At 33.9% G+C, this 55,089-nt stretch carries 73 protein-coding genes, 1 tRNA gene and 1 pseudogene; 41 read left to right on the top strand and 34 right to left on the bottom strand.

The annotated features are described in order from the left end of the window. The first annotated feature begins 25 nt into the window (after positions 1-25). The 3 genes from OEW78_RS03710 (at position 26) to OEW78_RS03700 (ending at position 1,343) form a co-directional block, all read left to right on the top strand. Complete coding sequence (locus tag OEW78_RS03710; protein WP_300324245.1) at positions 26-457, top strand: hypothetical protein; 432 nt, start codon at positions 26-28, stop codon at positions 455-457. A gap of 90 nt (positions 458-547) precedes the next feature. Continuing rightward, positions 548-1,087, top strand: a complete 540-nt coding sequence (locus OEW78_RS03705; protein ID WP_300324242.1) for an inorganic diphosphatase — start codon at positions 548-550, stop codon at positions 1,085-1,087. A gap of 1 nt (position 1,088) precedes the next feature. Then, positions 1,089-1,343, top strand: a complete 255-nt coding sequence (locus OEW78_RS03700; protein WP_300324239.1) for a UBP-type zinc finger domain-containing protein — start codon at positions 1,089-1,091, stop codon at positions 1,341-1,343. Positions 1,344-1,381: 38 nt separating this feature from the next. On the opposite strand, the gene OEW78_RS03695 is transcribed toward OEW78_RS03700, so the two are convergent. Beyond that, on the bottom strand, positions 1,382-1,942 hold the full coding sequence (locus OEW78_RS03695) for a TATA-box-binding protein (RefSeq protein WP_179360338.1): 561 nt from the start codon (positions 1,940-1,942) through the stop codon (positions 1,382-1,384). Between the two features lie 4 nt (positions 1,943-1,946). Continuing rightward, positions 1,947-2,879, bottom strand: coding sequence for a TFIIB-type zinc ribbon-containing protein (locus OEW78_RS03690; RefSeq protein WP_300324234.1), 933 nt, complete (start codon positions 2,877-2,879; stop codon positions 1,947-1,949). A 214-nt stretch (positions 2,880-3,093) separates the two neighbouring features. Here OEW78_RS03690 and OEW78_RS03685 point away from each other — a divergent pair, with 214 nt between their 5' ends. Continuing rightward, positions 3,094-4,866, top strand: a complete 1,773-nt coding sequence (locus OEW78_RS03685; protein ID WP_300324231.1) for a M3 family oligoendopeptidase — start codon at positions 3,094-3,096, stop codon at positions 4,864-4,866. Positions 4,867-4,984: 118 nt separating this feature from the next. Here OEW78_RS03685 and OEW78_RS03680 read toward each other — a convergent pair whose 3' ends face one another. Then, on the bottom strand, positions 4,985-5,551 hold the full coding sequence (locus tag OEW78_RS03680) for a hypothetical protein (protein ID WP_300324229.1): 567 nt from the start codon (positions 5,549-5,551) through the stop codon (positions 4,985-4,987). A 144-nt stretch (positions 5,552-5,695) separates the two neighbouring features. Between OEW78_RS03680 and OEW78_RS03675 the strand changes: the two genes are divergently transcribed. After that, on the top strand, positions 5,696-6,844 hold the full coding sequence (locus tag OEW78_RS03675) for a hypothetical protein (RefSeq protein ID WP_300324265.1): 1,149 nt from the start codon (positions 5,696-5,698) through the stop codon (positions 6,842-6,844). On the opposite strand, the gene OEW78_RS03670 is transcribed toward OEW78_RS03675, so the two are convergent. Both OEW78_RS03670 and OEW78_RS03665 read right to left on the bottom strand, forming a co-directional pair. Next, the gene (locus OEW78_RS03670; RefSeq protein ID WP_300324226.1) at positions 6,845-7,396 is read right to left on the bottom strand and encodes a pyruvoyl-dependent arginine decarboxylase; all 552 of its coding nucleotides are present in this window, start codon (positions 7,394-7,396) and stop codon (positions 6,845-6,847) included. A gap of 81 nt (positions 7,397-7,477) precedes the next feature. Then, the gene (locus tag OEW78_RS03665; RefSeq protein WP_300324223.1) at positions 7,478-7,702 is read right to left on the bottom strand and encodes a hypothetical protein; all 225 of its coding nucleotides are present in this window, start codon (positions 7,700-7,702) and stop codon (positions 7,478-7,480) included. 124 nt (positions 7,703-7,826) lie between these two features. Between OEW78_RS03665 and OEW78_RS03660 the strand changes: the two genes are divergently transcribed. The 6 genes from OEW78_RS03660 (at position 7,827) to OEW78_RS03635 (ending at position 11,456) form a co-directional block, all read left to right on the top strand. Then, a tRNA-Thr gene (locus tag OEW78_RS03660) sits at positions 7,827-7,900 on the top strand. Positions 7,901-7,975: 75 nt separating this feature from the next. Continuing rightward, positions 7,976-8,761, top strand: a complete 786-nt coding sequence (locus OEW78_RS03655) for a DsbA family protein (protein ID WP_300324221.1) — start codon at positions 7,976-7,978, stop codon at positions 8,759-8,761. Positions 8,762-8,862: 101 nt separating this feature from the next. Continuing rightward, positions 8,863-10,167 (top strand): DEAD/DEAH box helicase, encoded by a 1,305-nt coding sequence (locus OEW78_RS03650; RefSeq protein WP_300324218.1) that lies wholly within the window; start codon positions 8,863-8,865, stop codon positions 10,165-10,167. A 45-nt stretch (positions 10,168-10,212) separates the two neighbouring features. Next, positions 10,213-10,446, top strand: a complete 234-nt coding sequence (locus tag OEW78_RS03645) for an Lrp/AsnC ligand binding domain-containing protein (protein WP_300324215.1) — start codon at positions 10,213-10,215, stop codon at positions 10,444-10,446. A gap of 33 nt (positions 10,447-10,479) precedes the next feature. Further along, positions 10,480-10,770 carry a hypothetical protein gene (locus OEW78_RS03640; RefSeq protein ID WP_300324212.1) on the top strand — a complete coding sequence of 97 codons (291 nt, stop codon included), beginning with the start codon at positions 10,480-10,482 and terminating at the stop codon, positions 10,768-10,770. Then, the gene (locus OEW78_RS03635) at positions 10,767-11,456 is read left to right on the top strand and encodes a hypothetical protein (protein ID WP_300324209.1); all 690 of its coding nucleotides are present in this window, start codon (positions 10,767-10,769) and stop codon (positions 11,454-11,456) included. Before OEW78_RS03640 ends, OEW78_RS03635 begins: the two co-directional genes overlap by 4 nt. A 10-nt stretch (positions 11,457-11,466) precedes the next feature. On the opposite strand, the gene OEW78_RS03630 is transcribed toward OEW78_RS03635, so the two are convergent. Continuing rightward, the gene (locus OEW78_RS03630; protein WP_300324206.1) at positions 11,467-11,928 is read right to left on the bottom strand and encodes a hypothetical protein; all 462 of its coding nucleotides are present in this window, start codon (positions 11,926-11,928) and stop codon (positions 11,467-11,469) included. A gap of 72 nt (positions 11,929-12,000) precedes the next feature. On the opposite strand from OEW78_RS03630, the gene OEW78_RS03625 reads away from it, so the two are divergent. Together OEW78_RS03625 and OEW78_RS03620 are read left to right on the top strand one after the other, a co-directional pair. Further along, the gene (locus tag OEW78_RS03625; RefSeq protein WP_300324203.1) at positions 12,001-12,342 is read left to right on the top strand and encodes a hypothetical protein; all 342 of its coding nucleotides are present in this window, start codon (positions 12,001-12,003) and stop codon (positions 12,340-12,342) included. 320 nt (positions 12,343-12,662) lie between these two features. Further along, complete coding sequence (locus OEW78_RS03620; protein ID WP_300324199.1) at positions 12,663-12,983, top strand: hypothetical protein; 321 nt, start codon at positions 12,663-12,665, stop codon at positions 12,981-12,983. Here the strand turns inward: OEW78_RS03620 and OEW78_RS03615 are convergent. Both OEW78_RS03615 and OEW78_RS03610 read right to left on the bottom strand, forming a co-directional pair. Then, complete coding sequence (locus OEW78_RS03615) at positions 12,980-15,007, bottom strand: thioredoxin domain-containing protein (protein ID WP_300324196.1); 2,028 nt, start codon at positions 15,005-15,007, stop codon at positions 12,980-12,982. The two genes, OEW78_RS03620 and OEW78_RS03615, sit on opposite strands and share 4 nt — an antisense overlap. A 39-nt stretch (positions 15,008-15,046) precedes the next feature. After that, positions 15,047-15,280: a hypothetical protein gene (locus OEW78_RS03610; RefSeq protein WP_300324193.1), complete on the bottom strand. Its 234-nt coding sequence runs from the start codon at positions 15,278-15,280 to the stop codon at positions 15,047-15,049. Positions 15,281-15,353: 73 nt separating this feature from the next. Here OEW78_RS03610 and OEW78_RS03605 point away from each other — a divergent pair, with 73 nt between their 5' ends. The 3 genes from OEW78_RS03605 to OEW78_RS03595 are packed head-to-tail and all read left to right on the top strand — an operon-like array spanning position 15,354 to position 16,840. Next, entirely contained in the window at positions 15,354-16,388 is a 1,035-nt protein-coding gene (locus OEW78_RS03605) for an alcohol dehydrogenase catalytic domain-containing protein (protein WP_300324190.1), read from the top strand. A gap of 36 nt (positions 16,389-16,424) precedes the next feature. Next, entirely contained in the window at positions 16,425-16,577 is a 153-nt protein-coding gene (locus tag OEW78_RS03600; RefSeq protein ID WP_300324187.1) for a hypothetical protein, read from the top strand. Between the two features lie 32 nt (positions 16,578-16,609). Then, positions 16,610-16,840, top strand: a complete 231-nt coding sequence (locus OEW78_RS03595; RefSeq protein ID WP_300324183.1) for a hypothetical protein — start codon at positions 16,610-16,612, stop codon at positions 16,838-16,840. Here OEW78_RS03595 and OEW78_RS03590 read toward each other — a convergent pair. Then, entirely contained in the window at positions 16,833-17,360 is a 528-nt protein-coding gene (locus OEW78_RS03590) for a hypothetical protein (protein ID WP_300324180.1), read from the bottom strand. The two genes, OEW78_RS03595 and OEW78_RS03590, sit on opposite strands and share 8 nt — an antisense overlap. Before the next feature lie 89 nt (positions 17,361-17,449). Here OEW78_RS03590 and OEW78_RS03585 point away from each other — a divergent pair, with 89 nt between their 5' ends. Next, complete coding sequence (locus OEW78_RS03585) at positions 17,450-17,698, top strand: hypothetical protein (protein ID WP_300324177.1); 249 nt, start codon at positions 17,450-17,452, stop codon at positions 17,696-17,698. Position 17,699: 1 nt separating this feature from the next. Here the strand turns inward: OEW78_RS03585 and OEW78_RS03580 are convergent, their stop codons facing one another. Next, positions 17,700-18,386: a hypothetical protein gene (locus OEW78_RS03580; protein ID WP_300324174.1), complete on the bottom strand. Its 687-nt coding sequence runs from the start codon at positions 18,384-18,386 to the stop codon at positions 17,700-17,702. Positions 18,387-18,489: 103 nt separating this feature from the next. On the opposite strand from OEW78_RS03580, the gene OEW78_RS03575 reads away from it, so the two are divergent. Then, positions 18,490-18,693, top strand: a complete 204-nt coding sequence (locus OEW78_RS03575; protein ID WP_300324171.1) for a hypothetical protein — start codon at positions 18,490-18,492, stop codon at positions 18,691-18,693. On the opposite strand, the pseudogene OEW78_RS10570 reads toward OEW78_RS03575, so the two are convergent. The 4 genes and pseudogenes from OEW78_RS10570 to pth2 all read right to left on the bottom strand — a co-directional run bounded on the left by OEW78_RS10570 (position 18,690) and on the right by pth2 (position 22,173). Beyond that, a pseudogene (locus tag OEW78_RS10570) lies at positions 18,690-18,916 on the bottom strand (Lrp/AsnC ligand binding domain-containing protein). The gene OEW78_RS03575 and the pseudogene OEW78_RS10570 overlap by 4 nt on opposite strands. 63 nt (positions 18,917-18,979) lie before the next feature. Further along, positions 18,980-20,176 (bottom strand): tRNA pseudouridine(13) synthase TruD, encoded by a 1,197-nt coding sequence (truD, locus tag OEW78_RS03565; protein ID WP_300324166.1) that lies wholly within the window; start codon positions 20,174-20,176, stop codon positions 18,980-18,982. Further along, positions 20,173-21,771 carry a lyase gene (locus OEW78_RS03560; RefSeq protein ID WP_300324163.1) on the bottom strand — a complete coding sequence of 533 codons (1,599 nt, stop codon included), beginning with the start codon at positions 21,769-21,771 and terminating at the stop codon, positions 20,173-20,175. The genes truD and OEW78_RS03560 overlap by 4 nt, the downstream gene beginning before the upstream one ends. A gap of 48 nt (positions 21,772-21,819) precedes the next feature. After that, the gene (gene pth2, locus OEW78_RS03555; protein ID WP_300324160.1) at positions 21,820-22,173 is read right to left on the bottom strand and encodes a peptidyl-tRNA hydrolase Pth2; all 354 of its coding nucleotides are present in this window, start codon (positions 22,171-22,173) and stop codon (positions 21,820-21,822) included. A 66-nt stretch (positions 22,174-22,239) separates the two neighbouring features. Between pth2 and OEW78_RS03550 the strand changes: the two genes are divergently transcribed. Genes OEW78_RS03550 through OEW78_RS03530 form a run of 5 tightly spaced genes read left to right on the top strand, consistent with a single transcriptional unit; the run spans position 22,240 to position 26,371 of the window. Continuing rightward, complete coding sequence (locus tag OEW78_RS03550) at positions 22,240-23,376, top strand: NAD(P)/FAD-dependent oxidoreductase (protein ID WP_300324157.1); 1,137 nt, start codon at positions 22,240-22,242, stop codon at positions 23,374-23,376. A gap of 52 nt (positions 23,377-23,428) precedes the next feature. Then, positions 23,429-23,608 (top strand): zinc finger domain-containing protein, encoded by a 180-nt coding sequence (locus OEW78_RS03545; protein WP_014965538.1) that lies wholly within the window; start codon positions 23,429-23,431, stop codon positions 23,606-23,608. A 4-nt stretch (positions 23,609-23,612) separates the two neighbouring features. Further along, positions 23,613-23,894, top strand: coding sequence for an elongation factor 1-beta (locus tag OEW78_RS03540; protein WP_300324153.1), 282 nt, complete (start codon positions 23,613-23,615; stop codon positions 23,892-23,894). Between the two features lie 8 nt (positions 23,895-23,902). After that, on the top strand, positions 23,903-26,071 hold the full coding sequence (locus OEW78_RS03535) for a CDC48 family AAA ATPase (protein ID WP_300324150.1): 2,169 nt from the start codon (positions 23,903-23,905) through the stop codon (positions 26,069-26,071). Positions 26,072-26,074: 3 nt separating this feature from the next. Then, complete coding sequence (locus tag OEW78_RS03530; RefSeq protein WP_300324147.1) at positions 26,075-26,371, top strand: hypothetical protein; 297 nt, start codon at positions 26,075-26,077, stop codon at positions 26,369-26,371. A gap of 3 nt (positions 26,372-26,374) precedes the next feature. On the opposite strand, the gene OEW78_RS03525 is transcribed toward OEW78_RS03530, so the two are convergent. Beyond that, positions 26,375-27,262, bottom strand: coding sequence for a heme o synthase (locus OEW78_RS03525; protein WP_300324144.1), 888 nt, complete (start codon positions 27,260-27,262; stop codon positions 26,375-26,377). 97 nt (positions 27,263-27,359) lie between these two features. Between OEW78_RS03525 and OEW78_RS03520 the strand changes: the two genes are divergently transcribed. Then, positions 27,360-28,451 carry a plastocyanin/azurin family copper-binding protein gene (locus OEW78_RS03520; protein ID WP_300324141.1) on the top strand — a complete coding sequence of 364 codons (1,092 nt, stop codon included), beginning with the start codon at positions 27,360-27,362 and terminating at the stop codon, positions 28,449-28,451. Positions 28,452-28,453: 2 nt separating this feature from the next. Then, positions 28,454-28,840, top strand: a complete 387-nt coding sequence (locus OEW78_RS03515) for a M67 family metallopeptidase (RefSeq protein ID WP_300324138.1) — start codon at positions 28,454-28,456, stop codon at positions 28,838-28,840. A gap of 1 nt (position 28,841) precedes the next feature. On the opposite strand, the gene OEW78_RS03510 is transcribed toward OEW78_RS03515, so the two are convergent. Both OEW78_RS03510 and OEW78_RS03505 read right to left on the bottom strand, forming a co-directional pair. Continuing rightward, positions 28,842-29,231 carry a cyclophilin-like fold protein gene (locus OEW78_RS03510; RefSeq protein WP_300324135.1) on the bottom strand — a complete coding sequence of 130 codons (390 nt, stop codon included), beginning with the start codon at positions 29,229-29,231 and terminating at the stop codon, positions 28,842-28,844. Positions 29,232-29,288: 57 nt separating this feature from the next. Then, positions 29,289-29,426, bottom strand: a complete 138-nt coding sequence (locus tag OEW78_RS03505; protein WP_300324132.1) for a hypothetical protein — start codon at positions 29,424-29,426, stop codon at positions 29,289-29,291. Between the two features lie 187 nt (positions 29,427-29,613). On the opposite strand from OEW78_RS03505, the gene OEW78_RS03500 reads away from it, so the two are divergent. Together OEW78_RS03500 and OEW78_RS03495 are read left to right on the top strand one after the other, a co-directional pair. Then, positions 29,614-29,871: a DUF2024 family protein gene (locus tag OEW78_RS03500; protein WP_300324129.1), complete on the top strand. Its 258-nt coding sequence runs from the start codon at positions 29,614-29,616 to the stop codon at positions 29,869-29,871. A 58-nt stretch (positions 29,872-29,929) separates the two neighbouring features. Continuing rightward, complete coding sequence (locus tag OEW78_RS03495) at positions 29,930-30,112, top strand: hypothetical protein (RefSeq protein ID WP_300324126.1); 183 nt, start codon at positions 29,930-29,932, stop codon at positions 30,110-30,112. Here OEW78_RS03495 and OEW78_RS03490 read toward each other — a convergent pair. From OEW78_RS03490 to OEW78_RS03475, 4 genes are all read right to left on the bottom strand, one after another. Beyond that, on the bottom strand, positions 30,109-32,148 hold the full coding sequence (locus OEW78_RS03490; protein ID WP_300324123.1) for a sodium-translocating pyrophosphatase: 2,040 nt from the start codon (positions 32,146-32,148) through the stop codon (positions 30,109-30,111). The genes OEW78_RS03495 and OEW78_RS03490 overlap by 4 nt on opposite strands. Positions 32,149-32,183: 35 nt before the next feature. Continuing rightward, positions 32,184-32,561 (bottom strand): hypothetical protein, encoded by a 378-nt coding sequence (locus tag OEW78_RS03485; RefSeq protein ID WP_300324120.1) that lies wholly within the window; start codon positions 32,559-32,561, stop codon positions 32,184-32,186. Positions 32,562-32,712: 151 nt separating this feature from the next. Next, entirely contained in the window at positions 32,713-33,177 is a 465-nt protein-coding gene (locus OEW78_RS03480) for a GTP-dependent dephospho-CoA kinase family protein (RefSeq protein ID WP_300324117.1), read from the bottom strand. Between the two features lie 35 nt (positions 33,178-33,212). Continuing rightward, positions 33,213-34,331, bottom strand: coding sequence for an Mrp/NBP35 family ATP-binding protein (locus tag OEW78_RS03475; protein WP_300324114.1), 1,119 nt, complete (start codon positions 34,329-34,331; stop codon positions 33,213-33,215). A gap of 149 nt (positions 34,332-34,480) precedes the next feature. Between OEW78_RS03475 and OEW78_RS03470 the strand changes: the two genes are divergently transcribed. The 3 genes from OEW78_RS03470 to nadC are packed head-to-tail and all read left to right on the top strand — an operon-like array spanning position 34,481 to position 36,118. After that, the gene (locus OEW78_RS03470) at positions 34,481-35,077 is read left to right on the top strand and encodes a DNA-directed RNA polymerase (protein ID WP_300324111.1); all 597 of its coding nucleotides are present in this window, start codon (positions 34,481-34,483) and stop codon (positions 35,075-35,077) included. 13 nt (positions 35,078-35,090) lie between these two features. After that, on the top strand, positions 35,091-35,267 hold the full coding sequence (gene spt4 / locus OEW78_RS03465) for a transcription elongation factor subunit Spt4 (protein ID WP_300324108.1): 177 nt from the start codon (positions 35,091-35,093) through the stop codon (positions 35,265-35,267). 32 nt (positions 35,268-35,299) lie between these two features. Further along, positions 35,300-36,118, top strand: a complete 819-nt coding sequence (gene nadC, locus OEW78_RS03460) for a carboxylating nicotinate-nucleotide diphosphorylase (protein WP_300324259.1) — start codon at positions 35,300-35,302, stop codon at positions 36,116-36,118. Here nadC and OEW78_RS03455 read toward each other — a convergent pair. From OEW78_RS03455 to OEW78_RS03435, 5 genes are all read right to left on the bottom strand, one after another. Continuing rightward, entirely contained in the window at positions 36,115-36,516 is a 402-nt protein-coding gene (locus OEW78_RS03455; RefSeq protein WP_300324105.1) for a CDC27 family protein, read from the bottom strand. The two genes, nadC and OEW78_RS03455, sit on opposite strands and share 4 nt — an antisense overlap. Before the next feature lie 6 nt (positions 36,517-36,522). Then, positions 36,523-37,479, bottom strand: a complete 957-nt coding sequence (gene nadA, locus OEW78_RS03450; RefSeq protein ID WP_300324102.1) for a quinolinate synthase NadA — start codon at positions 37,477-37,479, stop codon at positions 36,523-36,525. A gap of 243 nt (positions 37,480-37,722) precedes the next feature. Further along, positions 37,723-38,541, bottom strand: coding sequence for an aspartate dehydrogenase (locus OEW78_RS03445; protein ID WP_300324099.1), 819 nt, complete (start codon positions 38,539-38,541; stop codon positions 37,723-37,725). Positions 38,542-38,640: 99 nt separating this feature from the next. Beyond that, positions 38,641-38,904 carry a hypothetical protein gene (locus OEW78_RS03440; RefSeq protein ID WP_300324096.1) on the bottom strand — a complete coding sequence of 88 codons (264 nt, stop codon included), beginning with the start codon at positions 38,902-38,904 and terminating at the stop codon, positions 38,641-38,643. A 24-nt stretch (positions 38,905-38,928) separates the two neighbouring features. After that, positions 38,929-39,510 (bottom strand): PEFG-CTERM sorting domain-containing protein, encoded by a 582-nt coding sequence (locus tag OEW78_RS03435; RefSeq protein WP_300324093.1) that lies wholly within the window; start codon positions 39,508-39,510, stop codon positions 38,929-38,931. A gap of 111 nt (positions 39,511-39,621) precedes the next feature. Between OEW78_RS03435 and OEW78_RS03430 the strand changes: the two genes are divergently transcribed. The 6 genes from OEW78_RS03430 (at position 39,622) to OEW78_RS03405 (ending at position 46,946) form a co-directional block, all read left to right on the top strand. After that, positions 39,622-40,611, top strand: a complete 990-nt coding sequence (locus tag OEW78_RS03430; RefSeq protein ID WP_300324091.1) for a hypothetical protein — start codon at positions 39,622-39,624, stop codon at positions 40,609-40,611. A 118-nt stretch (positions 40,612-40,729) separates the two neighbouring features. Beyond that, positions 40,730-41,521, top strand: a complete 792-nt coding sequence (locus OEW78_RS03425) for a DNA double-strand break repair nuclease NurA (RefSeq protein ID WP_366523026.1) — start codon at positions 40,730-40,732, stop codon at positions 41,519-41,521. Continuing rightward, complete coding sequence (locus OEW78_RS03420) at positions 41,518-43,050, top strand: ATP-binding protein (protein WP_300324086.1); 1,533 nt, start codon at positions 41,518-41,520, stop codon at positions 43,048-43,050. Before OEW78_RS03425 ends, OEW78_RS03420 begins: the two co-directional genes overlap by 4 nt. After that, positions 43,050-44,192 (top strand): exonuclease SbcCD subunit D, encoded by a 1,143-nt coding sequence (locus OEW78_RS03415; protein WP_300324083.1) that lies wholly within the window; start codon positions 43,050-43,052, stop codon positions 44,190-44,192. Before OEW78_RS03420 ends, OEW78_RS03415 begins: the two co-directional genes overlap by 1 nt. Continuing rightward, positions 44,189-46,270, top strand: coding sequence for an SMC family ATPase (locus OEW78_RS03410; RefSeq protein WP_300324080.1), 2,082 nt, complete (start codon positions 44,189-44,191; stop codon positions 46,268-46,270). The genes OEW78_RS03415 and OEW78_RS03410 overlap by 4 nt, the downstream gene beginning before the upstream one ends. 121 nt (positions 46,271-46,391) lie before the next feature. Beyond that, a complete protein-coding gene (locus OEW78_RS03405; protein ID WP_300324077.1) occupies positions 46,392-46,946 on the top strand; it encodes a hypothetical protein in 555 nt (184 codons plus the stop codon). A 76-nt stretch (positions 46,947-47,022) separates the two neighbouring features. Here the strand turns inward: OEW78_RS03405 and OEW78_RS03400 are convergent, their stop codons facing one another. Beyond that, positions 47,023-47,568, bottom strand: a complete 546-nt coding sequence (locus OEW78_RS03400; RefSeq protein WP_300324074.1) for a hypothetical protein — start codon at positions 47,566-47,568, stop codon at positions 47,023-47,025. A 97-nt stretch (positions 47,569-47,665) separates the two neighbouring features. Between OEW78_RS03400 and OEW78_RS03395 the strand changes: the two genes are divergently transcribed. Next, positions 47,666-48,070, top strand: coding sequence for a hypothetical protein (locus OEW78_RS03395; protein WP_300324071.1), 405 nt, complete (start codon positions 47,666-47,668; stop codon positions 48,068-48,070). A gap of 103 nt (positions 48,071-48,173) precedes the next feature. Then, on the top strand, positions 48,174-48,578 hold the full coding sequence (locus tag OEW78_RS03390; RefSeq protein ID WP_300324068.1) for a hypothetical protein: 405 nt from the start codon (positions 48,174-48,176) through the stop codon (positions 48,576-48,578). A gap of 214 nt (positions 48,579-48,792) precedes the next feature. On the opposite strand, the gene OEW78_RS03385 is transcribed toward OEW78_RS03390, so the two are convergent. Continuing rightward, positions 48,793-49,923, bottom strand: coding sequence for a plastocyanin/azurin family copper-binding protein (locus OEW78_RS03385; protein ID WP_300324065.1), 1,131 nt, complete (start codon positions 49,921-49,923; stop codon positions 48,793-48,795). Continuing rightward, a complete protein-coding gene (locus OEW78_RS03380; RefSeq protein ID WP_300324062.1) occupies positions 49,916-50,404 on the bottom strand; it encodes a HEAT repeat domain-containing protein in 489 nt (162 codons plus the stop codon). The genes OEW78_RS03385 and OEW78_RS03380 overlap by 8 nt, the downstream gene beginning before the upstream one ends. A gap of 98 nt (positions 50,405-50,502) precedes the next feature. Here OEW78_RS03380 and OEW78_RS03375 point away from each other — a divergent pair, with 98 nt between their 5' ends. Continuing rightward, positions 50,503-51,168 carry a redoxin domain-containing protein gene (locus tag OEW78_RS03375; RefSeq protein ID WP_300324059.1) on the top strand — a complete coding sequence of 222 codons (666 nt, stop codon included), beginning with the start codon at positions 50,503-50,505 and terminating at the stop codon, positions 51,166-51,168. A 109-nt stretch (positions 51,169-51,277) separates the two neighbouring features. Here the strand turns inward: OEW78_RS03375 and OEW78_RS03370 are convergent, their stop codons facing one another. From OEW78_RS03370 to OEW78_RS03360, 3 genes are read right to left on the bottom strand one after another with little or no spacing between them, the layout of a single operon-like run. Then, positions 51,278-51,823, bottom strand: a complete 546-nt coding sequence (locus OEW78_RS03370) for a hypothetical protein (RefSeq protein WP_300324056.1) — start codon at positions 51,821-51,823, stop codon at positions 51,278-51,280. Between the two features lies 1 nt (position 51,824). Beyond that, complete coding sequence (locus tag OEW78_RS03365) at positions 51,825-52,280, bottom strand: 50S ribosomal protein L15e (protein WP_300324053.1); 456 nt, start codon at positions 52,278-52,280, stop codon at positions 51,825-51,827. A 30-nt stretch (positions 52,281-52,310) separates the two neighbouring features. Beyond that, positions 52,311-52,532 carry a hypothetical protein gene (locus OEW78_RS03360; protein WP_300324050.1) on the bottom strand — a complete coding sequence of 74 codons (222 nt, stop codon included), beginning with the start codon at positions 52,530-52,532 and terminating at the stop codon, positions 52,311-52,313. A gap of 266 nt (positions 52,533-52,798) precedes the next feature. On the opposite strand from OEW78_RS03360, the gene OEW78_RS03355 reads away from it, so the two are divergent. After that, on the top strand, positions 52,799-53,461 hold the full coding sequence (locus OEW78_RS03355; RefSeq protein ID WP_300324048.1) for a hypothetical protein: 663 nt from the start codon (positions 52,799-52,801) through the stop codon (positions 53,459-53,461). After that, a complete protein-coding gene (locus OEW78_RS03350; RefSeq protein ID WP_300324045.1) occupies positions 53,458-53,973 on the top strand; it encodes a thr operon leader peptide in 516 nt (171 codons plus the stop codon). Before OEW78_RS03355 ends, OEW78_RS03350 begins: the two co-directional genes overlap by 4 nt. Here the strand turns inward: OEW78_RS03350 and OEW78_RS03345 are convergent. Together OEW78_RS03345 and OEW78_RS03340 are read right to left on the bottom strand one after the other, a co-directional pair. Continuing rightward, the gene (locus tag OEW78_RS03345) at positions 53,970-54,821 is read right to left on the bottom strand and encodes a hypothetical protein (protein WP_300324042.1); all 852 of its coding nucleotides are present in this window, start codon (positions 54,819-54,821) and stop codon (positions 53,970-53,972) included. The two genes, OEW78_RS03350 and OEW78_RS03345, sit on opposite strands and share 4 nt — an antisense overlap. Before the next feature lie 105 nt (positions 54,822-54,926). Continuing rightward, positions 54,927-55,088, bottom strand: a complete 162-nt coding sequence (locus OEW78_RS03340; RefSeq protein ID WP_300324256.1) for an NAD(P)-dependent oxidoreductase — start codon at positions 55,086-55,088, stop codon at positions 54,927-54,929. Position 55,089: the final 1 nt, after the last annotated feature.

Here is a 55,089-nt window from a genome sequence, read left to right as displayed (position 1 = left end):
ATTTTTTAAATGACTTTGAAATACTATGAATGAAATGAATGTAAAAACAGATGTCTTGTTAATTGCATCAGTTATGACAATATTTGGAGTAATGTTAATTCCAGGAGAGATATCTGCTGAGATCAATCAAATTACTGTAACACCAATTAATGAAAAAGTCAGTTTAGAAGAAACAATTACTACAATGAATGTTCCTTTAGACAATAAACTCCCATGGGGATTTGTCAAAGGGGAGGCATCAGACGTAGCTGAAAGATATCCGATAATCATTCAATTTTACAAAGGAGAGGATCCCGTTCACTTTGCACAAGTGGATGCAAAAGGAGATGGCTCTTATGAATACAAATTCAGAGTCAGAAATCTTGATTCCAACACAGGAGAATTTGTAAATGTGTTTGAGGGAGAATACACTGTAAAAATATACAAAGTCATTCCAAATACGAGTGATTTTGCATAATCAACATCTTACCAAACACACCTATTTTCTAAAAAAGAACAATTTTTTCATAGAATTCATATACTGAACATACAAACCAAGAGCTAGAAAATGAGTAAGAATCTTTGGCACGACATAGAACCAGGCACAGACATTCCCGAAATCATTAATGCCATTGTGGAGATTCCCAAAGGATCCATGAACAAATATGAATACGACAAAAAACACAACATGATAAAACTAGACAGAGTATTGTTTTCACCATTTCATTATCCAGGAGATTATGGTCTTATTCCTCAGACATTGTCTGATGATGGTGATCCATTAGATGCACTAGTATTAGTTACAAACCCCACATATCCAGGAATTTTAATTGAAGCAAGACCAATAGGATTACTTCAAATGAAGGACGATGGAAAATTAGATGACAAAATCATTTGTGTTGCAACTAATGATCCCAGATACCTACACACTGCAGACATTACCGATATCGAAGATCATTATCGTTCAGAAATTGCACACTTTTTCCAAGTTTACAAAGATTTGGAAGGAAAGAAAGTAGAAATCATAGGATGGAAATCTGCAAAAGAAGCTAAAACAGTAATCATCGAATCGATAAAAAGATACAAAGATACTTTGAAAAAATATTAGCATGGCAAAAGAATGCGAGCATTTTTCCCAAGAAAAAAAGGTGTCTCAAAATACAGAAAGTTGTGAAGAATGCGAAAAAGAACATCTTCCAGTTGTTGCATTAAGAATGTGTTTAACGTGTGGACATGTGGGTTGTTGTGATTCATCTATTGGAAAACATGCAACAAAACATTTTGAAGAAACAGGACATCCAGTAATGCGAGCAGTTCCAGAAAATATTTGGAAGTGGTGTTATATTCATGAAAAATATTATTAATTTAAATATGTTCGAGATTCAATAATTTAGATTAAAGTCTAATCGTAAACCATTAAACCTTTTTCTTCAAGCAAAGCATGAATTTGGTTTACAGAACGATGAACATCTTTTTCTAATTTTGCTCCCACACAAACTAATTTTCCAGATGCAAATATGAGAATTACCGTTTTTGGATCAAGCATTCTATGGATTAACCCAGGGAATTGTTCTGGCTCATACATACTTCTAGGTAATGTTCTAGCGGCTTGCTCCAAATTGACTTTGCCTCCAAGATTAATCGAAGATACAATATTTTGTATTGACACTATTGGATCGTTTTTAATTTTGATTTTTCCTTTTCGTAATATTTTGACTACCTCAAACACAGCAGTCTCAGCCAGTTCTTGTGATTTTGCACCTGTACACACCATCTTTCCAGAACCAAAAAGTAATGTTGCAGTTTTAGGATTTTTCAGTCTAAATACAGCACCAGGAAATTGTTCGGGATGATATTCAACTGCAGGGAATTTTTTAGTGATATCTACCAAATCTAATTTTTGTTCAATTGTTGCAGAAGCAACAACATTGACAATTGCAATTACAGGCTTTGTTTGAGTCATTTTCTCATTTTCCTCCCACCATATCCATATTTTGGTCTAATCTCAAGCCTTTGTATCTATTTCTAATTGTCACTTCAGTTACATTTGCAGCCTCTGCAATATCTCGTTGAGTTTTATCTTCACCATTTTTAACACATGAAAGGTATAATGCTGCAGCTGCTAATCCCATAGGATCTTTTCCTGCAGATTCCTCATGAGCTTGTGCATCTTTGAGTACTTTAACTGCATAACGTTTTGTTTTTTCAGTAATTCCAATAGAGCTTGCAATTCTTGCAACACATTGAACAGGATCCACAACAGGCATTTTTAGCTCCAATTCCTGATGTAAAATTCTATAACACCTTGAGATATCTTTTTTCTTAATGTTACCTGCATCTGAAACATCTTTTAGAGTTCTAGGAGTCTCAGTATCTCTACATGCCGCATAAAGAGAAGCTGCAATTAATGCAGATATGGAACGACCTTTTACAAGACCTTTTTCTAGTGCTTTTCTGTAAATGTATGATGCTTTTTCAATTACTGCATCAGATAATGAGAGTTTATCTTTTAATGTGGATAATTCGCTTAATGCTTGTCTGAGATTTTTGTCTGAAGATGCATTTACTTTACTTCTACTATCCCAAGTTCTTAGTCTTTCGATAGTGCTTTTCATAGTAGATGTCAGAGGTTTGCCAGAAGAGTCTTTGTTCATGGGACTGATAATAGTTGCAAGTCCTCTATCATGCATTGCAAGGGATGTAGGAGCTCCAGTTCGAGTCGGATCTGCTCCGCCTTCTTTTGAAAATGATCTCCATTCAGGTCCAGAGTCTTGCAGGGTCTCAGTGATTACATAGCCACATTTACCACAGAATCTTTCACCAGTTACATTATCAGTCAACATAGAATTTTTTCCACAACGACCACATGTCGAATCAGCGTTGATAATTTCTAAAACCATAAAGATTACTTCTTTTATGCTATTGATTTCCTATATAAACGACTTATTTTGTGACTTTTTGGAAATAGATCGAGTCCAAATTTTAGGAACAAAATTTTTGAAAATTACAACTTGATGGTAAAAAGTCTCAAAAAACACCAAAAACAAGAATTTTTAGAATAATACCCACAATACACATATTCATTTTTTAATAGTTACAAAACAGCAAATTCAGATGTCATCATATCAGTTGGGTAAATGGGATCTCACAAAACTAGTAAAAAATCCAAAAAGTCCAGCATTTCAAAAGCAAGTTAGAGAATTAGAAAACCAGGCAAAGAATTTTGAAAAGATCAAATCAAAATTAGATCCTAAAATGTCAACCAAGCAATTCATGAATATACTTCATCAAATTGAGAAAATTTCTGAAAACATGAATAAGGTTGGAGGGTATGCATCATTATCATATTCTTCAGACACACAATCAGACGAAGCAACATCTCTAATGACAAGAATGTCTAAGCTTGGTGCTGAAATATCAAATAAAATTTTGTTTTTTGATTTGTGGTGGAAAACCCAAGTCGATGATAAAAATGCAAAAAGACTAATGAAAGATGCAGGAGAAATTACAGAGTATCTTTCACATAAAAGACTATTTGCAAAATATGCATTAAGTGAACCAGAAGAGAGAATCATAAACACGTTAGATGTGACCGGAATATCTGCACTTGTAAAACTGTATGACAAGATTACTAATTCTTTTGAATATAAAATGAAAATTGGGAATAAAACAAAAGTAATGACAAGAGAAGAACTTACAAATTATGTTAGAAGCAACAATCCAAAAATTAGGGAGACAACATACAAAACTATTCTTTCAAAATATTCTGATAACAAAGGAGTCGTTGGAGAAATATATCAGAACATAGTTCTTAATTGGAAAGATGAGGGTATTGAAATTCGAGGATACAAGTCACCAATTTCAATGAGAAACATAGGAAACGATGTAGATGATAAAACTATAGAATCATTACTTGCAGTATGTAAAAGAAACTCGCCTGTTTTTCAGAAATTTTTCATTCAAAAAGCAAAGATGCTAAACATGAAAAAATTACGAAGGTATGATTTGTATGCACCTGCAGCAGCAAACATCAAAGAGAAAAATTATTCATATGACAAATCAGTAAAATTAGTTTTTGAATCATTGGGAAAATTCAGCAGCACGCTAGAAGAATATGCTGGAAAGGTATTCAATGAGAACCATATCGATTCAGAAGTAAGACATGGAAAACGAGATGGAGCATTTTGCAGTACGCTTTCGCCAAAAATCACGCCTTATGTATTGGTAAATTTTACAGGCAAATCCAGAGACGTATTTACTCTGGCACATGAATTAGGTCATGCTGTGCATAGTCAAGCAGCACAAGATAGGTCAATTCTTGTTCAAGATGCACCATTGCCTCTAGCAGAAACAGCATCAACGTTTTCGGAATTATTATTGTATGATAATTTGTCTAACAAAATTTCAGATAATGAAAAGAAAGTGATGCTATCAGAGAAAATAGATGATCTATATGCAACAATTCTGAGACAATCATTTTTCACAATATTTGAAGTAGACGCTCATAAACAGATAGGAGAAGGTACAACGATAGATGAAATATCAAAAACATATTTGAATAATCTCAAAGTTCAATTTGGAAATTCTATTAGTTTAACAGATGACTTTGCAATTGAGTGGAGTTGTATTCCTCATTTTTATCACACACCGTTTTACTGTTATGCATATTCATTTGGTAACTTACTAGCTCTGTCTCTATTTCAAAGATACAAAAAAGAAGGAAAGGACTTTGTTCCAGCATACATCAGCATTCTTGCAGCAGGAGGTTCAAAGAAACCAGAAAAACTTCTTTCAGAATATGGATTTGATATATCTAGTCAAAAATTCTGGCAAGAAGGATTTGATTATGTCAGAGACCAAGTAAAGACACTATCTTCATTAAACTAGTTTTAGAATAAATGGGGCTGACAGTCCAACGCATGGACTGCCAGCTTGTTCCCCGAACGGTTTGAATTCGATGTCATTTCAAATACAATGATGATCTGATTTAAACGTTTGAAATTATTTAGTCTAATTTCTTAGGCTTTATCTTTCTGATAGAGCCTGCCAAAATTCCAATAGTAATTCCTAACTGATAAAGAAAATACAGTAAAACTTCAAAAGTGCTAGGAGTGAGATCAGTGAATCTACTCACAGCAGTCAATATCAACAAAAGGGCACTGAAAAAGAAAACAAATCCTTTTGTTATACCAGTAAGATTTGTGAATTTCAAAATGACAAAACTCATGACGGTCACAGATATTGCCAACACTGTCAAAAAGCCAGTATTCATTCCAAAAATTAAAAAAAGTGAAGATATGATTTCGCCAGGACTGCTTGCAGACAGATTTGAAAGAGTAATTTTTTCAGGAGAAGCAAAGCGAGGAACACTCAAAATTGCATTGGTCAAAAATAGAATAAACATTGTAACAGAGACAGTTTTAACACGATTTTGTAAACGTGGGAATCTGACAAGTATGGCCCTACCGAGAATTATTCCTTGAAACAATCCAATACCAAATGCACTCAAAACGGCAACTAGTTGAATTACAGGATGAAGAAAAAGATCCACTAGAACAGGAATTAATGCCATACTATCCAGATAATTGGATTAATGGGAAATATTAGTTACCAGATATCACGTATTTTACAAAAAATGAAGAAGGATCAAGTTGAGAAACAAGACATAGACAAAACAGGAGTAAATTTAATAATTTCACATATAGAAACACAGCCTATGCAGCAAAAAATTATTTTCTTTGCAATTATTGCATTAGTCGGAATTTCAGTAAATTATGCATATTCCCAAGAAATAGGCCTTGCAACATTTCAGGAGACGGCACAAGTTATCATAGATAAAAGAATTACACAAATTGTAACATCATCAATCACATTACAAAGTACTAGCATTCAAGAAATTAAAATTCCAACAGAATTAGAACAAAGAATTAGAGAAAATGAAAATATTTCAGCAGTCATAATTACAAATCAAGACAAATGTGTTCTAGGGGTTAATGGGGAATCATGTATTTTGATTAATGTAAAAAGAAATCCAGAAGATACCAACTTTTTAAAAATTCAAAATTCAACATTGAAAATATCAGAGCAATTTATTGATGAGATAAACGACATTTTTGATACAAAAGCAAAATTGCATTCTACGTTTATTCAGCCCAGCGATGAAACAAATACAGCACTGCAAACATCAGGAGTGGTTTCAGGCAAAGGAACAGTTTCTGCAGCATATACCATGCCTATGGAAGACACCGATTCAATGTATGAAAAAATCTCAGCAATTTTAATTCCAAAAACCATCAGAGATTCGGGAGGATTTTATGATGCAGCAAAAAATCTTTCAACAGATGAAAATGCAAAAATGACATTTTCCATAATCCCATCAGGCAGTAAATCATTGCTTCAATTAAGAGTGTCAACAACATATTCTGAAATCGCACCAAGTATCGATAAAATCAATCCACTAGAATTGTTAAAGACAAATGAACTGAAAAGATCAGAGTATTTCTCAACAGGATTTTACCCTCTAAATTCAATAGTTCAAGTAGCAATTCTTTCATCTGAAAACACAAACATTTCAGATGTGAGAGGAAATATCATTCCAACTCAGATAATAGATAATGAAAAAATTCCAATAGACATTACAAAAAAAGGCTGGGTTTTTGATCCTGAAGAAGGACAGATGATTCAAGGAAAATACATTTTCGGTAAAGAAACAACCGTGAGCAGTAACGAATTAAAATTTTCACTTGGTGGAGATAGCATGTTAGAAGAAAAACAAGAATTTGACGAATCAATTTTAGTTGTAATTATAATTACAATAGTTGCAATAGCTGCTGCTTTATTTTATCTTAAAGGATACAAAAAATAATTACAATAAAAGAACAGCTGCTGCAAAGACGGTCGTCCATTTTCCATCTTTGTCACCCTTAGTAGCTGAAGTAATGTTATGAGTTTTGTAGATTTCTCCAGAAATTAACCATTGCTGCCTTTTTTCATTCCATGCCTTATCAGCATCAAAAGGAATTCCTAAAGAAGATGCAAGCATTTGTGCTGCAATATCTTCAGCATAATCTCCTGCTTGAATTTCATTTTGTCCAAATGCCTCATATTCAGACAAGTATCCATATCGTGCTTTGTCCTTTGGTTGAGCAAGACCCACAGATGCAGAACATACTCGATGAGGTTCATTTGTCTGATTTTTAGAATAAATAGTAAACAAGATTTGCCCAGGTGAAATTTTTTTCAACCCTTCTTTTCTAGAAATTAGTTTTGCTTTTGGAGGAAATATGCTGGAAATTAAAACAAGGTTAGTTCCTGCAATTCCTGCATCACGTAATGCATATTCAAAACTAGTCAATCTGTCTTCATGAACGCCTTTGCCTTTAGTAAGAAACAAATTCTTTGCAACTAGATCTAGCATTTCTGAATTCATGAAAGATAGTTATTATTTATACTTTAATTGGACATGACAAAAGCATTTTCAAATGAGATATAGAATTAATCATTTTTTCTTTTTCTTTCTTTTATCAGGTTCTTTCTGAATCTGAGTCAAGAGAATGAAGGTAAAGAACGCACCCAGCCCTATGTTTATCACACCCATAAAAGTAACCATAAGAGTTTGTTGAGGTCCAGCAATTGGAGATAACCCAATAACAATACCAATAGAACCAGTTGCAAAAAACATCATCATCAAAACCTTGACTCTAGTAGGTTCGATGTATCTCATATGAGGTATCAAAATATAGGATTATTATAAATTGACGGCGAATTTAGCGATTTTCGAATAAAGATCATTTTGAAATGAACCACAGGTAACACTTTAAACCGTCAAAAATTTCATTTTACTTCGTGCCAATGTAGCTCAGCCTGGTAGAGCAATTGATTTGTAATCAATAGGTCATGGGTTCAGATCCCGTCATTGGCTTTTCAAATTTTTAAATCGGTCTTTAGCCAAAATTTGGCAATACGATTAAGTATGCTGAATGTTCAATGAATTGAAATGAGTTTTGAGGAAGAACCTAATCAAAAAGTATCAGTGAAGAAATCTACGTTTAATGGAATGATAGTAATGATAATTATCTTAGTAGGAGTTGCAGCATTCTTTGCAGGATCATATACATCAAATTTCAATCAAATTTCAGAAGAAGATCTTGATGATGCAATAGCAAAATTAGAATTAGAATTATTGCAAAATCAATTGCCCACAAAACAACCATCAGCACCTGTAAAAATTTCAACAGATGATGATCCCATCATAGGAAATCCAAACGCTCCAATTACAATTGTGGAATTTTCAGATTTTCAATGTCCATTTTGTGCAAGATTCCATACCCAGACATTACCGTTAATTCTTGAAGAATATATCGAACAAGGAAAAGTAAAATTGGTTTTTAGAGATTTTCCAATACAAAGCATTCATCCAAATGCATTACCTGCATCAGTTGCAGCTGAATGTGCAAATGAACAAGGAAAATTCAGAGAGATGCATGATACATTGTTTGAAAAACAAAACGAATGGAATAAACTAGATACTGTGGATGCATTATCATTATTCAATCAATATGCAACAGATATGAAATTAGATCAAGAAGAATTTGATTCATGTCTTTCTAGTGGAAAATTCATTCCAGAAATTAAAAAAGATCTTGATGATGGAAGAGAATACGGAGTTTCAGGAACACCAGGATTCTTTGTTGGAAATGATATTGTAGGATATGTTGAATTAAAAGGAGCCCAGCCATTTGAGAGTTTCAAAAAAATCATTGATGCTCAATTGGATGCATAAAGAATAACAAGCGTTTATTAGACATAAGGTGGGATCATGTATCAGAATAATGACGAGTGGGCAATGAGCTTTTTCGTCATTGCCAAAGAGAAAAAAACAAAATGACAAAATTTCAAGATTTAGGATTAAGCGACGAGATACTAAGAGGAATTACTGATCAAGGCTTTGAAGAAGCATTCCCAATTCAAGAAGCAGTAATTCCAGTGTTACTTTCAGGTAGAGATGTAGTGGGACAAGCTCATACAGGCTCTGGAAAAACAGCAGCATTTGCATTGTCAATGTTGCAAGAGATTCAACCCAAACAAGGAATTCAGGGATTGATAATGGCACCTACAAGAGAACTTGCAATGCAAATCAGCGATGAAATCAAGAAATTTGGAAAATATACAGGAATCAAAATAGCTACAGTCTACGGAGGACAAGGAATGGGAATTCAGTTAGATGTACTCCATAGAGGAGTTGAAATTGTAGTAGCAACACCAGGTAGATTGATAGATCATCTCAAAAGAGGATCAATAGAACTCAGAGATATCTCACATATTGTTCTAGATGAAGCAGATACCATGTTAGATATGGGATTTGTGGACGATATTTCATTTATTTTGGATTTAGCCCCAGAAGACAGAGTGATGGCATTATTTTCAGCAACAATGCCAACAGAAATTTTGAGATTGTCTGAGGAATATCTAAAGAATCCAAAACAATTCTTGTTAGATGCAGATGATCTCAGCGGAGAAGGAATAGACCAATCATATTTAGTGATTAAAGACAGAGACAAATTCAAATACCTACTTGATTTCATAAAACCAACAAAAGGTCAAAGCATAGTATTTTGTTCTACAAAATACAGAACTCGTGATGTGGCAAAATTCCTCCATCAAGAAAAATTCAATGCAGTTGCTATTGAAGGTGACATGTCACAGCATAGAAGAGAGCAATCAATGGGAAAATTCAGAAGTGGTAAAGCAGACATTCTTGTAGCAACAGATGTAGCATCAAGAGGAATAGATGTTCCAAGAGTAGAATTAGTGATTAATTATGATGTACCAAATCAAGAGATGGCATACTTTCATAGAATTGGAAGAACCGCCAGAGCAGGTGCAAAAGGTAAAGCCGTTACATTTGTATCATATTCATCAGTAGGAGATTGGAATCTAATCAAGCGCCAAATCAAAGTACCAATTAGAGATTTAAATCAAGAAATGGGAATACAAATTTCAATTCCAGATCCACTGAAAAGACAAACCCCATCAAGAAGATATGGAGGCCAATCCAGATCTAATTATTCTAGAGGAGGAGGATATAGAAGATCAGACAGAGGCAGCAATCCAAGAGATGACAGAACTCGAAAAAGAAGAGACTCAGACAGTAATAGAAATAGCTACGGCGGACGCAGTAGATGGTAACACTAGAAAACTTAAAGACAAGAACTCCATAATCATAAACAGACAATGCATAAAGGATTCATTTTATTAAATTGTGATCTGGGAGCCGAGGAATACATCGTTGATGAATTAAAGCAAATGCAAGACATTACTAACGCATATCTAACTTTTGGTGCATATGATGTAATTGCAGAAGTAAAGACAGACAATCAAGAGGAATTTGAAAAAGTCATTTCAACTATTAGAAAACTATCCAGAGTTGTAAGTACAATGACATTAAATGTAATAGTTCCCGAATAATTGTTATATGAGTAAATTCAGGATTGTTTCAAATTGCAGAAAATTGATTACGAAGCACCAGTATGGGTGTTAAATTACAATAATCCAAAGCCACTTTTAGATCATGCCATACACATGCTTGAAAGACATGGCGTTAAACGTGAAGATATGGAAATTACAGAGACACCAACTGCCAAAGTCGGTTCAATAGTTGTAGAAATTTGGCCATATGAGTTGGTAGTAGGAAGAGTGAGAACTACAAGAAACGATTCTTTTATCAGCGGTACAGAATTAACAATTGAATTAAAGTTAGACGAGAATGGGAATTACATAGATTATCTTTGAAAAAAAACAAAATACAAAACATCACAATTGCCATAATAGGAATTATAATCATTTTATCAATAATTGCATACAACTATTCAGCAGAACAGACCAAGCAGAAAGGATTTCAATTCGGTAACGAATTAGCACAAATTCAACAAGACGTTGCAGAATTGCAAACAAAATTTTATTCTGAAAAAATCAAATGGGATGAAGGAGATATTACTAAAGAAGAATTGTTGGAATACTATGACAAACATGTAACAGAATTTGAAAAAATCATTTCCAAATATGATCAGTTGTCACCATCAAAATTATTTGAAAGTTCTGTAGAATTGTTCAAGATTTCATCTGAGACTCAATTAAAAAGCGATATTGAATATATCAAATGGATTTCAACAGGGGATGAATCAGCAAAAGTAAGATCAGATACACAAATTCAAGAAGCTTATGAATATGAAAATTTAGGATTGGTTGAATTTCAGCTAGCTAAATCAGGAATAGTAGAATTTAATGAAGATGACAAATTTTCTCCACCAGATAATGTTCTCAAACAAAAAGTAATTCAGATTTCAGAAAATATGAAAAACAAATGTGACATCGAATTTAAAAATAAAGTAAATGAATTTGACTCAGACAACATAGAAGTCAAGTGGTTTAACTGCATAAATGAAGCTGAAAAATGGAAAAAAGACCACCTTCCTTAAACAAACAGGATCACAGCAAACTAGATTTTTGCAACAATTCCAAAGTTTCGAAAAGTTCCTCAAGTAAGGATAATTTTTCAAGAGGAGTGGGTTTTGAAAAAACTATTGGAAATGTGATGGTTAACATGTCCTGATCAGTATGGGATATTCGGATCGAATGAGATTGACGATTAGTTTCAGATAGGAAATTCTTCCATTTTTGTAAATGAGCATTCACCCGTAGTACTTGCGCTTCTACATTTTCCAAAGAGGTATCCAAATCAGTATCAAATAATCGAAATTTTACACAGGGAATCATCAAGAGTCCACCTGAGATCTTTTCATGATTTTTTATCATAGACGAAATAATTTCTTCAGAGTTATCTTTTGAGAAAACATCTCCATAATCAGGATCAAAATATCCTGCAATGAGTTTTTTTGAATCATATATTCGAAAAAAACCTTCATCTGATTCTAATTTCCACAACACCATCAAACCGATTTATGAATAAATAAACGATTAATCAAAGACAATTAAATAAACTAGGAAATTAAGAAAAAACAGATGGCAATTTCAAAGGAAAATAGAGATTTCATAGACAGCCTAGTAGACTATTACATTAATGAATCAGAATCTTACAAGCAAATAGCAGAAAACTTTGTTCCTGAAATAGAATCAGTTCCAGATACAGCATTTGGAATAATCACAGGATGTGTATATTCTGGATTTTTACAAGCATATCAAAATCAACAACAGACACCAGGGCTAGACGACATGAGAGAATTTAATCAGATAATAAAAGAGCGTGCGGCATTAATCAAAAAAGCTATCCTTGATCCTCCAAAACCAGAGACACATAAGAAAGAAGAAGAGCATGAAAATCAGACAGACAGTGATTTTAATTAAAAAGAGTGCCCAAATGGACACTCTTTATGACTCCTGTTGGACGCGGTACTATCGCAGGTGTATGAATACAGTTAGTATGCGATAATAGACATAGCAAATTTTCTATTAAAACACTTACGTAGAAATCATCAGTGAATAAATTTTAAAAATGAAGAAAATCAGCAGGGTTTAATTCCAACTATTTTTAGTAAAAATTATGAAAGTGGATGGAAGCAAAATAATCTTTGGGTTAGGAGTATCTGCAGCAGTAGTCACAGCAGTAGTTGCATTGTATTTTTCAATTCGTTAAAGATAAATCATCAGGAAACAGATCATTTCACATGCCAGACACAAATGAATTTAAAATTACACAAATAGTAGATAACGGTCAGATGGTTCAATTAACTTTGATTGAAAATATTTCAACTGAGCCAATATCTCAAAAACAGATGATAATTGAGAACGTTTCAAAAAAACTAGATTCAGAAACTAAAGAGCAAGTAATGCCATTATTAGAAGCAATTTTACAAGCACAGCCAACAGTAAATATCAAATCATATCAGCAGACTCAGATCACAATTGCAATGCCAAAGTCAAGATATGACAACATGGGAAGACCACAAGTCGGAAATATCATCGAAGTGGATTTAAAAAAGAACTAAAGATTTGATTGAATTTCATCAAGAGTGTAAAGGGGTAAAGAACAAGCAAAATCCTTACAAACAAAAACAGTTGTTTTGTCTTCAAAAGATTTTCCTGCAAAGAAAGGATATTTTGAAAGATTCTCCAATTGTGAAGCATTATGAATAGTTATTAAAATAGAATTTGGCAAATAATCCAAAAGAAGTGATTCGCATATTTTGGAATTTTCAGTGTTAATGAGGGTGATTTCAGTAGGTTTTTCAACGTACATTAGAATTGTATTTAGCAAATACCCAAAGCCAAAGGGATTTTCTGCAGCCATTTGTGCCTGAGATTCCATAATTTTCGTAGCAATTTTCAGAAAAGCATGGTCTTGTGACAGGTGATACAATCTAAGCATGACAAAAGCAGATACAGAATTTCCAGAAGGTAAAGACAAATCATAGTTACTCTTTGGACGAATAATCAATTTTTCATGATCATCAGAAGTCATAAAGAAACTGTTATTTTCAGAATCCCAGAAATGATTAACTAAATGATGACCTAATTTCAAAGACAGTTGCAGATATTTTTCATCAGGTTCAACTTCAAACACATCAAGTAATGCATTGATAAAATAAGAATAATCTTCTAAATATCCATCAATTTTTGCAGTTTTGTTTTTGTATGTTCGTAATAATTTATCATCAGAAAGTAAATTGTTTTCAATAAAAGAAATACAGTTTTTTGCAGCGTTTAGATATCGCATATCGCCTGTAACACGATAACCTTTTGCAAACGCAGTGATCATTAAAGAATTCCAAGAAACTAAAATTTTGTCATCTAATCCAGGAGGAATCCTAGAAAAACGAGCTTTTAATAATTTTTCAGAACATAAATTAATTATTTTTTTAACCTCAGTTTCAGAAAGCCCAAAATTAAAAGCAACTGTAGATATGTTCAGATTATTACACAAGACATTATTTCCCTCCCAATTTCCACCATCAGTTACATCATAGTATAGGCAGAACAAATCAGCATCATCCCCAAGAATTTCTTTGATCTCACTTTTCTTCCATACATAGTATTTCCCTTCAACACCTTCAGAATCAGCATCATATGCAGAATAAAACCCACCCTCAGGAGAAGTCATTTCACGTAAAACGAAATCTAGAGTTTTTTGTAAAACTTCAAGGTAAAAAGGATCTTTTGTAATTTGAAATGCCTCAACATAGTTTACTGGAATCAAAGCATTATCATAAAGCATTTTTTCAAAATGTGGAACTAGCCATTTTGCATCAGTAGAATATCTAGAAAAACCACCTCCAATTTGATCAAATATTCCCCCATTTGCCATTTTTTTGAGGGTTTTGAGCGCAAATTCGGCGAATTTGGTTAATCCAGTAAGTTTTGCATATCTAAAAAGAAAAGAAACATTTGCAACATTTGGAAATTTTGGAGCAGAACCGAATCCACCATATGTTGCATCTCCCAATTGAAATAGATTCATTGCAGCCTCATCAAGAATAACCCTTTCTAATTTTGATGGAATTTGAATCGTTTCGGCTTTATCTAATGCGCCAAGAAATTTTTCGGCAGATTTTTCAATATCTTTAGGTTTTTCTTTCCAAGCTTGGGAGAGTTGTCTGCAAATACTTCCAAACCCTGGACGTCCATAAGAATCCAGAACTGGGAAATAAGTTCCAACATAGAATGGTTTTTGATCAGGAGTAAGAAAAACACTCAAAGGCCAACCTCCTTGACCTGTTGCAATCTGACAGACTTTTTGATATATGTCATCAATGTCAGGTCGTTCTTCTCGATCAACTTTGATATTAATGAAATTTGCATTCATAAATTCAGCAACATCTTGATTTTCAAACGACTCATGAGCCATGACATGGCACCAATGACATGAACTATATCCAACACTAAGAAAGATTGGCTTGTTTTCATCTTTTGCTTTTTTTAATGATTCCTCATTCCAACCATACCAATCAACAGGATTGTTTACATGCTGAAGGAGATATGGACTTGTTTCAGACGCAAGATGATTTTTTACCACAAATGATCATATTCGTTATGATATTTGTACCTAATTGGATTATCCCCAAATTCCCTTGCCTTCAGTTAACTCATAAATTCTAACATTGATTTTTCCAAGTAATTTTACTTTGGATTTGTGAGCTTTTTTATCATGACTGTAATCTTTTTTTTCAACTAATTCTTGTAATCTTTTTAATTGTTCTAAAGAAAGTTTTTTGAATTCATGTTTTGAACTTGTCACTATTTGCAACAGTTTTACCCTTTCACGATCTTCATCCGTAATTTCAGCCATAATGGAATTGTGTGATAGTCCTTTATTTTTCTAATGAGCGAATCTTAAAATTCAACAAATAATTTTTTAAATCATGGAAAAAATGCGCGCAATGGTACTTGAAAAATGCGCAAAAATTGAGACCAATCCATTGAAACTAACCCAAATTGACAGACATGAAATTAAAAGACCCAATGAAATTCTAATTAAAATCGAAGCCTGCGGAGTTTGTCATTCACAATTACATGGAATAGAAGGAGATTGGCAAAATATCGGAATTCCGCCAGCACTCCCAACAGTTCCTGGACACGAAGTTGTGGGCAAAGTAGTTGAAATCGGAGACAATGTCACAAAATTCAAAGTCGGAGACAGGGCAGGAATCACTCCATTGTTAGAAGCTTGCCAGGAATGCCAATACTGTAAAGAAGGAAAAGAGTATCTCTGTGAATCATCAATAATCCTAGGAGAATCAACTAAAGGGGGATATACAGAATATGTTACAGTAACGGAGGACTTTGCGACAAAAGTTCCAGACAACATGAAAGCAGAATATGCAGCTCCGTTATTTTGTGCAGGAATTACATCATACAAAGCAGTAAAAGCTGCAGAACCTAAACCAAATAAAAAAATCGGAATTTTCGGAATTGGAGGAGTAGGTCATATGGCAGTACAATTTGCCAAAGTAGAAAATTGCAAAATTATTGCTTTTTCTAGATCTCAGAAACATCTAGACGTTGCAAAAAGACTAGGGGCAACAGATGCAATAGTTTTTTCTGAAGATCAACAAGAGTTTCTAGACAAGTTAAAAGAAAAACACGGTCTCTTAGATGCGGCGATTGTCTTTGCACCAGCTGATATTGTAACTGATACTGCAATTAAATCAGTAAAAAAAGGAGGGCTGATTGTAATTGCAACAGTAGGGAAAAATCCAACGTTTATGGCATTTGAGGAAAAAACAATTCGTGGAACATTGATAGGCTCAACAAAAGACATGGAGCAGGTCATAAAAATTTGTGATGAAAAAAAATTAGAGGTAATCTCCCAGATATTTCCACTAGAACAAGCAAATGAAGCACTCAAAAAACTAAAAGATTCAGAAATAGAAGCTAGGGCAGTTCTAATTCCATAATATTGGGCTTAAATATCAGTGAAACCGGTTTTTGATATGAATTGTAATCGATGCCATCATACAAATGAAGCACATAGCAACAATGAAAAAAGTAATTCGTTAATGAAAGCAGGGAAATGTCAGATTCCATCATGTACATGTCAGCAATATTTAGATCCTATCCAAGAAATTGATGAGGATCTTTTATAACAATTCATATATTAAAATTATTTTAGATTATCATGGACAAACATAAACCATCAGATGAAATGATTAAAGATTTAGATAATTTGTTATCAAAGCTTAACGCCATGGAAATTGTAGCATCAAATGAATTTGAAAAAAACTCAATTAAAATTCAAAGAGCTTTGATTGAAGGTCAAATACATTCAATAAATGAATTCCAGCATTTAAAAAAAGCATTAGATTTATTGACTCTGCAATTATTTGATGTTCAAAATAAAGTCAAGTAATACGAGTGTCACTTAATCCACAACCAGTACATCTAAACAGAGTGGATTTTTCAAGAATTTGTTCAGGTAACATTTTAGCCCCACAGCAAAGACACACGGTTTTTTCTGTGTCTTGATTTACATTTTCAGATTTTCTTACAACATAATCAGGTTTTTTTTCAGGAAGAATAGCAATGTTGCAAGCAGGCTTGTAGTTAGAAATTATTTTATTCATTATATTTTCTCGATATTGAGTACTCGAATCAAACAAAGGCAATATTGCCAGATGTAATGATTTTTCGGATCCTGAATTATCAATCCAGCATTTGTAACTTTGATGTTGAACAAAAAATGACTTGTCATCAGTCTTTTCACAGTCACCAATAAAAAGAACATTGAATTTTTCTTTCTCTCGTGAGAGAATTAAATAGATCAATTTCTCCATCGGGGGCCCCCATTCCTCAAGAGGAATAGGTCCAAGAAACTCATATTGGAGGATTTGTATGCTCAATGCAGTTAATTTCGAGTACTTTCTTTTCATCTTTTCTAAAAAAATCCACTAGTGCCAGAAATTGATCGCAGATATTCAGCTTGAAAAGATTAAATTCAAGAGCTATTGATTTTCCATAAATGAAAGAGCCTCACAATTATGCAAAAGTTGGGTATTCGATGATAGTAGTAGCTGCAAGTTTAGCAGCAATTGGCATAATTGCACTCTTTACTGCAGATGATGTGTTATTATCAGATAACATATCAAGAGAACATACTGCTCATTTTAATGAGTGCAAAAAGAATGATTTCAAGACAGATGGTTGTGAAAAATATTGGGATAGAATCAATAACCAAGCATCAGGAATTTATGTAGATCTTGAAAAATAGATTAAAATCCATTAGAAAAATCTTCTAGCATATTTTGATTTTTAGTAAGACGATTCATTGCAAAGAATGCTCCGCCAACAATTCCTGCCTGATAAAAGGTATACAAAAAGACTCCAGATGAAGTGGGGTCTGATTTTGTGAAACTCAAAACAAGCATTGTGAAAAATACAAAAGTTCCGACAAAGGTTATCATTCGATTTAGAAATCCGGAGTTCATTCCAACAATTCGTTTAGTTGCACCGGCCATCAAACCAATGCTTGTAATAATCAAAAATGTTGCACCACCGTTTGCAGTGACGAAATTATTTAACCAAGGTAACAAGCCGTCATCAAGTATTGCAATATCAGGCATTATACTTCCACCATTAATTGCAAAATTAACAGAGCTGAACATACCCCCAATGACAAAAAAGAACAAGAAAATTTTTACAATAGAGCGTTTAATCGGACTACGTATTTCAGAAGGTTTTACAGCCCTTTCAGTTATCCTAACACCATAAAGAAATCCTACAGCCATTGCAGGAAAAAACATGATATTGATTAGAATGGGAGACTCTTTGTTAATAGACTCAATTTGAGGGTGAAATATCAAAAATAAGATTATTGCAAGCGAGGCAGAAGAACCAAATAAGATTAATCCAAGATGACTGTGACTAGAAGGTTCTTTATAATCACTCCAATTATACATTTTATTTCATCATAAGAAAATAATTAAAAACCAAATCCGAAAATCATTTGCTCAAATTATCAATTCTGTTTACCCTTTTTTACTAGAAAAAATGAAAAGTTTCATGAAAGGTGGAAAAACACTAGCAATTATAGGAATAATAATAACGATTTTTGGCGTAATTTTCCACCTCCAAGGGCATTCAATCATAGGTCCAGAATCATCATTCATGTATTCAAATCCAAACTGGGTCACATATGGAATGCAAATGGCAATTCTTGGAATTATTATTTTGAGTATAGGGATAATAATTTTCAAAAAAAACTAGTTTGTGACACGTAGAGTCACAGTACTTCTAATGTTTTTGAGTTTTCTTATCTTAGATGTAATTATTTCATTAATTTGAGAAGAATCTACTACAAACTCAGCTACAACATCATAATTACCAAAAGTAATTAAACAATTTTTGATTTCAGGGATTCTTTGAGTTGAGAATAGAGAGATTGTTCTTCTCCGACCTCACAACTGATCAACATGTATGCCTTTTCCAACTAGATTATATTTTCTTTAGACCAACATAAGGACATCTAAAGAGTGTCTTTGTAAAGTATATCTTAAAAACCAGCAATAATAGGGTCGGCAGGTTTCATAATCTCTCTTAACAAGATTGTTGCAAAGGATCCTCTAGACAATGAGAATTCCACAATATTTTCATGTGAAGAGTAATCAGTACAATGAATAGCAGATTGTCTAAAGCCACCCTCACTGCTAACTTCTTGCATTTCCTTTATGAAGAAATCTTTGGGAGAAATTTCTTCTTGTTCCAGTATTTTAGAAATTTGAAAATCAAATCTTGTTTTTTTGTAATAGGAATAGCCAACAAAGGGCAATGCCAAATTCTGATCCAGTCCTTTGACATATTTTCCAATAATTCCATTATGATCAAAACAAACATCACCAGATTGAGCCTCAAAAAGATTTTCACCATCCAAAAATGCAGCACTAAGGGATTGATTAAAAATAAAAGATTGGTAAGCCTGAATGTAAAAGCGCCTTAAAGAAACAGGGATGGCTCTGATTGCACGTATAGAATCACCATGATCAATCATTTCTTTTAGAACTATTCTCTCAATATCCATCTGAATCGGAACTTGATCAAAATAGCGTTCATAATTTGCCTTATCAGATAGTTTTTCACGAATTTCATTATTTTCTGCAGAATCATGAGAAGAGGTAAATGACAGAATCAAGTCAATTGCTTTCTCAAAATCCATTTGCAATATTGCCTTGCCAATAAGATGAGTCACAGGTCTTTTTGAGCCAAAACGCTGGTATCCATAAAAATTAAGAACTTTGTTATATTCTGTAAACGACTCTAAACCGTTTTGACAGTCAGAAATTTTCAATTTAAAATGATTTCCAACCATATCCTTTTTTGATAGAGGTTTTTTCACATATCCGAGTTTTTCAAGAGAGTATTTGTCACTGGAGAAATTATCTATTGATTTTCCCTTAGTCAAAGAGCACACAAATTGTTCTGTTATTGCTGATGCATCTTTTAGTCCAAGAGATTTGAGACGAATTCCTTTTTGTCTAAAAATTCCAGATAAGACATGATTTGTATCAATTTTTTTCTTTTTTAATTTATAGACAGCATAACCATTTTGATCATTGATATTATTTTTTATTTTTTCAGAAAGTAATTCAGATACTTGAAAATCTTCAGGTACAACTCTAATTTTTCCTCCAATACCAGAAAATTTTGTACTATATACAGAAATGCCTATTTGTGAATCGATATCAGGTATCACTCTATTGTCACTGTAACATATTTGCTAATTGCAATATCAGGTAATTGTGCACCAAGTAGAACTTTGTATGTTCCAGGTATTGCATCATCAGACACTGCAAGTATGACAGAAATTGGGCGAGATGCGCCAGAATCTAGTTGGAATGAATTAGACGTATTATCTAAAACAACATCCAAAAAGTCATGTGTAGAAGAGGAGATTAATGAAACACTGGATAGATTTTCTTCGGATTTAGAAGATATAGTAAAATCAAATTCTTGTGAATTTCCAGAAGAAATTATTAATGAATTAGATTGCAACTGAATTTCAAGAGGGAGAGGAACAGTAGTGTCAACTACACCAATATTGTTTTCAACCCACTCAGTAAACCAAATTTTTTCACCATTGATGGTGAAATCAAAAATTTGTGCTACGCCACAATCATCAATCACACCATTTCCAGGATCACAGTCTGCCCAATACGGATTCTTTGAAGGTACATGGTATTCTACAAGAGTGTGAGATTTAGGATCCATTACAGAAATATTATTGGCAGTTTGTTCATTGAAAACTATTCTTCCTTGATCATCAGATTCAATCCAATATGGTCTAGAAATAGGAGTTTTAACAATTCCAGTGTGATTACCAAATGTACTTTGTAGTGGAACTGCTGTAGTGTATTGTGTAAATTCTTCAGATATAGGATTAAAGCTAAAGAAGGAAGAAGACGTGGTGTCTGCCATCCAAAGAGTTCCATCATCACCAAAGACTGCACCGTTAGGAGTAAGCAATGCTACAGGTAATTGGTAGGTTTCAATAAAGTCAAGAAGTGGAAGGAATTTCTCATCTGAATTTGCAACAGATTCAAGATATCCATTTTGATTAAATTTTACTAGTACTCCACCTTGCTGATATAACCAATTTGTAAACCAAACATTGTCATCGGCATCAATTGCAAAATCAGCAGTTACAGAGTCATCCATAGGAGAAGGGATACTCAGATAGTTAACATTGTCATCAGACTGATTTGGATCTAAGAAAGTAAGTTTGTTTCCAGTAAAATCATTTATTATTATTTGAGAACCGTCAATTCGTAATTTTTGTGGCAATGAATTTCCTTCTGAAGGATATGATAATCTATCATAAGTTTCATCAAGTGTTGAAAATTTCCATACAGAATCAAAAGATTCATCAGTGTACCATATAGAACCATCTGGAGCATAGTCAATTCCCCACATCATTGAACGGCCACCGGGAGGCCATAGGGAATTATCATATTCAGTAAATGTTTCTGAAACAGGATCAAATTTAGCTATTTTACCAGTATTGGTTTCAGCAAACCAAACATTACCATCATAATCAGTGACAATGGCTAAGGGGTTAGTACATAGTGTCGGAATAGAAAATTCTCTAACATAATCAGTCGATTTTGCATTACTTGAACCACAAAACTGAGCTCGTTGTTCATCTGGAAAATTATCTGCAGGAGTGCCGGTAGTTGTAAAATCAGGATTTGTTCCAGGATCTATTCCAGGAAATGCAATAACAACACCAGAAGTAACCATGATGCCACCTAGAAAAACAAATGCAAAAATTCCCTTAGTTTGTTTTTTCACAAATTTTGTCACATAGTGCTGTTAATATCTTATTCCAAGAAAAACCAATTATAATAATTTCAGAGATCCAGTAATTTTATCAATCAGATTTTCAGGAGCAGGACCAATTGAAATACAAGTGGTAGTTCCAGGAGATAGTTGAGTATGTCCGGCATCAGATACCTCAGACCAGGGTAAATTCAAATCAATTGCATGCCTTTTTACTTCTTGTAATTCTTTAATTCCAGAAACTTTCACGACCACCTTTTCTTGACCTCCCCACCATTCATTATACCACTCAGGGTGAGATTTTCTAACATGTTCTGCTCCGAGTACACACGCATGGCCCACTTGAGCTGCAATCTTCCCTTTACCCATGTCAAGATCAGTTCTAACAACGATTACCTGTTTGATGTCTCCCATGTAATTATCAAAAGGATGTTTAATGAAAAACTTTTGAATTAAATAATTGACAAAGAAACAAAATCTGTGAGCTTTGACGTAGTAATTGCAGGAGGAAGTGTTGCAGGCTTGCTATGTGCCAGAGAAATTTCTTCAAAAGGATTTTCAGTTCTAGTAATTGAGGAAGACTATGAGATTGGGACTCCAGAACACTGTGGAGGATTAGTGAGTTTGTCAGGATTAGAAGAACTAGGAACAATACCATTCAAAAAAACATTTGAACATATGATAGAGTCAGCCAAAATTACATCTCCTAATGGGAATAATTTTACAATTAATTCGGAAAAACAAAAAGTCGTCGAAATCAGTAGAAGGGAATTAGACAAACAAATAGCATTTCAAGCTCAGAAAAATGGAGCCGTAATCAAAGTCAGAACAAGTTTTCAAGAACTTACAGATAAAGGAATTAGAACCAATGAAGAAGAAATAGATTGTAAGATATTTGTGGATGCAAGGGGAGTTTCATCATTAATTCATAAAGACAGAACAGGAATTTTATCATCTGCTCAATATGAAATCTATGCAGATTGGATAAAGAAAGGAAAAGTAGAAGTGATTTTTGATCAAGAAAAATATCCAGGATTTTTTGCATGGATTATTCCATCAGGAGAAGGTAAAGGGAAAATAGGAATCGCAGGAAGAGGAATTAATGTTGTAGAGACCATGAACACTTTCCTCAAAGACAAAGGAGAGTTTTCAACAATAAGAAAAATTTTTGCACCAATTTGGATTAAAGGCCCCATCAAAAATTTTGTGGATGGTAAAACAGTTATCGTCGGAGATGCTGCAGGGCAGGCAAAACCAACTACAGCTGGAGGAATTTTTACAAGTGGCATGGGTGGAGTTTATGCAGGACGAGCAATTTCAGAATTTTTAAAAACAAACAACAATGAGAATCTAAAAAAATACCAAAAGCAATGGACAGAAAGATTTGGGAAGGAATTTGAAAAACAGGTATTGGCAAGAAAAGTGCTGGAGAGAATTGACAACAATACAATCAACAAATTATTTGAAACAATTACACCTGAGATCATTAAAGAAATTTCAGAGAAGGATGATTTTGATTTTCATACGGGATCAATTATCAAATTATTGGGATTGAAAGGTTCGATTAAAACTGCCCAAACCCTAATCGGCGGAGAAATTAAAAAATTACTAATCTAAGACAGTACAATTTCTAAGGAAGGTATAAATGATGTTTACAGAAATTTGGGGTATGTCTTCTACTATTTCATTACCGACATGCAGTTGCTGTCACAGACATATTATGCCTAATGATAAATGTGTAAAATTCAATTGCCCTAGTTGTGGCACTGATTTAATTTGGAGATGTCAAAGTTGCAGAGAAGCAGCAAGAAACTATACTTGTTCTTCATGTAATTTTCAGGGACCTTAGAGAAATGACTCAATTACTATTTGTAACAAAAATTCTTCCAAATGGAATGGAAGTTGATTTAGATAAACTAACTGAGACCATCAAAACAGTATTGCCAGAAGGGATGTCCATGAAAAGACATGCAAAAGAGCCACTAGCATTTGGTTTAGAATGTATCAAAGCAGAATTCATTTTAGAGGATAAGGAGGGTCAAAGTGATGCCCTAGAGAACGCAATAAGATCAACTGACGGTGTAAGTGAGTTTGAAGTTCTCAACATGAGTAGAATGTCAGTTGACATGAAATAGGTGATTTTTTGGCACGCAAAGAAGAACCTTTGCAAATGAGAATCGGGGAAGCAAAACAAAGAGACGTAGGAAAAAAACGTGCACGAATTGGTCCTGATGCAATGGACTTTCTAAAAGTAACACCAGGGGACATTATTGAAGTGATGGGTTCAAGATCTAGCTGTGCAGTTGTTTGGCCAGTAGACGAAGATGAAAAACTACCAGACATCATAAGAGTAGATGGACAAACAAGAAAAAATGTTGGCGCATCACTAAATGATTTTGTAAAAATCAGAAAAGTGACATCAAAATTTGCAAAAACAGTTTCTTTAACTCCAGTGAATGATTCAGTTACAGTAGATAAAGAATTCACAGACTTTGTAAAAAACAGATTGAAAGGATTGCCAATTGTTCATGGCGATGAAATTTCAGTGATGATTTTAGGAAATTCAATGGATTTTAAAATTACAAAAACATCTCCAAAAGGAGTAGTCAAAATAGATAGAACGACAAATCTTAGCATTTCAACAGAAACCTCAGTGGACAGAAAAGTCAGAGTGACATATGAAGAAGTGGGAGGGTTAAGGAAAGAAGTAAAAGCTATGAGAGAAATTGTTGAATTACCATTAAAACATCCAGAATTATTTGCAAGATTAGGAATTGAGCCACATAGTGGAATTTTACTTTATGGACCACCTGGATGTGGAAAGACATTACTTGCAAAAGTAATGGCAAGCGAATCAGAAGCTAACATGTTTCCAATTAACGGTCCAGAGATTATGAACAAGTATTATGGGGAAACAGAAGCAAAGTTAAGAGACATTTTCAAAGAGGCAAAAGATAACTCTCCAAGCATTATTTTCATAGATGAAATTGATGCCATTGCACCAAAAAGAGAAGAAGCATATGGAGATGTAGAAAAAAGAGTTGTTGCACAATTATTAGCACTAATGGATGGACTAAACGACAGAGGAAATGTCATAGTTCTAGGAGCTACAAACAGACCAGACAGTGTCGATCCCGCACTCAGAAGACCAGGAAGATTTGATAGAGAATTTGAGATCTCAGTACCTAACGAAGACGGAAGATTGGAGATTCTTGAAATCCATACAAGAGGAATGCCAATTGCAGATGACATAGATCTTAAAGATTTGTCAGCAGAGCTGCATGGATACACAGGTGCAGATATCAAATCACTTTGTAGAGAGGCAGCATTAAAATCAATTAGAAGATATCTTCCAGAAATTGATCTTGAAACTGAAAAAATTCCCTCCGAAGTTTTACAATCGATGCAAATTAAATTAATTGACTTTTACGACGCAATGCATGAAGTAGTTCCCACAGCAATGAGGGAATTTTATGTTGAAAGACCAAAAGTGTGGTGGAAAGATGTTGGAGGGTTAGATGAGATCAAAAAATCACTTACAGACAATCTAATAATGGCAATGAAAGAACCAACCAAATTTACAAAAATGGGAATAAAACCACCAAAAGGAGCTTTGATATACGGACCACCTGGATGTGGAAAGACATTACTTGGTAGAGCATTAGCTACTGAAACAGGGGCAAATATGATTTTGGTCAGAGGCCCAGAAATTCTTTCCAAATGGTTAGGAGAATCTGAAAAAGCTGTACGAGAAATTTTTAGAAAAGCAAAATCATCATCACCGTGTGTAGTAATTTTTGATGAATTGGATTCAATAGCACGTTACAAATCAGGAGAGGGAGGAACAAGTGAAACTATTCTCAGCCAATTGCTAACAGAAATAGAAGAAGGTATTTCATCAAGAGTAGTAGTAATTGGAATTACAAATAGGCCAGATGTATTAGATAATTCTTTGCTAAGAACAGGCAGATTGGATTTAGTCCTTTACGTAGCACCTCCTGATGAAAAAGGAAGATTGGAAATCATTAAGATCCTAACACGAAAGATGCCATTAGCAAATGATGTAAAATTACAAGAGATTGCAGTAGCTACTCAAAATTACACAGGAGCAGATTTAGCGGCATTGTGTAGAGAAGCAGCAGTAGAAGCAATGAGAAACAATTCAACAAAGATTTCAAGTCATGACTTTGCAAATAGCTTGAAACAAGTAAGACCATCTATCACTAAAGAAGTAGACCAATGGTACAACACAATAAAGGAAAGTATATCTAATGTAGTACCAAAGACAGGAGATAAATCATTTTACGGATAAAATATGGCAATACCAATAAGAAACACAGTATTTGACAAGATACAGGAATCTAATCGTCTCACAGATGTAGAACTTTCCAAGAGTTTAGCCAAAGACGGACATGTAATTGCAGAGGACAGGTTCAACAAAATTCTTTTAGATTTAGAAATATTAGGGCTGATCACGGTATCATGGATTACTAAAGATGAGCGCAGAATAGAAGTAGTGGTTGTTGAGCAAGAAGTAGACAAAATAGAAGAACTCGCAAAGGAAACTATGGAAAGTGATTATGAAGCTAGTTTCCCAGGTGTAGATAAATAATTTTTAAAACAACGGGATGTGGAATGCTGCATCTAATGCAACAGCTACAAAAATTATTGTAAGATATGGTGCAGTTACTTTGTATGCCTTCCAGGCAAATTCAGATGTAGGAGTCTTTGTTAGTTTATAGTGATAAACAAGCATCAACCCTCCAGAAACTATTGCAATAACAGTGTAAACAATTCCCATACCATCCGGAATAAACGACAAGATCAAAGAATAAGGAATCAAAATCAGAGTATTACCTAAAATGAATTTTGATGTTTTGTGCATTCCAATTACTACTGGAAGCATTGGAACTTCTGCTTGAGCATATTCATCTTTAATTTTCATTGCAAGACACCAGAAGTGAGAAGGAGTCCAAACAAAAACCAGAAATCCAACTAAGAATCCTAACAAATCCATACTTCCAGTAGCTGCTGTCCATCCAGCCCAAGCTGCAGCACTACCTGCAATACCACCAATTACAATGTTTGAAGTATTCTTTCGTTTTAGCCAAACAGTATAGATTATCACATATGAAAAAATCCCAACTGCAATAAAGAATGCAGATACGGCATTTAATGCAAAATAACCATAGATGACAGATATGCAGCTAACTGCTAATCCATAAACCAAGACACTAGATGCTTTCATCCTGCCAGACGGAATAGGTCTGGTACTAGTTCTAGTCATTTTAGGATCAATATCTTTATCATAATAGTGATTTAGAGCACTAGAGCCAGCTGATGCTAATGCACCTGCAATGATAATATGCAAATATGCCCAATAATCAAGTTCTGGAACATTTGGAACTAATTTACTTGCAGCATACATAGATGTGACCGCAGTTATTACTAAAAGAACAACAATTCTGGGCTTTGATATCTCCAGTATTTCATTAAATCCCAATTCAATCTATCCTATTCCAAAGCCATTTAATTTCTTCGTCTACAGATCTCTCAAATTGCGCAAGGAATAAGTATCTCAGTCCTATCAGCTATCTTAAATGAGTAATTGGGACCTCATGATGCCAGGAATGGGACTTACAGCTATAGGGTTAGCTGGCCTTACATTATCATATGCAGGCATTGCCCACACATTCATTGATGGTATGCATGCTCTTACCGGCCTTACCATGTTTGTAGGATTGATTTTCCTAGCAGCAGGCATCCTAGACGGAGGAGTCTCAACCAGTAATAGAGCCAAAGCAACGACTTTGGTAATTTTGTCAATAGCATTAGGATTTGGAATGTATTCCATGGTTCTTAACACATCAAATTATACAGTCACTATCGCAGGAATTTTAATGGCAATCGCATTCCCTGCAATTATAATTTCATACCTTTACATGAAACACCCCACAATAGCAAAACCAATTGGAGCAATTGTATCAATGGCAGCTGCAACAGGAATTATAATGTGGGTATCATTTGGAATTTTCTCAGCTCCAGATACATACATGATTCCACAGCAAATTGGAGTAGAGGAACCTGTAGAAGATCTTACACCATCAGGGCCAATATTTACAATTGAGATTCTTGCAGAATCAGTAGAAGAAGGAAATCCAGATTATGATCCAGATGTCGCAATAGTACAACAAGGACATGTAATTGAATGGACTAATGCAGACACAGTTGCACATACAGTAACTAGTGCATCGGACTTTGGGGAAACATTTGATTCTAGTTTGATTAATGCAGGCGAGGTATACACACTCGATACAAATGATTTAGAAATTGGTGAATATGAATATTTGTGCATAGTACATCCTTGGATGGTTGCAACTTTAGTTATCGAAGCTGCTAAAGAACCAACCAAAGTTATAATTCCTGAAGGAGCAGCAATTCCAGAAGACGGACAAATATACTATGATCCTGAAATACTAGACATTACTGCGGGAACAACAGTAGTATGGGATAATGTGGATACTACAGTGCATACAGTGACATCAGGAATAGCACCAGAAACAGACGGCATTTTTGATTCAGGAATGATGTCAGCAGGAGATGTTTTTGAATTTACATTTACAGATGCAGGAACTTATGATTATTTCTGTACATTCCATCCATGGATGGTCGGAACTGTTAACGTAGAATAGATTTGTATAAAATCAAATTATCAGAATCAAGCAAAACAATTCTTTCAGAATATTCAGAAAATCAAAAACCCAACGAATCATGTGCGTTATTGTTTGGTAAAGACAACATAGTGCAAGAACTCTTTTTAGCAGAAAATATTGAAAAGTCACAGGTAAACTTTACAATTTCAAATAAACAATTAATCGAAGGATATAGAATGGCAGAAGAAAAAAAGATGGAAGTCATAGGCATATTTCATTCACATCCAGATTCAGAAGCATATCCATCAAATACAGATAAAAAATTCATGCAAAGTAATCCAGTTGTATGGGTGATTTATTCAGGAATCAATAAAAATTTCAGGGCATATATTCTTGAATCAGATATTATAGAAATTCCAATAGAATAGCCTAAGATTCCAAGACGAATGTTGCTTGTTCACTATGAATACTATATAGAATTGTTTTGTCAGGTGAAATAATTTTACCAATAATGTTGACAGGAGATGCAGGGGTAATTTCTCCAGGAGTTCCTATTGGCGTGGGACCATAAAATAAACAAATTGCTTTTCCAGTTGGCCAATATGCAACATCGAAAAGGTCCACAGTAGATTTTGCATTTTCTTCAGGCTGAGAGATGGGAGATTTTGAAGTATAGATTTCATCGCCCCAAACATTAAGATCAACTGTAAAAGGCAATTTTTCAACAAAGTCATGAACAGTTTTTGGAGAAGTAGAATCATCTAATTCCAAAAGGATGTTGGAAGAGTTTGTGATCTTAAGAATCACTGAATATTTCATAAATATCAATGAAAAAACGATTAGAAAACCATTCCGAAATTAGACATTGTCAGATTCTTAATTTGGTTTAACATATTCAGAATGATCACATTTTGGACAATAATATTCAGTAAGCATATTTTGTTTACTCCCACGTCTTTTGGAAGGCTTGTTTTTGTGATCCATTTCTACGTCACATTTTTTACAAATTTTCATAATAATACACCAGATAGTTTATTCATATTGATTTTTCTTTATTCAATCTTAAAAATAAACCATGTATTTTCACACATGAGAACACTAAATGGGATTATCTATCAAAATTAAATCAAACAAATTCAGAGACATTCTTGGATAGAAGAGCATTATTTTGAATTAAATATCCCTTTTTTTAATTAGATTTATGGAAATTCACGTATACGACACTTATGTCAAAGCAGCAGACGGTCATACCATGCACTTTGATGTAATTACTGGTGAAAAAGATCACAGTAAAGCCATCACATATGGAAAAGAGTGGTTGGAATCCATCGGTGAAGGACAAGCAGAAATGACTACTAATGAATGTCAATTCTGTCATTCGCAAGGTGCACCAGAGCCTGTTGAACAGGCAATTAAGGAGAAAGGCTACTTTATCCAAAAGATGGAAGGCTGTCCTTAAACATTTTTTCCTTTTTCTTAATGAACATATTTTTTAGATCAATCATCAAAGAGTTAGTATGACTGAAAACAAATATTCAAAGTGGACTGTCGAAGGGGATAAGAAAACAAAATGGATTTGCGGATGTTTTCAAACAGCAGATAATTATTTTAAATTCTGTAACAAGCATAATTCAACTTTGAAAAAAGCAATTCAAGATCAAATTGATGAATTAGATATGACACTAATCGTAGAAGATTAGATAGTAATTATTGCGACAAATGCAGATACGAATACAATGGCAATTGTGTTTAGTAGTTTGATGACGGTATTTAGTGCTGGACCAGCTGTATCCTTGTATGGATCACCAATGATATCACCTACAACTGCAACTTTATGAACTTCAGAACCTTTTTCTCCTTGCATTTCAACCAGCTTCTTTGCATTATCCCATGCACCACCAGTATTTGCTAAATGATATGCAAGTAAGATGCCTGTAACAACGGAACCCATCAACAATCCAGCAACTGCAGTTGGACCTAACAAAATTCCTAGAATTATTGGAGCAATGATTGCAACAAGTGCTGGTTTATACAATTCTTTAATGGATGCAACAGTAGCAATATCTACACATTTTGCATAATCAGGTTTTGATTTACCAGTAAGTATTCCAGGATCTGCTTTGAATTGACGTCTCACTTCATCAACCATTTTTCCGGCAGCGCGAGATACACCATTAATGAGTTGACCAGTAATTATGAACGGAATCAAACCACCAATGAGCAATCCAACAACAATTGCAGGATTGGTCAAACTATAATCCAAGTCTAAAACACCTTCAAAAACATGAGCAGCTTCAAACTGGAATGCCTGAATCATAGCCAATGCAGCTAATGCCGCACTTGCAATAGCAAAGCCCTTAGTAACTGCCTTTGTGGTATTTCCTACAGCATCAATTTCATCAGTAACCTTACGGTTTTCTTCACCCATTCCAGTCATTTCAACAATACCTCCTGCATTATCAGCAATAGGACCAAATGCATCAATACTGAGAACAATTCCTGCAAGACTCAACATTGCCATTGCTGTTAATGCAGTACCAAAAATTCCATAAAGAACAGGATCTGCATCTTCAGGAGCAGATGCAGATGCAATACTATATGACAAGATAATTGCAACAACTAGTGTAATCATGAATGGTCCAGTAGATTGCATTCCTTTGATAATTCCCATCAATGTTAATGATGCATAGCCCCATTTTGCAGAGTCTGCAATTTCTTTAACAGGGCCTTTTTTGTAACTTGTGTAATTGTCAGTGATTTTTTGAATGATAGGAACCAGTATTACACCAATCACAGTAGAACCAAACAAAGCATATGCTGCGGTAGATTCACCAATGAATTGAGTGATAAAGATATAGTTTAATCCAATTGCAATCGCAGCTGAAACATAAAATGAACGATTAAGAGGTTTCATTACATCAGTAATATTCTTTGAGCCAACAATCACTACACCAATAATTGACGCAATCATTCCTGATGAACCAATTAAGATAGGATAAAGGAAAAAGTTTGGTGCACCAATCAATGCTGCAATGAGTAATGCCGCAAGAATTGTTACAATATATGATTCATAAACATCAGAGCCCATACCTGCTGCATCACCAACGTTATCTCCCACATTGTCTGCAATGGTTGCAGGATTTCTAGGATCATCTTCTGGAATATTTGCTTCAACTTTTCCAACCAGGTCTGCGCCCATGTCTGCGGCTTTTGTGAATATACCACCACCAATTCTAATGAATAATGCAATAAGACTGGCACCGATTCCTACTCCTGCAATTGTGATAGGGTCGGGATAAATCAAATAAAGTCCGGTAATTGCTAATAATGCCATTGCTGGAACAGCTAAACCAACTGTTGCTCCACCTCTGAAGGCCATGGCAAATGTCTTTCCAAGACCTGAACTACTTAGATTAGCAGCTCTAACTGCAGCTTTTACTGTAATTTTTAATGAAATAATTCCTGCAACTGCAGAAAGGGCTGCACCTACTGCAAATGCAATTCCATTTGAAGGAGTTAAGAAAACACCGATGATTAAAGATAATGCGATGGCAACAGGAACGATAATTTTCATCTCTCTTTTTAGAAATGCAGATGCTCCTTCTTTGACAGCGTTGGAAATATCCATCATCTCTTTTGTTCCAGAAGGTTGTTTGGTAATCCATACAACCAAGCCACCTGCAACTAAAAATGATGCAATTCCTGCAATAAAGGGCAGAATTTGTGCTATTTCCATAGTATATTCAGCTTGCCAAATCCTGTAAATATAAATCAAATAGCAGAGATTTTGCTTCGCTTTCTATATGGAGGAAATGTTTTTCCTTTCAACCCTTGCCTTACCAATTTGGTGAATCGTTTCCCATGAGCAAGATATGGAAATCTCATATGGATCAATTCATGAACAATGGTATTCTCAAGAGTTTTTTCATCTGGAATCTTTCTCACATTAATGAAAACAAGATTATGTTGAAGATATGACACCCCATAATACTTGTAAGCCGACGTACGTCTACCTTCTGTCATGTCTTTTGGGGCATCCAATACTTCTTTGGTGGTTAGAAGAATTTGAGGTTCAGTGATAGAAAATCGATTTGAGTAAATACCAACTTTTTCTAAAATTTGTAACGTAAGATCAGGATCAAGCTTCACAATATTACATCATGAAATCTGCGTTTATCTTGAAATGTCAATTGTTGTATGAAATTTGGTGTATTTTGGTTCTATAAATTATGAATTAATAGGGTCAGAGGTTATGTGGAGTAATCATCAATCATACAGCCACCGTCTCATCACACCCCGATTATTCCATTAAATCAAGTAGTGTTTGTACTTTATTTCTAATTTCGGCAGTAATCTTTACAATTACTAAACCTTCATGAGGTTGACCATACATTACAACAGCATTTTCAGGCGCATGAATGCATACTGGAATAACTAAAAGATCTTCCTCACCATTAACAAAAATCCTCACAGGAGATTTCATAGTAAATGCTTTTTTGATTACATCGACACTTTGTGGAGTGATTTCAGTTGCTGGATTATCAACTGTTAGTTCAGTTGCATTTGTTAAATTAGGAGATTCTCTTTTTTCCCTCTTTTCTTGTCCGTCAATGATTTGTAGTGAAGGGATTAATCCAAAATCAATCATTTTTTCAGTCGTTCTATCACCTACAGTTATGATGTACGAATTATCTGTCAGGTGTTTTTGAATTTCACTTTTTTGAGTATGACTTTCAGGTAAGAGTATTCCTAAAGGAATTTTCATTTGGTCCCTAAGAGAATCAGGTAATTTCACAGGAATCAGGATTGGTTTGTACTTGCCTCAGATGCAGGATCCTCACTAGTATTTTCAGAGGCCATCTCATCTTGAAGTTTAGCTGCAAGGATACTACATTGTGCTGCAATATTTTTTGCACTTTTCCTAAACGCATCAGCACTTGGTGAATCAGGATTAGTAATCATGATGGGTTTACCCAAGTCAGAACCAGACATAATTCCAGAATTTAATGGAATTTCCCCTAAGAAAGGCATGTTAAATTTTTCACTAATTTTCTTTGCGCCACCTTCGCCAAAGATGTAATGTTTGTCATTACAGTTTGGACAAATAAAGTGACTCATGTTCTCAACAACGCCGATGATTGGAACATTTAATTTTTCAAACATTGAAACTGCTTTTACTGCAACATCACTTGCGACATCTTGAGGAGTTGTAACTACAAGAATTCCTGTAATTGGAATAGTTTGTGCAAGTGTTAATGGAATGTCACCAGTTCCAGGAGGAAGATCCACAATCAAATAATCTAATTCAGACCAATTAGTATCTACAAGAAATTGTTTTAATATTCCAGAAATAATTGGTCCACGATAAATTGCGGCCTGGTTTGATTGATCAGCAAAGAAACCAAATGAAACAACTTTTAATCCATTTGAATCTGCTGGCTGTAATTTATTATCTTCAACTTCCATAAATCCGTCTTTCATTCCAAGCATTAGTGGAATGCTTGGACCGTAGATATCAGCATCTAACAGACCAACTTTGGCTCCAGATTGAGATAATGCTAATGCTAGATTTAATGAAACAGTTGATTTTCCTACTCCACCCTTTCCACTTGCAACACCAATAATATTTTTGACAGTTGCCATTCCAACATCATCTTCTAATGAACGGCCTTCCATGACTTTGGCAGTAACTTTCATATCAAAATTTTTCAAGTCAGAAAGTTCAGCAATTGCTTTTCTAACATCATCTTCGATTTCGACATTGAAAGGACATGCAGGAGTTGTTAATTCTAGAGTGAATTTGAGATTACCGTCATTAAGTTCCAGGTCTTTAATCATACCCATAGACACGATGTCTTTTTTCAAATCAGGATCAATCACAGTACTTAATTTTTCAAGAACTTGATCGATACCAACCATTGCGTCAAAAAGTCAGTCTACATTATTTAAACATAAGTTAGACATCAAAAGAAATTATCAATTATCTCAAAAATATCAAAAACCTTTGGGAATTTGAGCCTAAAAACACCTAAACATTCATAAATTGAAATTCGAGAAAAAATGTACATTTGTTTTCTATATCCACCCTAGTTGATGTTGTGAGGATTCCTCCAAGCTTGTTTGGAACCGCACTCAAAAAGGCCGCAGTTAACATTCTCAAAGAAAAGTACGAGAGCATGATTAATGCAGATTTAGGATATATCATTATGATTTTAGATGCCAAAGTTGATGAAATGGGAAAGATGATTGCCGGAGACGGTGGAACATTTCACAAAGTCGAATTTGAAGCTTTGACATTTTATCCAAAACTCCAAGAAATAGTTCAAGGAGAAATTGTAGACATTACAGACTTTGGAGCATTTGTAAGAATTGGTCCAACTGATGCATTACTTCACTTGTCACAAGTGATGGATGATTATCTAAAGAGTGATGTTAAATCCGGAATGATTTTAGCAAATCAAAGTGGCAGAACACTCAAAGTGGGTTCTACACTTCGTGCAAGAATTACTGCAGTATCATTAGGAAAAGCAGCTGCAATGGGTAAAATAGGAATCACATGTAGACAACCATTCCTTGGTGCAGATGAATGGATTGCAGAAGAGATAAAGAAAGCCGGCGGTGGCAAAGAAGAGCCAGCAAAGGAAAAAAAAATAGAGGCTAGTTAAAATGGCGCGAGAGATGGCTTGCCGTAAATGTAAACATGTAACAACTCTCAAAGTATGTCCAAATTGCAAATCATCAGATCTGACACCAGATTGGAATGGAGTTGTGTTAGTTGTTGATCCAACTAATTCAGAAATTTCAAAAACATTAGGAATTACAACTAAAGGCAAATATGCAATTAAAGTAACATAAAATCTTTAAAATCATATTAACATTTTATCATTATATTGACATTTAATTCAAAAAAACAATTATCTCAATTTCTCGCTGAAGATATCGGTAAAGGAGACATTACCAGTAAATTATTACCAAAGAAAAAAGTTTCAGTGAGAATCATTTCTCGAGAAAGTGCAATTATTGCAGGAGCAGCATACGCAAAAGAAATTTTCCGATTAAAAGGATGCAATGTAAAAATTTTGAAAAAAGACGGTTCTAAAATAAAACAAAATCAAACCATAATGACAATCACAGGTAACGCAGGCAGCATACTAACATGTGAGAGAACCGCATTGAACCTACTTGCAAGAATGAGCGGAATTGCGACCCAAACAGATGCTCTTGTAAAAAAGATTCCAAAGAAAACAAAATTGTATGCTACAAGAAAAACAGCGCCAGGGCTGAGATATTTTGACAAAGAGGCAGTCGAGATTGGAGGAGGTAAAAAACACAGACTGACATTAGACGAGATGGTTATGATCAAAGACAACCACATCGCAGTTGGGAATTCATTATTATCTTTGATTAAAAATGCAAAGAAAAAATACAAAACATTTGAGGTAGAGGTTGAAAATACATCAGACGCAGTATTAGCTGCAAGTGAAGGAGCTAGTATAATTATGCTAGATAATTTTACACCAACGCAAATTAAGAAAACAATCAGAGTTCTCAAAAAACAAAAATTGAGAAACAAAGTAATGCTTGAAGCATCAGGGGGAATCAATTCAAAAAATATTTCAAAGTATGGGCAAACAGGAGTAGACATTATTTCAGTAGGAAGTATAACAAACTCTGTCAAAGGAATTGACATGAGTCTAGAAATCTAAGAATTTAGTTGATTTAATAATTCAGATACAGATTTGTTTTTTGGATCAATTTCTTGAATTTTTTCACAGCACTGTATTGCTCGTTTGTTTTCACCGAGTTTCTGATGAGAATATGCCTTTAACAACAATGCATCAACATCATATGTAGCAATTTCAAGAGATTTGTCAAGATACGAAATTGCAGTTTTGTATTTTTTTTTCAGATAACAAATTCCACCCATTGTAAATAATGCGTCATGGTTGTTTGGAACTTTTTTGATATATTCTGCACCTGATTTCAGAGCAGCATCATATTTTTTTTGTTTTGCCAGTTGTTTGAACTCTTTAAATTTTTCAGCGTTCTTTTTTTGAATAGGATCTTTCGGAGTTCTAGAAAATAATCCAACCAAAATAGTCACACGCAGTTAACTTATTGCAAGCATTCTATCTATAGCCAAACGAGCTTTATCAGCAATCTCTTTTGGAACAGTAACAACATTTTTCTCATTTATCAAAGCATCATATACTTTTTCAAGAGTAATCATTTTCATGTATTGGCATTCTGCCTTTTCAGAAGCAGGAATGAATGTTTTGTCTGGATTTTGTTGTCTCATTCTGTATAATATTCCTGTTTCAGTTGCAACAACAAAATTTTTTGCTTTTGATTCTTTTACATGATTTAGCATACCTTCAGTGGAGAGAATTGAGACTTTTTTATTATCATAACTTCCATCTGCAACATCATACATCATAGGAGTAGTGCAGCTACATTCAGGATGGATGACAAATTCAGCATCTTTCATTGATTCCAATTTCTTTGTTACATCTTCAGGGGTAATTCCTGCATGCACATGACACTCACCGGCCCAAATATGCATATTTTTTCGCCCAGTCACTTTTGCGACATATGAGCCCAAAAACATGTCAGGCAAAAATAAAATTTCTTTGTCTTCTGGAATTGCCTTAACTACATTGACAGCATTTGATGATGTGCAGCAATAATCAAGCTCTGCTTTAATTTCAGCAGTAGTGTTAACATATCCAACTGCTATTGCATTTAGATGTTGTTTTTTCCAATTTCTTAATTCATCCACAGTAATTGAATCAGATAAAGAACAACCAGCTTCCAAGTCAGGAAGTAATACTCTTTTCTGAGGACTAATAATTGCAGCAGTTTCTGCCATGAAATTTACACCACAGAAAAGAATTGTTTTTTGTGGAACTTTGGCAGCTTGTCTAGATAACCCTAAAGAATCTCCAGTGAAATCAGCCACATCTTGAACATCAGGAATCTGATAATTGTGTGCTAGAATTACCACATCTTTTTCTTTCTTTAGTCTCAGAATCTCATCTTTGAGTGCTGATGATTGTTGTACAAGCATAAACAGTTCAAATTGGAATTGGTAAGGATTTAAAGAATGGGAAGTAGACATGAATTTTCTAAAAAACTAGCAAATGTGGCAAGAATTTCCCCCTTTTTGAGCGTGATTTTATCTAATCTGTGTAGGCAGAGAGGTTTTCTTTAGAAGGTATTATTCACACTTCAATTTTTCTCAATTTCAGTAATTCTTTATTCATTTTATTTTTAATACTGAGTCTTAGATTATTTCTACACAAATTTTATTTTATGTACCAATCTGAATGTCATCTGAACAATATTTTTTCAAGGTCTCAATTGCAGATAATATAGCCAATCTACTGGTCTTAGGATTATTAACATCAGGATAATTTTCAATGGTAAAAGTCATCTTTCCAAATTTTCCTTCAGCAACAATATGATGAGTGTTTTTATCAGTATTAGGATCTGCGACTATTTTTACCCCAGTTTTTTCACTTCCAATTCCAGTCAAAGAAAGCAATGCAGCTACATTGATGTTTGCAGGAAATAAAGAAACAGCATCTTTTGCAATTCCTTCAAAGATTACAGTCGATGTATTAATTTCATCTAAGTTGATATCAGATGTTTCAAAAAACTTTGCTCCCTTTAAAGAACGAGGATGTTTTGTTGTAGTGATTGATATTGATTCAAGTTCATTCTTTACAGACTTTATTCCATCCAATCCTGCAATTGCACCTGATGGGAGATAGATTGTTTTTTTGAAATCTTTGCACGCATCAGACAAGATATCGTATATGGATTCATCAAGTAGTGCTCCAACACTCATGATCATGAGATCTTTCTTATTTTGTAAAACACTCAAAGATACATCCATTACAGCATCCTGGGATGCTGCTTCAACAACAATGTCAACAGGATTTGAAGATAACAAGTGAGAATTTTCAACAATTTCAGGTTTGTTTGTTAATTTGTCAACCAATAATTCAGATTTTTCTTTTGATTCATCAAAAACATGTGTAAGTGTTGCGTGGATTTGACCAGAATCAATTGCAAGTGCAATTTGAGTACCCATGGCACCACACCCTAACAAGCCTATTCGTTTCAAGCAATCATTCTAGAAAATATCACTTAATTAATCTAAAATCATGAGGTATTATTTGTCAAGATTTCCCATAATCCATCATTTTCTTGGTTTTTGTTTCAATCATTCAAAATTCCAACCATCCACAAAAACAATTTCATCCATTCCTAGATTCACCATAGAGAAAGGCATATTCTTTGTTAATTGCATTGCAGGTTCATATGAATTCAAAAAATTACACGTCATGCATATCCAACTGCCACCATCAACATGTTCCATTATTTGATGAAGATCTTCACCTTCACAATTATAACATCTTGAAGGTATATCATCTAATTGTTTGGCCCTACAAATCAAGAGACGTCCATCTGGATCATAATCTGTCATGTCAAATTGGCGTGATTTTATCACTTAATTAATTCTAGTCCATTGAGAAACAATTGAAGATTTACGTGCAAAGTAAATCAAACCAAGAATAGAAACACCTAGAATTAAAATGGCATATACCCCAAATTCTGGAATCACCCTAGTTCCTATAATTTCAATTTTTTTAGTATCTTCTGAAATAATAAATCCAATTACATAGTCATTTGGAAATTTCATCAAATCATATCTAGTGTCGACGCCATCAACTAGAACTGTATATTTTTCATTCTCAGCATAAAGTACATCTTGAGGAGTTCTGACCCAAAAATCAGTTTTTTCAGGAACAACATCCATGATAATTTCAATGGATTTTTTTTCTTGATTAATTTCCATTGAAAATAAAACAGGATAAAGTTCATTGGAACCCATAGAGTCCAAACTACCTCTATATCCATAGTAGATGTCATATGATTTTTCATCAAAGGTAAAAGTTATTTTTTCTGACTCTAGTTGAGAGATGTCAAGATACTGAGCATATGCATTAGGGTTAAAGATATGCTCTGCAAATGCAAAGCTAGATGCAGGAATCATTAAAAGTAAAAACAATCCAAAAATAATTCTAATCATGTATGAATAACTACAATTTATCAAATATAATAAGATAGCAAATTCTCAAGTATGGTTTTTAGAAGGAATTATTCTTAATGCTTTTTAACAAAATGATTTCTGATATCAATAATGAAGATTAATTTCAAAAATGTTGCTTTGATAGGGGTTTTTTCAATGATAATTTTAACAGTAGGATTTCCAGCAAATGCAGATGTAGAATCTCCAAGAAAGCAGATGCAGCGTGGAATATCAGCCGAGGAGGTCATATGTAAAGAAGGCTTGGAGTTGGTAATCAGAACAAATGGTCTTGCTGCATGTGTAAGACAAGAAACTGTAGAAAAAATGCAAAAAGCAGGCATGTTGTTTGTACCAGTAAAGTTTGCAGATTTGGTAAGAAACCTAAAAACAGTTGCTGCATCTGAAATAGAGATGCAAACAGTTCCTGCATCAAATATGGCAATAGTGAATTTTTACATTACAGATCAAGATTTGAATTTGGCACATAACGGAGTGGAAGTTGTTTCAACTGAAGGATTGTTTGAGTTTACAATAAACGGCATTCCAATCAGTGGTCCAAAAAATATGATTGAGACAGGTCCAGATACAGGTCAATTTTACATCAAACTAGAGTTACCTGAAACTATCAATGGGAAACATCTTAGCCAGAAGGATATTGTTATGATAAAATATTTGGATGAATCGGATTATTCAGGAGATAGAAGAGTACTTGTAAAATCAATTCCACTTTCAAAGACATTTGCAAACATAGAATTATCTGGAAGAGGTTCAAGAATAGGTCACGAATTCACTGTAAGAATTTATGAACCAGATGCAAACCTTGATTCAAAAAATGAAGACAAGATATCATTGAGTAAATTAGAGTTTAGAGGAGAAGGGGGACTAAGAACCACGCTTTCTAATCCAAAGTTTGATGCAAACAGAGGATATCTTGTAGAAACAGGACCCAATACCAGTACATTTGAAGTGATAATCAAAATTCCTCGAGAGATTGATGGTAAAGTGATTCATATCGGAGACACGTATGAAATTAGATATATCGATACAAGCACACCTTCTGGAACTAGTGAGAAAATTATTCTGAAAGGTAGAATCGGATAGAAGATTCCATAGATCAGGTTTGTCAAAGTTTAGCATAACCTAAAGATTTTATTCAAACCTACAAAGTATTGTTGTGCTCAATACAGTCTACAAGGATGCAATCATCAATAGAGACAAGATGCTCTCTATTCTGAAAGGTCCAAAATATGAACAAATTTTACAAAAAGCACGTAGTAATTGGGTAGAATTTACGCCTACAAAAGAAGAAGTGGTAACGGCAGGAATTGATTCTAGTTTTAACAATACAAAATTTCAAGGAATTGAACTTTGGGCAACGACAGCAGTTTCAATAAAATCAGACGGAGAAATACTAGCAGATTTGCATAAATCAGGACTGGGGGCAGCTGATGACATTTCAAGTATAGCTAGTAAAATGGAAATTGAGGCGTGTGAGAAAACAACAGATGAAGTAGACATGGTTTTGATGGATGGCTCTTTGCATTCTCAATTAATGACAAGGCAAGCAAATTTAGGATCACAGATTGTCAGAATAATGAAAAAGAAAGACAATGTGATTTTCATTGCAAAGACATCAAACACAAAAAAACAATTTGAGAACTTTGGATCTCTTGCAGGAGATATTTTCTATTACAATCATGTAACAAACAATCCAGGATTTAGTAAAATATTTGTAGAAAAAAAATACGGAGCAGACAAAATCATATCATCTACATTTGTGAGATTAAGTGACTCTACTCCCATTATCAAATTGGAATTTTTAGGTGATCAACACGATGAATCTGAAATAAAATCAGTCATGAATAAGTTGTACAAAACCAGTGTAGGTGGATATCCATATGCTCTAAAGCTTGCTCATAATAACTGTAAAATATCTGATAAAGAGCTTGCAAAGATGGTTAGTTTGTTAGGATTAAGCAATGAAATAGGTTCAAGGGAGGTATTAGGTTGAGTTTAGGATTCGTGATAGGAGAATCAAAACCCACATTTGTGACAGCAATTACTTCAAGAGCATTATCAGTAGGAGAATATATCAAAATAGATTCAGAAGAAGGGGAAATTTTAGGATTGGTGGAAAGATCCGCAGTATCAAGTGCAGCATTTACAGATGTCAAAAATTTTGATGAAGCATCAGAAAGCACAGAAATTGCAGAGCTAAATAAAAGAGATAAAACGTTTACTTCACACATTGGGATTTTAGGATTCTTAGAAAACCTAAGAAGAGGACAATCAATCATACCTGCAATACCGCCAATTCCAGGCACAGAAATCACTTTGCCAAGCAAACAAGATCTAGAAGAAATTTTCAGCCCTAAAAAAGAAGGATGGGTCAGCATCGGAAATCTTTTACGAAATAAATCAATTGATGTCAAAGTAAATCTGGATAAAATAGTTTCAAGACATTTAGGAATTCTAGCAATGACAGGAATGGGTAAAAGTAATTTGGTATCTTTAGTTACAAAACAAATTTCAAAACTAAATGGCACTGTGATTATTTTTGATTATCACAACGATTACACCAGTCTAAACATTCCACGAATCAATGTAATTGATGCCAAAATAAATCCACGATTGTTAGACTCTGAACAACTCTCAGATGTTTTAGAAATTAGAGAAAGTGCCACTGTTCAGCAAAGAGTGTTAAGAATGGCATTTACAGAAAATGTCAAAAAATCAAATGAGTTTTGGAAGAAATTGGAAAGTGAAATTGATTTTATCATTAATTCAGACGATAACAAACTCAAAGAAATTAGATCATCAGCATATAGAGTTCAAGACATAGTAGAAGATGCTCAAAGAAGATTTGAAGACATTTTAGATCCAGACATGGGAGATCCAATTAGTTTTATCAAAGAAGGATGTGCAAATGTTCTTAACATTTCAGAGTTGTCTGAAAAACAAGCAAATGTTGCTTTAGCATTTTACTTACAACAATTACTTAAAGACAGAAAAGATGCCAGCATTGCACAGCATGGAAGAACAAAAAGAGAAAGAAATTTCAAATTTAATTCCCCCGTATTTGTCATAATTGAAGAGGCTCATGTCTTTATTCCAAAAGATCATGACACTAGTGCAAAGTATTGGGCTGCAAAAATTGCCAGAGAGGGAAGAAAGTTTGGTTTAGGTCTAGGGATTGTATCACAAAGACCACGTAGTGTAGACCTGAATGTACTTAGTCAGATGGGCTCATTTGCAATCATGAAAATAATTCAGGAAGATGATCAACGTCAAATTGCCTCAGCTACAGAATCAACCAGTCGTGAATTAATCGCTCAGCTTACATCATTAAATGTTGGAGATGCAGTACTTGTTGGGCAATGGACCAATTTGCCATCATTAGTTCATGTTGAAGAAGTCAAAGAAAAGATAATGGGCGCAGATCAAAGCGCAATTAGCGCTTGGGCCAAAGCAGATAAAATGAAAGGAATCGCTGTAGAATCAACCCAAGGATTAGTACAGAAAGATTTGTTGTTAGACTAATGTTATTTTCACATATTTCAGACACACATTTGGGATTAGTGCAGTATAGTTCTGAGGAACGTGCACAAGATGTGTATGATGTTTTCAATCAAGCAATAGACACATCAATCAAAGATCATGTGAATTTTGTAATTTTTGCAGGAGATATTTTTCATGTTCCCAATCCCAATGGGACTGCAATTATTCAGATGGCAAATGGATTAAAGCGATTAAAGCAAAACAACATCGATTCATTTTTTATTTTAGGAGAACACGATATTAGTAGAATTAGAACGACGCCGATTCCATATATATATCATAATTTAGAATTTTCAAAATACATCGGACAAGGAAAACCAATTGAATACAAGGGAGTGTTACTTGCAGGATTTGACAAAATAAGAAAAACCGAAATATCACAATATGAAGAAAAATTTGCAGAAATTGATAAAATCGCAGAAAATTTTTTTGGTCATAGAATTTTGGTATTACATCAAGGGATTATTGAATTCAACAAATTTGCAGGAGAATTACAATCAACGGATTTACCAAAAAATTTCACATATTACGCAATGGGACATCTTCACGATACAGGCATTAAACAATTCAATCATCTAAAGGGACCAATTGCATATCCTGGTTCAATTGAGCTAACAACAAGTGAAGGAATTAAAGAAACAAAGAAAGGGTTCTTTGAAGTAGATATTTCAGGAAAAGAAGCAAAACCAAACTGGATAGAACTTGATACAAGACCCCAGTTTTCGTTTAAAACAAAATATGAAGAATTGGCAAAAACGATAGATGAGATTGCCGAGAAAATAGTAGGATTTGCAAAGAAACCAATGATAGAAGTGAATATTCAAGGAGAAAATATTGAAACAGACCACATTCAGGCACAAATTGCTAGGCTAAATTCAATGGTTTTACGATGTTTTTGGAGAATTAGCACAAAGAAAATTTCAGACTCGTCAGTCTTCTTAGACAGACCTAATATCATAGATGAGGAAATGTTCAGATTATCAATAGACGCGTTAGGTTCAGAGCAAGCTGCTAGTTTTGCCATCAAAGAATTACTTCCAGCGTTAGCATCAGGAGAAATTAAAGAGGCCTCGGAAATAATTATTGAAGATTTTGAGAGGTTCAAAAAGGAGAAAAAGCAATGATCATATCAATTGAGTTAGGAGATTTTTTAGCACACTCAGAGACAAAATTAGATTTTGATAACGGAGTAACAGTTTTTGTAGGTCATAACGGTGCAGGAAAATCAAGCATTATAGACGCAATTACATTTGCATTATTTGGACAACATACGAGAAAATCCAATAAAGGACTCATCAAAAGAGGTACAACTCAAGGATTTGCAAAAGTAAATTTTTCAATAAATGGGAAAAATTATGAGGCAGTAAGAAAAATAGACAGCAAAGGTACACTTTCAGCAAAATTTTCTGAAATTATAGGAAATGACATATTGGAAATTGCAGCAGGTGAACGAAAACAATTTGGAGAATCAATGACACATGAAGTTGAAAAGATCATAGGTCTTGATTTTGAAAAATTAAAAGTAGCATCAATTGTACAGCAGGGAGAATTAAACTCAATTATTAATGCAAAACCAAAAGAATTCAAAGAATTGCTTAATGCAATTATAGGAATTGATAAGTTGGATGTTGCCTCGGAATCAATGAAAACTGTCAATAAAGAATTTCGTGAAAGTATTAGAGACAAAATTGGTTATGATGATACACATATTGATATTTTATCAAAAGATCTAGAAAAACACATAAAAGAAATAGAAGAATCTACGCCTCAAAAAAACCAACTAGAAACAAAACAAAAAGAATTAAAAAATAAGATGGAAGAATTACGAAAAAAAATTGAAGACGAGTCTCCAAAAATCGACAAAATCAACCAATTAGATCTAAGAAAAAAAGAGCTAATAGAATATGCAAAAGATGCAATTCATGAAATTCAGCAGGAAATTAACAAAAATGAGCGTAAAATACATGATTGTGAAGGATGTTTCGAACCGGCAAGTCTAAAAAAAGATTTTGAGTCCAAAATTCAAAAAGTAGAACAAGCAGTAGATGAAACATTAAACAAAATTCAAGATATGAAAAGTAAAACAGCCTCACTGAAGGAAAAACAGTTGCTAGCATCAAAATTACAGTTAAAAGATAACAAATGTCCAGTTTGTGATTCAAGTGTAGAAAAATTAAACCCACTCTTCCAAGAAGAACACATTAAACAAGAATTAGTGTCATTACAAGAACAAATTATTTTAAAAGAAAAAGAATTTCAAATGTACAATCAAAAAAAGAAAGAATTTTCTGAAAAGTTACAAACTGCTAGAGATGCAGAAGCCACGCTAAGAGCATACTCTATTAATTCAAAAGAAGAATTAGATAAAATTCAAGAAGATATCAAAATAAAAAAGCAAAACATAAAAAAAATTCCTGAAACCAATAGTGCAAATCTACTTGAGATGTCACAATTAGATTCTCATGCAAAAATGATTTTTGAAAATATTTTAAAATTAGAAATAGAAACGAAAGGTTTTGATGAACAAGAATTTTCTAGTCTGAAAAAATCAGTTAATGAAAAACAGACAAAACTTTCAAGTATTGATCAACAAATTGGTGCAATTTTGGAAAAAATCTCCAAAGGAAATGAACAAGTCAAGATTATTGAAAATGCTATTTCAGAATTGAGCATTGTTAAAGATTATGTTATGAATTTGGATGAGATTCAAAATAATGTTTTTAGCAGAGATGGTCCTGTTGCTACAAGTTTAAGATCATGGGCACTGAATGCTATTTCAGCAAAAGCATCAGAATATCTTGCACTACTTAATACTAAAATTCAAAGGATTCATCTTGCAGAAAAAGCTAGAGATATTTCAATAATTTGTAATTCAAAAACAGAAGAATTAGATTTGGAATCACTAAGTGGTGGAGAAAAAGTCAGCGTGGCATTGGCATTAAGACTAGGAATGGCAAGCCTTCTAGGGGCTTCAAACCTCAATTTGATGATTCTCGATGAGCCTACAACACATCTTGATGCAGAAAGAAAGAAATCTCTTGTAGATGTATTATCTCAATTATCAAACATTTCAAATTCAGAAACACCAATGCAATTTATCATCATTACGCATGATTCAGAGATCTTTGAAGATTCTTCAGTTGAGCAAATTTACAAGTTTGAATCATCTGAACAAGGAAGTAGTGTGACATTACTCAATTGATTAGCAATCAATTACCTGGCATAGATTTTGAGTTAGGTAAATAATTATCACAAGGCAGCATAATTACCACTAGGTGGAATATTTATCACTAGGTTAAATATAATGAGGTAATTATACTATCATGAGTCAAACATACAACAGTTTCTTAGCAGAAATATACAGTGAGTTTCCTGCATTATCAGAAGTAAAACAAACAGATGTCACTGATCATAACATTCTATGGACATTAGAAGAATGGATGGATGCAGGACATGTCAGATACACTACTTCAAGAAAGGAACTATACAGAATTAGCATCTTACTTGAAAATTATGCAATAAAGCATAATGTCCCACTGCTAGCATCATTTGAGAATGAAAAGAGATTCAAATATGTAGAAGATCGTTATGTTGAAATTCTTGAAAAAATCCCAAAGGCATGGATAATTGGTAACTTCAACAATCCATTTTTACAACCTCAACCACCCAAAGTAGCTGAAGTAATAAGTTGTGATGGAACTAATATTCAAGACATGTGGATAGTAGTTACAAAAGGACCTAACGGACCATTTGGTCTTATTGCAGAAGACATGGGAGAGGGTAAGTTTTCAGGATTCTTTTCAATCAGTCCACAAGTGATCCAAAAAGCAATAGACAAGATAAATGAAAATCTAAGAGTGAAAATCAATTTTTCATGATTGTTTTCTAATTTATCAAATATTTTTTTATGTCTAATTTCAAAATATAGGTTTTGTAAATTTGCGGAAATACGAATTATTGCAGTGTGAATTTTGTTCCTAGAATTTTACTCATCTTACTGACAGCATGTCTGCAGACATTAGGATTAAGTGTGAAAAATCCTCTAAACTTTCCACTTTCATATTCTTCAGCTATCAAACCAAATGGGCCATATGGTCCTCTTGTAATAACACTCCAGACATCAATTAGAGGAGTATCTTTGCAATTTATCACGTTGATTTTTGGAGGAGTCTCTATCTTGGTTTCACCATAATCTGCAACGACAGTAATTTGCGGAATTTGTTCAATCAATTTTTGGTATCTTTTTTCAACAAATTTGTATCGTGCAATTTTTTCAAAAGTAGCAAGTAATGGCTGACTATTTTCTTGAGCGTAATTTTCAATTAGTTTGCTGATATGGAATAACTGCTTTCTTTCTGCATGAAAATTGTGATATCCAGCTTCGATAAATTTGTCCAGACTCCACATTGAGAGAAGTGAAGGATCATCATCATGCCATTCTGCAAGCTGTGGAAAATCTTCCCAAACTTCGCCAACAAAACCAGCATATTTTCCCAGCATGATTGATACCAGTTAAAATAAGATATAAGTTAATCTTCTTTCTCAACAATTTAGAACTTTACAAATTGTTTTTATTCTCCAAAATTATATCATATTCATGGGAAGATATGAGAAAGTTCTCAACATGTTAATGGATTATGATGAGTCGATTAGGCTTGCAATAATTAGTAACACATCAGGAAATATTTTATGGAATTCCAAAAGATCGGATGCAAAACTTAATGTCCCAATTGCTGAAACTAAAAAAGCGTTAAAACGCGAATCTGAAGACTGGGTAGATAGATGCAAGGCTGCAGATCGTACTGCACTTGGAGCACCACTATACCACATTACATCTTTTGAGAAAACCAAGAGAGTGACACTTCCAATTGATGCATTTCACCTGTTGTTTCTGAGTGTAGATAATACGCCTATGAAAAATACAAAAAAGAAAAGTTATGGACGAATGGTCGAAATGGGAAAAATATTATCCATAGTAGATTTTGTAAACACGTTCGAATAGAATTTTAATAGTTTTCAATCAAACTTGTAAATAATTTTAAATCGATTTTAACACTAGAAAAAGAATTTGGAATATTTATTAACAGAAATGGTTCATGTTATTTGTGGATAAATACGAAAAACTACTTGACATGATTATGGATTTTGATGAAACAGTTAGATTTGCAGCAGTGACTGACGAAAATGGTCAAATTTTATGGAATAGCCAAAGGACAGGATTGAAAAATATTGTTTCAGTGAGTGAAACCAAACAAACAATTTCTAGGGCTCTACATGCTTGGAAAGAAAATGCAGGATTTAAGAAGTATATTGGTTCAGGATTATATTCAATTGCATCTTATGAAAAAATTAAAAGAATCACAGTCCCTTTAGATAATGGCAAACTATTATTTTGCACTGTAAATAATGAACCACTAAAATTAGCCATCAATAGAAGAAAAAGCTATGGGCATCTTGCAGACATGGGTAAAATTTTATCCATTGTCGATTTTATTAAATCTCAAAAATAAAAAACTAAACTATAGTGGTTTTTACGGATAGTTTGAAAAATATTGAATAGTTTTATTGCAATATGTAGAAAATGTAAATTTAAAATTGATATTCCAGATCAAGGTCCTTGTACAGATTTAGAATATATGGATTACATTCAGGGATATAGAAAACAATGCAAATGCGGTAAAAAGGATTGGAAATTAATTTCACCATAGAATTAATTGTAGAAGTTTAATTTACTATAACTTTACCAGTCATCCAAGGATGAACCATACAGAAATAATCATAAGTTCCTGCTTTGTCAAATGTAAATTCAAAGGTTGAACCAGACATAAACAGACCAGAATCAAATACGCTTGTCACTCCGGCATTAACAGTTCCACTAGTAACTGTATGTGCTGCTGAATCAGCATTTATCCAAGAGACAGAAGAGCCATTGGATATTGTGACTTCATAAGGCAAATAACATTCGTTTGTTTCCTCACATCCAGGAACTGCAACACCGACAGGAATTGAAACGATAGTACCAGAAGGTAATAATTCAAGGTCTAGTATAGGTTCTGATACAGATTCAGATTCTGGTTCTTCTATTACAACCATTTCTTCAATTTCATTCACAGTAACTTTGCCAGTCATCCAAGGATGAACCATACAGAAATAATCATAAGTTCCTGCTTTGTCAAATGTAAATTCAAAAGTTCCACCTGCCATGAACAAACCAGAGTCAAACATACCATCATGTCCATCTGAAATATTTCCACTGGTTACAGTGTGTGCAGCACTATCAGGATTATTCCATTGGACGACATCACCGACAAGAATTGTAATAGAATAAGGTAAGTAACATTCGTTTGTTTCTTCACATCCTGGTGTTCCAGAGCCTTCAGCAATGTTAACTGTATGGACACCAGTTGCGATAGGCATAGTCATTGTGGGCACTGATTGTACAATTACACATTCACCATCATAGTCAAATGTAATTCCAGATGATTCTAACATGCACATATTTGCATATGTTTTTCCATCAACACCACATACTGGCCTATACTCTTTTGTACAAGGTTTCATTGTGGGTTCTGGTGTTGGTTCAACTCGAGGTATTACTTTAGGATCATCTACACCACATTCAAATCTATGAGCTAGTTCAACTCCTGCTGCATTAAGCATGCACATATTTCCATAAGTCTTACCATCAACTCCACACATAGGATCCCATTGTAACGTACAAGCAGTAAGGTTTTCTTCAGAAATGGCTCTCGGTTCGATTATATAGTTTGGATCTAGGGAAATGAATGCAATAGATATCGCAGTAAGAATTCCAACTGCAGCTATAATTCCATAAGAAAAATTCATCTCATCCACCTGTTAACTTTGCAAATGCCTCATTCTTACTTAACTTTTCCATAAATTCAATGTTAGATAAAGCGACGACTGCAGATTCAACCACAGGTTCTTCAGGATCCTCTAATGCTTTTTGCAGAGCTGCTTTTGCATCTTTAGAACCAACAACTCCCAAAGCAATGGCAGCCTCGTGTCGTACAAACATACTAGGATCATGCAATGTTGCATCAGTTAGTGGAGGTATTGCACTAGAATAGCTCATTTGACCCAATGCAAATGCAGCCTCGTGTCTTACCAATTCATTTTCATCATTTTTTAAAACTTTAGCAATATATTGAACCTTGTCTTCTCCACCAAAATCAACTAAAATGCATGCCACTCTTGTTCTAATAACATAGTCAGGATGATCTAGAAGAGAGACAAAATATTCAGTATCTTTTTGTTCATATTTTGATTCCATTTCAGCAAAAAGTGCTAGTCGTTCTTCAGTTACTGCCTGCATTTTGTTTTAGAACTTTCTGAGTCATATATTAGGTTACTTGAGAAGAACCAAAAATGGAATGCGTTATCTATTTAATGGAAAAAATTCAATAAATTATCATGAGTGTAAAAATTGGTGAGAAAGCACCAAACTTTGGAGTATCAGAATGGGTACAAGGAGCTCCAACAAATTTTGATCAAGAAAAAGATCATATCACAGTCTTAGAAGTTTTCCAAGTTAATTGCCCAGGATGTTTTATGCATGCAATTCCAGAGGCAATCAACATCTATAACAAATACAAAGATGAAGGAGTTAGAGTTTTAGGTCTTGCAACAGCTTTTGAGGATTTTGATAAAAATACATTAGAAAATTTGAAAATGCTTGCAGAGACAGGAGAAGTCATCGGGGAGACTAAAGAGGCACTTTCAGCATATGGTCAATTAAAAGAAGGTAACAAATTATCATACAAAATACCATTTCCACTAGGGATGGACAAACTTACAAAGACATCAGGGGAGATCAGCCATGAAAAAATTATGGAATTTATTTATCCACAAATTCCAGATTTTGACTCACAACCAGAAGAATACAAGAATCAGATTATTGAAAGAGTGAAAAGTTACATGAAATCTAAAGAGTATTCTGCTGAAACTTTTGAAAAATTTGCCTTGCAAGGCACACCTTCTATGATAATAGTAGACAGAAAAGGAATTCTCAGGGATGTGTCATTTGGACAATCAGGTCATGCCGAAGCAATAATTGAAAAATTGCTTAAAGAAGACTAATCATCTTATCAATACGAGTGTAACAGAAAGTATCACAGTAATTATAAATCCACCAACGAGAGCAATTTTTGCGTTATCCATAATTATTGTAAAATATGCAAAATGTTTTTTATTTTCTTCCCTGTTTGAGTTTAAAAATTATTACACCTGCAATTACACCAACTATCAAGAGAACCATAATTATTGTATAGATTAAATCATAATCAGTTGGAGGGATGGGGTTTGATTGAGGAATTTCAGTTTCCTCAGATAACCCAAAAAAGCGAGTCGTTCCAAAAATTTCTAATTGATTATTTCCAGAGCCTGTAAAATTTAATGTCACAAAAGAAATTTTTTCATTTGTGTTTACTTTTGGGAAATATTCTTTATCATTTAGATAAAATGTAAGATTTCCACCAAGAAGATTTTGGGGAATTATTACTTCGCCTAAGTTATTCTTCAACCCACTGCTTATGAATAAAGTTAGTTTTTTCTCATCTTTATCAAATTCAAAATTAGAAATGTCAAAATTAGATACTATCTCTACTTCAAAAGAATAACCTCCAGATTGTATATCCAATCTGTTTACCAATCCTGTAGCATCAGATAACAATTGACCATAAACAGGTGACACTACACAAAGTAATGCAATGCATGCTAAGTATATAATTTTCAATTTATGCAGTTTTAGGAATTCTTTTTGTTAATTCTTTATCTTGAGCAATTCGAGGATGATCTGGATCTGCCAAGATAACTTCAAACCAATAGTGTTTTCCGTCTTTGTAGACAAAGTATGAACCTAAAAGTTTCATGTTAGGATATCTTTGAGCAGCTCTTCTATCTGCAACAGTTTTCATATCATCATCAGCCTTTATTCTTGTAACACCAAGATGTTTTGGTCTTCTACCACCAGTAGGCCTTTGTTTTCGCATACCACCAGTACCAACTCTCATTCTAACAACAATAATTCCTTGTTTTGCTTTGTAACCTAATCTTCTAGCTCTTTGTAATCTACTAGGCTTATCAATACGAGTTACAGCGCTTTGCTTACGCCATCCAATTACACGTTCACGGATATCAGGAGAATTTTCTTTCCATATCCTTATCCATGTCTGATCTTGATAACTAGGCATATCGAGATTGATGAAAATCCCATTAATAACTCAAATGCTCACATGTTTTGATTCTATAAAGATGACATTTACTAAATCACCATTACTTCTTTTAGTCACAGTATCACGAGAAGCATTATGATGATTTTGTAGGTGTGCTTTTCTAGTTTTTATTCCATAATTCCTACATAATCTGCAAAAATAGGTCACTTGTCTTTCTTCTCGAGGTTTTGCCTGAAATGAAGACATGTCTAAAACGGATTCTTGTTTCATTATAAGATGAATATTAAAAATAATATTTTAATCTTGTCATAAATATGACATGATGTAATTAAATTGAGATATAGATATTGAAGGTTTGGACAAGCATGAACAATGTTGAATAGTTAAAAATCTCTTGAGTGGGGTTTCACATTCCACACACTCAAAGAGTTTGCTCCCGCAGAAAACTCGATGAATCAAGTTGGCCCAAGTTATTAAAAAAGATTCCTCAGGATTGCTTTGAGATTTTTATTGAAGATAAAAGATTTGGAGAAAAGATGACTGCCAAAATAGTATATTTATCAACAATTTTCACAATCTGTTTTTCAATATTTATCACAACTGCATATGCAGAACCCACTGTTTCCATAGACATAGAAAAAACAACATACCAATACTGTGAAAAATTATCTTACATCATTGAAGTTTCCGAAGTGACAGGTGATCCTGCAATTATTCACATCAGAGATGAATCAGGTAAAGGAAGTAGTGCAATCCCAATTCCAATAGGAGGATTACAAAATTTAGTTCCCGCAGCATTTCCATTTGAAAAAGAACAATTTGCACCAGGAAAATACTTCATAGATGTAGAATATGACGGAATTTCAACTACAGCAGAATTTGAAATTATTGATTCAGATAACATTTGCGTCCCAGGAATTATCAAACAATTTATCATAGGATGGATTAATGGAGAACTTCCTGATGGTTATTTTGTAGATGCATTACAAAAAAATGTTAATCCAAAATTAATCAACATACCATTTGAAGTAAATGCAGAGAATATTTTAGAAATTAACATGCCAAGTTGGGTTAAAGAGAACATAGGGGTTTGGTGGCTAAATAATATGATTTCAGATAATGATTTTGCTCAAGCATTTAATTATCTATTTGAGAAAAAAATAATAAAAGAAAAAACTATTGTAGATGATGCAATTTGAATAAACATTCAATCATCACAGGAATTACAATAACAATCATCATAATTCCATTTGTTCATTCAGGATTAAGTATAGTAGGTGTACAGCAATTAGAATATAGATGGGATAGTCCAGGAGATTTCAATTTTTTTACAATGTCCAATTCAGGAAATATTGAATTTTGTAGTACTGTGCCATATTGGACTAGTTTCCAAAGTTTTGAGATTGCGGCATTTTATGATACAACACATCTGGGTTCATTCGTAGTAAATCCAACTATAATCAATCCACTATCATCAACAGTACAAGCGGGGATTTTTTCATCAGAAGAAATTTCTGCAGCCCAACATAGTTTCATGACGTTGGATTTTGAATTTGATGGTGGAGATATTAGACTCGACCCAAATAAATTCATGGTAGTAATCAATGTAGACATACCCATCATAGGATTAATTCCATACTCTACTTCAACTCAAATGACAGGATTTGATTTTGATAGGATAATGAATTCTGAAAATTTGTCTTGTGATTAATTACTCTTACTTGCTTTAGCTACAATTCCAAGAATTACTCCAACAATTCCAGCAGCAGCAAATGCAATAGCAAAACCCATCATTAGATCTTTACCCATTCCTTTAACAGAGGGACTAGATGATTTTACAGTTGGATCAATAACACATGCACCATTTTTAAGAATGGTTCCAGGACCACATCGCTCATCTAGAACACATACACCATTTTTAAGAATGGTTCCAGGGCCACATTGAGTCTTAGGAGTATCCACTACAGGTGTTTCTTCTACAGGGGTTTCAACTGTGGGTTCTTCTACAGGGGTTTCAACTGTGGGTTCTTCTACAGGGGTTTCAACTGTGGGTTCTACAGGGGTTTCAACTGTGGGTTCTTCTACAGGAACAGATACACCGCCAAATACAGAACCTATAATTTCAATTTCTTCAGTACCAGCAGGCAATTCAATACTTAACGTTCTACTTTGAGAAGAAGTGTTGGTTTCTGAGAACACAGGTTCATCACCATCAACTAAAATAATAAAATCATCATCTAATCCCTGATAAGTAGAATCAAAAAAAGAACGATCAAGTGTGATATCAAGAATGCCACTAGAGCCAATAACATCAACTGTCAAAATTAATGATATAAAATCAGTGTCGGCCTCAATTCCAGATATAGTCATTCCTGTTGCATCATATTGAATGTCAAAAGATGTTCCTTCAACATCGACAGACATGGTTTCTGCATAGACCAATGCCGTTGATATTATAGTAAACAAGATTAATCCAAGAGAAATTTTCAATAAAGAATCAGCATTAGAAAATTTGGCGTGTTTTTTCGAATAAAGTTCCTTTACTGCAAAATTATTCATTTGTAATTTAGACTCCCAAATAGACGTTAAAAATGAAGAGACGATAATAAATCACGTAAAAGTCAAGCTTTTTTGGTTATTTTTATAGTTCAGGCAGAAGTTCTACTAGATTACGCCACGTAGAATCTGAATAATCTTTTCAGCAATTACATTTGCTGCTAAAGATTGAGCCTCTTTTGTTTGAGCACCGATGTGCGGAGTCAAAATTACATTGTCCAATTCAGCCAACTTTGTTCCAATGGCAGGTTCTTTTTCAAATACATCCAAA

This window comes from Candidatus Nitrosopumilus sp. (assembly GCF_029882185.1).
GTDB lineage: Archaea > Thermoproteota > Nitrososphaeria > Nitrososphaerales > Nitrosopumilaceae > Nitrosopumilus.
This window is presented reverse-complemented; position numbering and strand designations above follow the sequence as displayed.

Excerpts from the sequence above, each read along its gene's own strand:
- OEW78_RS03710 (WP_300324245.1), top strand. The coding sequence starts at position 26 with ATGAATGAAATGAATGTAAAAACAGATGTCTTGTTAATTGCATCAGTT.
- OEW78_RS03705 (WP_300324242.1), top strand. The coding sequence starts at position 548 with ATGAGTAAGAATCTTTGGCACGACATAGAACCAGGCACAGACATTCCC.
- OEW78_RS03700 (WP_300324239.1), top strand. The coding sequence starts at position 1,089 with ATGGCAAAAGAATGCGAGCATTTTTCCCAAGAAAAAAAGGTGTCTCAA.
- OEW78_RS03695 (WP_179360338.1), bottom strand. The coding sequence starts at position 1,942 with ATGACTCAAACAAAGCCTGTAATTGCAATTGTCAATGTTGTTGCTTCT.
- OEW78_RS03690 (WP_300324234.1), bottom strand. The coding sequence starts at position 2,879 with ATGGTTTTAGAAATTATCAACGCTGATTCGACATGTGGTCGTTGTGGA.
- OEW78_RS03685 (WP_300324231.1), top strand. The coding sequence starts at position 3,094 with ATGTCATCATATCAGTTGGGTAAATGGGATCTCACAAAACTAGTAAAA.
- OEW78_RS03680 (WP_300324229.1), bottom strand. The coding sequence starts at position 5,551 with ATGGCATTAATTCCTGTTCTAGTGGATCTTTTTCTTCATCCTGTAATT.
- OEW78_RS03675 (WP_300324265.1), top strand. The coding sequence starts at position 5,696 with ATGCAGCAAAAAATTATTTTCTTTGCAATTATTGCATTAGTCGGAATT.
- OEW78_RS03670 (WP_300324226.1), bottom strand. The coding sequence starts at position 7,396 with ATGCTAGATCTAGTTGCAAAGAATTTGTTTCTTACTAAAGGCAAAGGC.
- OEW78_RS03665 (WP_300324223.1), bottom strand. The coding sequence starts at position 7,702 with ATGAGATACATCGAACCTACTAGAGTCAAGGTTTTGATGATGATGTTT.
- OEW78_RS03655 (WP_300324221.1), top strand. The coding sequence starts at position 7,976 with ATGAGTTTTGAGGAAGAACCTAATCAAAAAGTATCAGTGAAGAAATCT.
- OEW78_RS03650 (WP_300324218.1), top strand. The coding sequence starts at position 8,863 with ATGACAAAATTTCAAGATTTAGGATTAAGCGACGAGATACTAAGAGGA.
- OEW78_RS03645 (WP_300324215.1), top strand. The coding sequence starts at position 10,213 with ATGCATAAAGGATTCATTTTATTAAATTGTGATCTGGGAGCCGAGGAA.
- OEW78_RS03630 (WP_300324206.1), bottom strand. The coding sequence starts at position 11,928 with ATGGTGTTGTGGAAATTAGAATCAGATGAAGGTTTTTTTCGAATATAT.
- OEW78_RS03625 (WP_300324203.1), top strand. The coding sequence starts at position 12,001 with ATGGCAATTTCAAAGGAAAATAGAGATTTCATAGACAGCCTAGTAGAC.
- OEW78_RS03620 (WP_300324199.1), top strand. The coding sequence starts at position 12,663 with ATGCCAGACACAAATGAATTTAAAATTACACAAATAGTAGATAACGGT.
- OEW78_RS03610 (WP_300324193.1), bottom strand. The coding sequence starts at position 15,280 with ATGGCTGAAATTACGGATGAAGATCGTGAAAGGGTAAAACTGTTGCAA.
- OEW78_RS03605 (WP_300324190.1), top strand. The coding sequence starts at position 15,354 with ATGGAAAAAATGCGCGCAATGGTACTTGAAAAATGCGCAAAAATTGAG.
- OEW78_RS03600 (WP_300324187.1), top strand. The coding sequence starts at position 16,425 with ATGAATTGTAATCGATGCCATCATACAAATGAAGCACATAGCAACAAT.
- OEW78_RS03595 (WP_300324183.1), top strand. The coding sequence starts at position 16,610 with ATGGACAAACATAAACCATCAGATGAAATGATTAAAGATTTAGATAAT.
- OEW78_RS03590 (WP_300324180.1), bottom strand. The coding sequence starts at position 17,360 with ATGAAAAGAAAGTACTCGAAATTAACTGCATTGAGCATACAAATCCTC.
- OEW78_RS03585 (WP_300324177.1), top strand. The coding sequence starts at position 17,450 with ATGAAAGAGCCTCACAATTATGCAAAAGTTGGGTATTCGATGATAGTA.
- OEW78_RS03580 (WP_300324174.1), bottom strand. The coding sequence starts at position 18,386 with ATGTATAATTGGAGTGATTATAAAGAACCTTCTAGTCACAGTCATCTT.
- OEW78_RS03575 (WP_300324171.1), top strand. The coding sequence starts at position 18,490 with ATGAAAGGTGGAAAAACACTAGCAATTATAGGAATAATAATAACGATT.
- pth2 (WP_300324160.1), bottom strand. The coding sequence starts at position 22,173 with ATGGGAGACATCAAACAGGTAATCGTTGTTAGAACTGATCTTGACATG.
- OEW78_RS03545 (WP_014965538.1), top strand. The coding sequence starts at position 23,429 with ATGTCTTCTACTATTTCATTACCGACATGCAGTTGCTGTCACAGACAT.
- OEW78_RS03540 (WP_300324153.1), top strand. The coding sequence starts at position 23,613 with ATGACTCAATTACTATTTGTAACAAAAATTCTTCCAAATGGAATGGAA.
- OEW78_RS03530 (WP_300324147.1), top strand. The coding sequence starts at position 26,075 with ATGGCAATACCAATAAGAAACACAGTATTTGACAAGATACAGGAATCT.
- OEW78_RS03520 (WP_300324141.1), top strand. The coding sequence starts at position 27,360 with ATGAGTAATTGGGACCTCATGATGCCAGGAATGGGACTTACAGCTATA.
- OEW78_RS03510 (WP_300324135.1), bottom strand. The coding sequence starts at position 29,231 with ATGAAATATTCAGTGATTCTTAAGATCACAAACTCTTCCAACATCCTT.
- OEW78_RS03505 (WP_300324132.1), bottom strand. The coding sequence starts at position 29,426 with ATGAAAATTTGTAAAAAATGTGACGTAGAAATGGATCACAAAAACAAG.
- OEW78_RS03500 (WP_300324129.1), top strand. The coding sequence starts at position 29,614 with ATGGAAATTCACGTATACGACACTTATGTCAAAGCAGCAGACGGTCAT.
- OEW78_RS03495 (WP_300324126.1), top strand. The coding sequence starts at position 29,930 with ATGACTGAAAACAAATATTCAAAGTGGACTGTCGAAGGGGATAAGAAA.
- OEW78_RS03490 (WP_300324123.1), bottom strand. The coding sequence starts at position 32,148 with ATGGAAATAGCACAAATTCTGCCCTTTATTGCAGGAATTGCATCATTT.
- OEW78_RS03480 (WP_300324117.1), bottom strand. The coding sequence starts at position 33,177 with ATGAAAATTCCTTTAGGAATACTCTTACCTGAAAGTCATACTCAAAAA.
- OEW78_RS03475 (WP_300324114.1), bottom strand. The coding sequence starts at position 34,331 with ATGGTTGGTATCGATCAAGTTCTTGAAAAATTAAGTACTGTGATTGAT.
- spt4 (WP_300324108.1), top strand. The coding sequence starts at position 35,091 with ATGGCTTGCCGTAAATGTAAACATGTAACAACTCTCAAAGTATGTCCA.
- nadA (WP_300324102.1), bottom strand. The coding sequence starts at position 37,479 with ATGCTTGTACAACAATCATCAGCACTCAAAGATGAGATTCTGAGACTA.
- OEW78_RS03440 (WP_300324096.1), bottom strand. The coding sequence starts at position 38,904 with ATGACAGATTATGATCCAGATGGACGTCTCTTGATTTGTAGGGCCAAA.
- OEW78_RS03435 (WP_300324093.1), bottom strand. The coding sequence starts at position 39,510 with ATGATTAGAATTATTTTTGGATTGTTTTTACTTTTAATGATTCCTGCA.
- OEW78_RS03430 (WP_300324091.1), top strand. The coding sequence starts at position 39,622 with ATGAAGATTAATTTCAAAAATGTTGCTTTGATAGGGGTTTTTTCAATG.
- OEW78_RS03425 (WP_366523026.1), top strand. The coding sequence starts at position 40,730 with ATGCTCTCTATTCTGAAAGGTCCAAAATATGAACAAATTTTACAAAAA.
- OEW78_RS03415 (WP_300324083.1), top strand. The coding sequence starts at position 43,050 with ATGTTATTTTCACATATTTCAGACACACATTTGGGATTAGTGCAGTAT.
- OEW78_RS03410 (WP_300324080.1), top strand. The coding sequence starts at position 44,189 with ATGATCATATCAATTGAGTTAGGAGATTTTTTAGCACACTCAGAGACA.
- OEW78_RS03405 (WP_300324077.1), top strand. The coding sequence starts at position 46,392 with ATGAGTCAAACATACAACAGTTTCTTAGCAGAAATATACAGTGAGTTT.
- OEW78_RS03400 (WP_300324074.1), bottom strand. The coding sequence starts at position 47,568 with ATGCTGGGAAAATATGCTGGTTTTGTTGGCGAAGTTTGGGAAGATTTT.
- OEW78_RS03395 (WP_300324071.1), top strand. The coding sequence starts at position 47,666 with ATGGGAAGATATGAGAAAGTTCTCAACATGTTAATGGATTATGATGAG.
- OEW78_RS03380 (WP_300324062.1), bottom strand. The coding sequence starts at position 50,404 with ATGCAGGCAGTAACTGAAGAACGACTAGCACTTTTTGCTGAAATGGAA.
- OEW78_RS03375 (WP_300324059.1), top strand. The coding sequence starts at position 50,503 with ATGAGTGTAAAAATTGGTGAGAAAGCACCAAACTTTGGAGTATCAGAA.
- OEW78_RS03365 (WP_300324053.1), bottom strand. The coding sequence starts at position 52,280 with ATGCCTAGTTATCAAGATCAGACATGGATAAGGATATGGAAAGAAAAT.
- OEW78_RS03360 (WP_300324050.1), bottom strand. The coding sequence starts at position 52,532 with ATGAAACAAGAATCCGTTTTAGACATGTCTTCATTTCAGGCAAAACCT.
- OEW78_RS03355 (WP_300324048.1), top strand. The coding sequence starts at position 52,799 with ATGACTGCCAAAATAGTATATTTATCAACAATTTTCACAATCTGTTTT.
- OEW78_RS03345 (WP_300324042.1), bottom strand. The coding sequence starts at position 54,821 with ATGAATAATTTTGCAGTAAAGGAACTTTATTCGAAAAAACACGCCAAA.